Genomic DNA, 49,088 nt, shown 5'->3' with positions numbered 1-49,088 from the left:
CTTTAATCTTCGGACTGACATCCAAGAGTGGATGAACGCAAATGTCGTCGGCGACTATGAAGTGCGGACGGGTTTCCGACGCGGCTATTTTGTTGCCTTTGCGGACGATGGCGAGGCTTCTGCGTTTCGGCTTAAGTGGGGCTAATGTGTGGCTGGGCTGATTGTCACGTCGCGCACGGCTGCCCCCCACTGGAGGCGGGCAATGTCGCGCGCGGCGGCGATGTCGCGAGCTTCAACCTTGACCCTCGCAAGGCCCGCCCGCGTTTTGAGCAGGACTGTGAATATCGTCATGCGCTGACGCTTTCGCCGGTCGCCACATGCACTACGTCCACGCAATCCGCCCAGACGGATATGAAAATTTCGGCCTCCTTTTCGCCGCGCAGGTAAACGCGGTTCGGCTCTGCATCGCACTCGTAAATAGCGGTGTCGAACCGCCACAGATGGCCGATCCACGTCGCCAGCGCCAAGTAGCCTGTGTGAGCGGAGAGCAGCACGGCGTAGCGATAACGTCCGCGAAAAGGCGGACGGTCTATGGCGGAGGTCATCATGCTGCCGCTCGCTTTTCCACCCGCTGGATAGCCGCCCGACTGACGCCATATCGCTGCGCCAGAGCGCCCAGAGAAGCGCCTGCACGGCGTTGGGCGATGATGTCCCGCTGTTGGTCGTCGGTGAGGCTCTGTGGCCGTCCCAGCGCCTTGCCAGCCGCCTTTGCACGGCTGAGGCCGGATTGTGTTCGCTCAATCAAGAGGTCGCGCTCGAACTCCGCGACGGCCGCGATGACGCCCATCGTCATTTTACCTGCTGGGCTGGTGAGATCGACGCCGCCCAGGGCGAGGCAATGGACGCGAACGCCTCCCTTGGCCAGCGCTTCGACGGTCGAGCGCACGTCCATGGCATTACGCCCAAGGCGGTCCAGCTTGCTTACGATCAGCACGTCGCCGGTTTCCAGCCGATCTACCAGCCGGGCGAATCCCTTGCGCTCCATCGCGGCGACCGAACCCGATACGGTTTCTTCGATAACCCGCTTGGTATCGACGGCAAAGCCCGCCGCTGCGATCTCCTGGACTTGGTTGTCGGTCGTTTGGTCGGCGGTGCTGACCCGGCAATATGCAAATGTGCGGCTCATCGGTTACTTCCTGTATCGAAACTGTGCATCGATATATATGGTGTATCCAATATGTCGTCAACCTATATTCCGATACAGTCCCAGTCACTGTATCGTAACCGGTCGATTTCAAGCACGATCGACAATATCTGCATTTCGCCTGGAAAAGTTCTGGGGCCGTGCGGTGTCGGATTGCTGATCCATTCCTAGAGAAGCGGCCTGACAGAAAGCGACCAGAAGCAGACGTTTCCTACTCCCCTCCCTTCCAGGGAGGGGCCGGGGGTGGGTGCGCCGCGTAGCGGCGGTCTACGGTCGATAGGGCAGAAGCTCGCTACGCTCGCAACCCACCCCAACCCCTCCCTGGAAGGGAGGGGCTATGTCTTGTTTCCACCCATACCGTCGATCCTGGATCGCTAATCGATTCGTGTCGGGGGGCTCCTGGTCCAGTTTAGGCCGGACAAGCAGTCCAGCTTCGTTCACCAGGTGCAGCACTTCAACATTCGAGCGAGAACCGCAGTTTTGATATCAGGGGGATCGACCCGAACGGTCCTCCGCTACCACACCCCTTTCAGGCACCCTCACGTTTTGTCCCAAGAGGGATCGTGGCGTCTGATTTTTCTGAAAAATCAAAGATTTCTTGCGTCCCGCTTGGGGCGGCCTGGTTCCGTTGCGTCCCGTCCGGTACCCGCACGTCAATTTGAATTGGGGGTATTTTGGGCCTGGACCCCAATCAGGCGATACCCCTAAATGGTCGACAGCACGGGCATCAAGGCAGTTGGGGACGGGAAATGGTGCGGGCACAAGCATGGACCGTCAAAGTGCCGCCAGTGGCGAAAGGCCCGCCAGGCCGTGGATCTCGGATCGCCAGATGTCCGCATTATCGAGGTGACCGGAAGCCGGGTTGGCGGCGCGCCCGTGCTGCCCGAATTGCTGGAGCAGATAGCATACGGATCCAGCCATCGCGAGCGTCAGTGCAGATGGCGCTTTCGATACAAGCGTCTGTCACGAAGCATCACCAGCGCAGTCTGGTCGAAATGCGGCCTTGCGAGCGATTTGCGCATCAGGGCTGGAGGGAGTGATCTTCGCGCGGCGATCAATCCGATGGTGGGGGCGCTTTGCCGGGGATGGGCGGTGACGGGCCGAAACTGCCGGCGGGCTGGGCATGCATCATCTGCTGGAGTTGAAGCATCGGGCGCTGGTCCTCGGTGATGCCGCCGGACATCGGACGGTCGATGTCGATCACCAGCAGCAAGGTGCCTCCGAACAGCACCAATAGAAGTGCCGCCGTCGTTCTGCCGCGGCGTCCGGCCAGGACATAGCCCAGGACGGCTGCGGCGATGACCTGATAGACGATCAGCATCAGGAACACTTCCAGCGGCACATGCGAGCGGCGGGATTGCTGCCGGGCGGCGTCCATGTCGATCATCTCGTTCATCGAACTGATGTAGGCGCTCGACAGCGGGCGGCCGTCCATCGCGGGGAACGCGGCGACGGTGGCTTTCCAGAGATCGATGATGAGTTGGTCGCTCCGGGCCAGGGCCTGGCTTGGCACGGCGCTGCGCGCTTCACGGGCCAGCAGGATTCGATTGTCGGTATAGTCCCGCAGGAGAGCGCTGAGCCGGTCACGATGGGGGGCGGGCAGCAACTGGGTGCGCAGATACGTCGTTCCGATCGCGTTGGATTCGGCAAGCACCATTTGTCTGCGCGCGTCGAAACGATCGATCGACAGCGAGAAGGTGAAGCCGACCAGAAGCGCGAGCAGGCCCATCACCGAGGAGACGATGTAGCCTTCTTCATTATGCGAGCGGCTGGCATCGGCGACGCCATTGCGCACGCGTAGGCGCCAGCCGGCGAAGGCCGCGATGATCATGGCGCCGTAAAGGATAAGCCCGATCAGCGCCAATGGAGCGCTGAGTAGCCAATTGCCGATCTGCGCCATGAAACTCTCCGATTTGCGTTCAGCCGCGTGATGGTGGCAGCGGGGGCAGATCCGACATATCGGTATAAACCCCTAGGCGGCGTGGGCCGGAACCGAAATCCATCGGAAGCGATGCGCGCGATTTCGATAGGGAATTCTTGTTTTCCCGAATTCTTGTTGAATTTTCGGCAGCCGTTCCGTGATTGCTTGGTTCGGGGTTTTCCCGTTTTTCGGTGAACGCGTCCGGGGTTGACGAAAATCCGGGTCGTGACTTTTTCCATGGCTCCGGTGTGAGAAGCTATATTGGGATTAATTCCTCTGCGTGTTAGGGATTACACCGATAGTACAGGGGCGATCCGGCAGCGATGATACGAGGTCCTTTTGTTGTGCGGCCGTTACTGGCGTGAGCGGGGAGGTGTCGTGAGCAGTTTGACGCGCCGTATCGTCCTGGCGGATGACCATGAAGCCATTCGCCTGGGAGTCAGTTCGATGCTTTCCAGTCGACCCGACTGGCGTATCGTCGGTGAGGCCGGCAATGGCCGCGAGGCACTCGACCTGATCCGCTCGACCCAGCCGGACATCGCCATTCTCGATTACTCGCTGCCGGAAATGAACGGCCTGGAAATCGCGCGGGCGGTCAAACGGGAAATGCCGCGCGTCGAAGTGCTGATCTTCACGATGCACGATCGCGAGGACGTTCTTGCGGATCTCTTGACGGCGGGGGTGCGCGGCTATCTGCTCAAGTCCGACGCCAGTCGGCATCTCGTGGCGGCCGTTGATGCGCTGGCATCTCGCAGGCCTTATTTTTCCGCCAACATCTCCCAGATCCTGCTCGACAAGTTTGTCGAAACGGTGGCGAAAAGTGGGCCTACATCGGTGCTTACGCCGCGGGAGCGGGAGATCGTGCAACTTATCGCGGAAGGGCGGCTCAACAAGGAGATCGCCGCAATTCTGGATCTTTCGATCAAGACCATCGAGACTCATCGCTCGACCGTCATGCACAAGCTGCATCTCAATACGACCGCAGACCTTGTCCGTTTTGCGGTGCGCAACAACATCATCGAGGCCTGAGAGTCTGCTTGTAAAATGCCCGTAAGGGCATTTTGAGGGCGGCACCAGCTTACTCTCCCACCCGACCACCCTCAGGACACTGCCGATGGGCGGCCGGCTGGGGAGTGGGCCTGTTTGCTTGACTGATCTGGCGGAGTGCACCGGCCATCACGGTACGATTGCGCTCGCGTCGTTCCTGCAGGCGCAATTGCGACCGCCGGTCGGCAGTCCGGTATATCGGGCTATCGTCGTTTGCATTTTCAAATGAAGGTGCGGCCGCTCGTGGCGGTGCGCACCTTCATTTTCATATCAGTGGCTTAGCGTTCGCTGTGCGACCGCGGTCACCGCAGTTCCGAAAGGCATGGTGCGCACGAAGACCTTGCCGCCCACCGCTTCCATCCTGGCCTGCATTCCCGGCACGCCGACGCCGGACGCGCGGTGCTTGGGCGGCGGCGAGCAATGGGCCGGGAAGTCGCGGATGCGCAGGGTGGTCCATTTCTTGCCGCGCTTCAGGCGGACGCAGGCGCGTGTGGCGTCGCTATGCTTGAAGATGTTCATCAAGGCCGCCTGGGCAACCCGGAACAGGGAAAGTTCGGTTTCTGCGGCAATATCGCTCGCAATACCGGACGCGCTGAACGAGATATGGATTCCCGTCCGGGCGCTCATGCCTTCGGCCAGGGCTTCCAGCGCGCCGTCAAGCCCGAGCTTGGCGATTTCGGGGGGGGGGCATGAGGTAACTGACACAGCGCACCTGCTTCTGCAGCAGGTCGATGGTATCGTGGGCGCTGCGCATGGCGTGGACCCGTGTAAGATCGCAAGGGCCGGCAATGCGGTGCAGGTCAAACTCCAGTTCCAGCAGCAGCTGGGCCGTGACATCATGAAGATCTCGGGCGATGCGGCGACGTTCCTCATCCTTGGCCTGAAGAACCGCCAGTCGCAAATTGCTGGAAGCGCTGGCACCATGGATGTGCGCAAATGCGCTGTCGTCGCAAAGATCCTCAACGAATCGATTCAGTTCGCGTATCGGCATGAGATTCCCCTGTAGGTCCGGGTCTAAATCCCTTGTTCTTATCGGCGACCGCAGGGCACTCTTATCTAGGTAGAAATACCACGGATTATTTACATAGGGCAAACACTTAATTCAGCGGCCGTATTTCCTACAGGCGCGTTGTGTAACACTTCTAACATGGCGGCTAAGGTCGGCGCGCCCTGTTGACGCAAGGCGCGCTGCCAACCCCTTCTCCGCCCGGATAATGCCCGCAAGGGCTTGCCTCGGCCGGGCCTCAGACCTGAGGTGCGCGGACGATACAGCGAAAACCGACGTGGCTGGTCGAGGTGTCCTCGGGCTGTGCATGGCGTGCGGCAGGGCGGTATCTGCGGCAGTAGCTCGGCGCGCAGAGGTGCGATCCGCCCTTCAGCACCCGGCGCGGGATGCGGATCTCGGGCATCGCCGGATCGTAGCTGTGATCCTGGCTGCCACCGCGTGGATTGCGGGGGGCGCAACAGGGTTTTCCCGCGTCGGACTGGTGGCGAGCGCTGTAGAAGTCGGCGGTCCACTCCCAGACGTTGCCGATCATGTCGTGAAGGCCGAACGCATTGGCGGCAAACGCGCGTACCGGAGAGGTGCGCAGGTAACCGTCTTCCATGGCGTTTTCATGCGGGAACTGTCCTTGCCAGGTATTGGCCTGGGGGACGCCGCCGGGCATCAGTTCATCGCCCCAAGGAAATTCGGCACGGTCGAGGCCGGCCCGGGCCGCCAGTTCCCATTCCGCTTCGGTGGCCAGTTCCTTGCCGGCCCATGCGGCATAGGCCTGCGCATCGGCAAACGCGATATGGACGACCGGGTGATCGTCCAGCCCTTCAAGCGACGAATCGGGCCCCAGCGGGTGGCGCCAGTCGGCGTGGAAACGATAGTCCCACCACTGGCTGAAATCGTGGAGCGAAACGGGGTGCGAGGGCGGCGCGAAGACCAGCGAGGCAGGCTCCAGCATGGCCGGGTCGGCGCCCGGATAATCGGCCGGATCGGGGCGCTTCTCGGCATTGGTGACATGGCCGGTCGCCGCCACGAATTCGGCGAAGGCGGCGTTGGTCACGGGGGTTTCGTCCATCCAGAAGCCGTCGACCGAGACCCGGTGCGCAGGGGCTTCTTCGGGATAATGGGCATTGGAACCCATCCAGTAGGTCGCGCCGGGAATGAAGATCATTCCCGCATGCTGTTCACCGGCCGGGACTTGCTGAAGAATGCCGTCGTGTTCGCTCATGACCTGCCTCGTTGCTATGCGCCGCATTGTGCATTGGGATACGCGGCATTCTCTAGGGATTAACCCTCGATTTTCATGGGGATTACCCGTGGCTTGCGCTCATAGGCGCAGGGTCGCGGTCGCCAGGACGCGGGTCGAGGTCGCGCCGGCCTGGAGTTCTGTCTGGAGCCCGATATGCGGGGTCAGTTCCAGGTTGGCGCCAAACACGCCAGCCCACGGCTTCCGCGCCTTCAGGGTCACCTCGTAGCGCAGGCTGACCGGGTCTCCATCCTCGAACAGCGGTCCGCTTGTCACCACGCCGCGAACGCGGTTCTCGAGATCGAAGTAGTTTACGCCGATATAGGGGGCGAAATAGGAGTCGCGGCCCACCGCAAAGCGCGGGCCGCCGCGCAGGCCGAGGTTGGTCGAACGCACGTCGGAGCGCTCCTTGGAGGAGATGCTCACGGTCTTGGCGATCGAGGCCAGCACGAACCATTTGTTGGTGCCGTAGACCAGCAACGTACCGACGGTGATCGTCGTGTTGTCCACTTTGGTATCGACCGGCAACTGGACCACGCCGCAGGGCTTTGCCGGGCGGCAGAACGGCCGGGGGATCAGCGCGTCGAGATCGATGGCAATGTCGATCTGGTTGGTGCCTTTCACTTTTCCCAGCGAGGCAAAGACATTGACCCCCGGCAGGATCCAGAGGTCTCCCTTGAAGCCGACCAGGGTGTTTTTGCCTTCGATCTTGCGTGTCGTCACCGAAGGAAGCGGGATCAGGCTGGCGTCGGCGGCTGGGGGCGAACCCTTGCTGACTGCCGCGGACAAGTCGTGGGATACGAACTGGGTGGAGGAATGGACTGTCATGACACCCAGCCCCCACGGTTCCGGGATCCGATAGCCGCGCTCGATGGCCTTGCCGGCAGCGAGCGGAAACAGCCGGTGGCGGCGCTCGGGAACGGACGGGGAGGGGGGCGGGCTGTCCGCACAGCTGGTGACCGGCTGGCCCACTTGCGGGTCGGCCCCGGGCGGACAATTGGGGAAACCCTCGCTCCGGGGGGCATCGGCGGAGGCTTCGCCGGACAAGGCCTGTTCGGAATCGGCGTCGCCGGCTGGCTGATCTTCGGTACGCGCCTCTGCCGGCGATGCGAACATCGCGCAGAACACGCTTGCGAGCAGGATCGTTCGGTACATGGCGGCATGGTGCCAAGTCCGGCCTTGTGCAGCCATCGGGCAAATCCCTGAGGAACGTGGCGGTTTCCCCCCATGGCATCGGGTGGACGCCGGGGGCCTTCCCGGTAGTTCACCCGATGGTGTCTCTCCGCGGAACGTGGTGCAGTTTCACCCTGTCGTGGGAGGTGGTCCTTGACGCGTTTGGCGTTCGTTTCTCTGCTGGGTCTGATTGCGGGGGCGGGCCTTGGCGGCGCCGAGGCGCGCGCGCAGGCGACGCAGCCGGTGGAAGAGCTCAACGAGCAGGTGCTGTCCATGGAGCCGGTCGCTGCCGGCGAGAAGCAAGCCGGCGGCAGGCCGGGCATGGACCTGATCGTGGCGCCGATCCCGCTCTCGAACCCGACGCTGGGAACGGGATTGGCGGGGGTTGCCGTCGCCTACTACAATCCCAACGGTGAGCCGGACCCCTGGGTGACCGGCGTCGGCGCCGGCTATACGAGCACGGGAACCTGGGGGCTGGGGGCCTTCCACAAGATGTCCCTGGGGGGAGATCGCCTGAGGATCGCCGGACTGCTGGGGGCAGGCGATGCCCATGTGAAGTTCTACGGCATCGGCGGCGGGGCAGGCGACAAGGGGCTATCGCTCAAGCTGCGCGACAAGGCGGTCATGGGCTATCTCGATGGGCAGGTTCGGATTGGCAACTCCGGCCTGTTCCGGCATCTCTTTGTCGGCGCGCGCATTGCCCATACCCGGGTGCGCTCGACCCTTGCCATCCCGACGCCGGACAAGGCGCAGATCGAGATTCCCGAATTCGAACTGCGCAGCCACATTTCCGCGATCGGGCCATCGGTGACCTACGATTCTCGCGATCAGCCGTTTGCCCCGCGCAAGGGCGTCTATGTCACCGCGGACTGGATGTTCGGCGCCGACTTCCTGGGCAGCGATTTCACCCACCGCAAGCTGGAGATCAAGGCCAACGGCTTCTTCCCGCTCGGCCCCCGGACCGTGCTCGGCATTCGCCGCTCGCTGTGCATCGTCAAGGGCGAGGCGCCCTATTACGACCTTTGCCTGTTCGGCAAGGATTCGGACCTGCGCGGCTATGAGGCCGGGCGTTACCGCGACCATGCTAGCTGGGCGCTGCAGGCCGAGATCCGCCAGCAGCTGAGCACGCGCGTCGGTGCGGTCTGGTTCGGCGGGGCCGGCGGCACGGCGGCGAGCGGCAAGGACATCTGGAAACACAGTCACGTCCTGCCCTCGGTGGGCATGGGGCTGCGCTATCTCGCCTCGCCGGAGAACCGGGTGAACCTCAGGATGGACCTTGCCTACGGGCGCGACGGGGCAGCGCTCTATTTCGGCATCGGCGAGGCGTTCTGAGCGACCGGCCGGGCGGCGACGGCGCGGACCGGCAGGCGGAAGGCGGAATTTCGCCTCTCCATTCAAGGGTAAATCCCGACTGGAGCAATGCGCAGTGTGCGTGAATGCTCGGTCGTCATTGCGTCGGAGGTGCATGATGGTGAAGGACATGAGGAACGAACGGGCGCGCAGGCTCCCGTCGAAAGTCCTGGCGATGGCGGCGATCGCTGCCGGCGGCCTGGCATTTGGCAGCGGGGAGGCCAGCGCGACGGAAGGCGCTGCCTCGCTCTACCTGCTGGGGTCGGGCGGGCCGGGCACCGCGGTCATGCCGCCGGTCGAGGGCATCTATGTCGACAACGTGATCTACGTCTACGACGGCAATGCCAAGGCCTCGCGCGAGTTTCCGGTCAACGGCAAGATCGTGGCCGGTCTCGACGCCACCATCGTCGCGGACTTCCCGACCTTGCTGGCGGTGCCATCCACCAATTTCCTCGGCGGCACCCTGGCCGTCGGCGCGACGGTGCCGTTCGGGGCCCCGATCCTCGACGTCGATGCCATCCTGACCCGCCCCGGCGGCCCGTCGCTGTCCGGATCGCGCCACGACAGCGCGCTGACGACGGGCGATCCGGTCGGCCTCCTCATGCTGGGCTGGCACGGCAAGAAGCTGCACACGCAGTTTTCCACGATGGTCAACGTGCCGATCGGCAACTACCGCGAGGGGCAGCTGGCGAACCTCTCGCTGCATCGCTGGGCGGTCGACACCTCGGTGGCGCTGAGCTGGCACGACACCGATTCCGGCTGGGACATCACCGGCAAGGCCGGTTACACCTTCAACGGCCGCAACGACGATACCGGCTACAACAGCGGCGACGAGATCCACTTCGAGGGATCGATCGAGAAGACGCTGTCGCCGTCCTTCTCGCTTGGCGTGCAGAGCTATTACGCCAAGCAGATCTCGGACGACAACGGCCTGATCGGCCCGTTCCGGGGCGAGACTTTCGCGGTGGGCGGAACCGCTGCCTACACGACGCCGATGGCCGGGGTGCCGGCGACGTTTCGCGGCCGGGTGATGCGTGAACTCGACGTCACCAACCGCCTCAAGGGGACCTCGTTCTGGCTCGACTTCTCGGTGCCGTTCACGATGAACCTGCCCAAGCAGTGACGCGGCGATGAGGGCGCGGCCAGGGCGAAGGCCCGGCCGCGCCCGTCAGGAAAGGATGGCATAGATGGAAGAGACCCTGCGCATTCTCGCGAGTTCCTCGGCGCTGGTGCTGGAGGCGCTCGTGGCGCTGATCGTGATGTATGGCGCTGCCGAGGCGCTGGTCCACATGTCGGCGCGGCTGCTGCGCCGCGAGGGCGCCTGGTCCCGGCGGCTGGTATGGATGCAGTTCGCGCAGTGGATCATCCTGGCGCTGGAATTCGCGCTGGGCGCCGACATCATCCGCACGGCGGTGGCGCCGACCTGGGACGATGTCGGTAAGCTGGCCGCCATTGCCGCGATCCGTACCGGGCTCAGCTTCTTCCTGGAGCGGGACATCGAAGCCTTCGAGCCGGGCTCCAAGGAGCATGAGGCATAACCCGGCGGCATCAGCGCATCGTGGCGTGAGCCACAAAAGGGAAAAGGCGGCGCGGATCCGGTCCGCGCCGCCTTTTCCCGTTGCCGATCGGCTCAGCCGAAAAGCGAGATCCCGGTCAGGATCGAGATCACCGAAAGCAGCCCGACCAGCAGCAGTCCGACAGCGACGATCAGCGGTATCGACACCGGGTAGTTGCTGTCGCCATGGATCAGCCCGTCGGCGATCAGCAGCTTGCGCCTGGCGCGCAGGTCGTTGGCGAACTGCACGTGGCGCCAGATTCCGCCGATGAGGATCAGCATGCCCAGCACGATCAGCGTGAGGCCGAAGTTGCGTGGTGCATTGGCATCGCTGAAGGTGCCGGTCTTCGCCAGCTTGGCGAAGGCCTGGTAGAGGGTAAACCCGAAGCCGATCATCGAGAGCGAGGTGCGGATTTCCGACATCAGCGTGCGGTCCGCAGAGAGTCGCGTGCGCTGGATCGACATGCCGGTGCGCCGCTTGGACAGCTCCGTGCGGTGGCCGGAAAGGTCGGTTCGGTACTCCGAAAGGTCGGTGCGATGCTCGGACAGCCCGGTCCGCTTGCGCGAGAGCTTGGTGCGGAACTGGGAAAAGATGCTGGAAACATCCTCCAGCCCGTCGGGGCCGACATCGGGGAGGGGCGGGACCGGGGTGGGCGTAAACCGTTCCGGTCGATGATCCTGATGATTTCCAACGTCCTGCGTCATTCTCAAGCGCTCCTGCGGCGTCCGTCCGCGACGGCCGGTCCCTGCAAGTGTGGAGCGGCAGGGCGGCGCCGCAATCAGGGTTTTCCCGCAGCAGTTCAGGCGTTCGCCCGTGAATGGGGCGGGAATGCCCGCAAGGGGGCTGGTTTACCCGCGAGCAAGGGCCAGTAGTCTCCGCACTCAGGGATAATCCCGATGGCGGAGGGACTTGGGCCATGGGCATCGTGGTGGACGCAGCACAATGAGGTTCAGGGGTGTCCATGCGTCTTTTCCGTTTCGCCGCGATGGCTACGGCCGCTCTCTGTCTGGCCGGGCAGGCCGCCGCACAGGAAACCGATGGTGCGGCCGCGGCGCAGCCGGCGGCGGAGGAGGGCGGATCCAGCCTTGCCGACCAGCTGGCCAATCCGGTGGCGAACCTCATCTCGGTGCCGTTCCAGTTCAATTACGATTGCTGCTACGGCCCCAACGACGGCGACCGGCTGACGGTGAACATCCAGCCGGTCATCCCGGTCAGCCTGTCCAGCGACTGGAACCTCATCACCCGCACCATCGTGCCGATCATCAGCCAGGGCAGCACCGTGCGCGGCGTCAGCGGCGATACCGGGCTGGGTGATACGGTGCAGAGCTTCTTCCTCTCGCCCAGCAAGCCGGTCAATGGCCTGGTCTGGGGCGTGGGGCCGGCGATCCTGTGGCCTACCGGCATTTCCGCGTTCAGCGGCGAGAAGTTCGGCGCCGGGCCGACTGCCGTCGTGCTCAAGCAGAACCACGGGGTGACGGTCGGCCTGCTGGCCAACCACATCTGGTCGTTCGCGGGCAAGAGCCGCTACCCGGACGTCAGTGCGACCTTCATCCAGCCCTTCATCACCAAGACCCTGCCGGATTCCACCAGTTTCGCGCTCAACACCGAAACCAGTTACGACTGGAAGAACAAGCGCTGGACGGTGCCGATCAACTTCAACGTCAGCCATGTCGTGCGCCTCGGCAAGCAGCCGGTCAGCCTTGGCGTCGGCACCCGCTACTATGCGGAACGTCCCGAGGGCGGGCCGAACTGGGGCGTGCGGTTCGTGATGACGCTGCTGTTCCCCAAGTAGGCCGCGCAGGGGCCGTAACTCCTTGAGGGAACGGCGGCCTGATCCCGGCGAAATCCATAGAAACCCCGATGGGCAGGGAAGTTTCGCAAATCTACTCTTTGGCCATCAAGCCGCCTTTCCCGCGCGCTGCGGCCAAGGAGGCGAGGGGCTGTTTCGAGGCAGGAAAGGACAAACTGATGGCTGTTTCGCGCGACAAGAGACTTGGCCTAATGGCCGTGCCGATAGCGGTGCTGGCCGTACTGCCGGCATCGCCCGGCGCGGCGCAGCAAGCTGGTGCCGCGACCACGGCCGACAGTGCCTCGCTGATCGACCCGGCCGCGATGGCGGCGATGGACAAGATGAGCGCCGCGCTCCAGACCCTGCCTTCCTTCCAGGTCCAGTCGGACGTGACCAGCGAAGTGGTGCTGGTGACCGGGCAGAAGATCCAGTTCGGCGGCACCGTCGACGTCGCGGTACACCGGCCGGATGCCTTCAAGGTGGTGTCCCGCGCCGACACCCAGACCCGCGAGATGTACTACAACGGCAAGACCTTCACGATCTACGCCCCGAAGCTGGGCTATTACGCCAGCTTCGATGCGCCTTCGACGATCGGCCTGACGCTCGACAAGGCGCGGACCGAGCACAACATCGAAGTGCCGCTGGCCGACCTGTTCACCTGGGGGACCGACCAGACGGTCCGCTCGCGCGTGAAGGAGGCCATCGTCGTGCGACCGGAGCGGATCGGCGACCGCCAGTGCATGCACTACGCCTTCCGGCAGGAAAAGGTCGACTGGCAGGTCTGGATCGACCAGGGCGCGCAGCCCTTGCCCTGCAAGCTGGTGATCACCAGCCGCACCGATGAGGCCATGCCGCAGTACACGGCGGTGCTCAACTGGACGCTCAATTCCGTGCCTGAAGCGGCGTCGCTGGCGTTCCAGCCGCCCGCCGACGCCAAGCGGATCACGATGGCCAGCGCGGCGACGCTCGCCAAGGCAGAGGGAGAACAGTAATGGGCATGATCTTTCTCCAGGGCGCGGCGGCGCTGCTGGCCTCTGCCGCGGTGACGCTGACCGGCGCGCCTTCGGCGGGTGATCCCTTCGCCGTCGCAACCGCAGCGGACGGCGGGACCCTGGCCATGGGCAAGCCGCCTCGTGGCGGCGGCGGCGCGCACCGACCGGCGGGCGGCGGCCACCGGCCTGCGGGCGGCGGGCATAACGTCAACCGTCCCAGCGGCGGCAATCATGGCGGTGGCGGTCACCGGCCGCCCTCGCGCGGTGGTTCGACGGTCAACATCAATCACAATGACGTCAACATCAACCGCAACGTCCACGTCGACAACCACCACGGCGGTCACCACAACGACCACTGGAACGACTGGGACGATCACTGGCATCCGCTGGAAACCGCAGCGACGGTGGCGGTGACGGCAGCGGTGGTGGGCAGCATCGTGCGCACGATCCCGCCCAGCTGCTCGACCATGGTGGTCAACGGGATCAGCTACTCGCAATGCGGAAGCACCTGGTACCAGCCGCAATACGTCGGGTCTTCGGTCCAGTACGTCGTCGTCAATCCGCCACGATAGGCAAGGCGGGTTCATGCAACCGAACTAAACGCAACAGGCCGGCGCGGGGAATCCCGGCGCCGGCCGACTGTCATTCGTGGAGCTGCCTTCATGACGCTCGTCGCGATCTTGAAGCTCGGGATGGTCCTGAGCATCGTCGTGTCCCTGTTCGCCCTCGCCCTCAGGGCGAAGATCGGTGATCTCGCCTATCTTGGAACCCATTGGCGGCGCGGCATCGGCGCGTTTGTCGCCATGTTCGTGATCGTTCCGGTGGCGGCCATCCTGATGGTGCGCCTGTTCGAGATGAACCGTGCGGTGGAGATCGCGCTCATCGCGATCGCCTTCTCGCCCCTGCCGCCGATCCTGCCCGGCAAGCAGCTCAAGGCCGGCGGCAATGCCTGCTACGTGACCGGCCTGCTGTTCGGCGCGACGCTTGCCTCGATCGTGGTGGCGCCGCTCGGCGTGGCGCTGGTGGCGCGGATCTTCGGCATCGATGCGGCGATCACCGCCAAGGACGTGGCAATGCCGCTGGCGATCACCGTGCTGCTGCCGATCGTGCTGGGCCTCGTGCTGGCACCGGTGCTGGGCGGCGCGGTCGACAAGGTCAGCGACGTGGCCCGAAAGCTGGGGGCGGCGGTGCTGCTGGTATCGGTTCTCGGGCTGCTCATCATCGTCGCGCCGGCAATGTGGGGTCTGGTGGGCGACGGTACCTTGCTGGCCTTTGCCGTCATCGCGGCCATCGGTTTCGGGGCGGGTTACCTGCTGGGTGGTCCCAACCCGGGAGACCGCGCCGCGCTGGCGCTGGCGGCTTCGAGCCGCCATCCGGGTGCGGCCATCGCTATTGCCAGCCATGCCTTGACCGATTCCACTCTGGTTCCGGCAGCGGTCCTGCTGTCGATGGTGGTCTCGACGATCGTCGGCATTCCGCTGATGCGCATGCTGGACCGGGCCGAGCCGTCCGCCTGAACATCGCAAGACTGGCAAAAGGAAAGGCCTCCCTCCCCGGCGATCTGCCGGGGAGGGAGGCCTTCGCGTTTCTCAGAACGAGGCTTGCAGCACTACCGCCGGTCCGTTCAGCTTGTAGCGGACGCGGCCGCTCCATGCGTCCTTGTCGATGCCCACTCGGTAGTCGACATAACGATAGGCGACGCCGAGCGAGAGATTCTTGAGGATGCTGTAGTTCACGCCCGCCTGGGCATTGATCAGCCGGCCGTCGTACTGGTCGATCTTCAGCGAGAGGTAATCGATGCGTGCGCTCGCCTCGAGGCGGGGCGCGATGCGATAGGTGCCGAAGAGACCCACGGTCGGGATCGGGGCGAGGAAGTCCTTGCGGCGCTGTTCGGCCTGGACGGACCCTTCACCGACGTTGACCTCGCCGGACAGGGCCAGGTTGAAGCGGGTGGCGTGCAGACCGATGGCCGCGCCGAGTTCGAGGTTGTCCTGCTGGACAAAGGCATATCCCACCGTCAGCCGATAGATGTCGCTGTCGAAGCTGCTGTCGAGCTGGGCCGAGGCGGGATAGACGGTGTCGTCGAAAGTGATGTCGCGCTGCAGGGCGATCGAACCGCTGCGCTTCAGTTTGAAGAAATCGAAACCGACAAGTACGTGGCCGAAGCGCGCGCCCGCGCTGACGGCGGGCAGGACGTCCCGCTTGTCGAGGTCCAGGTCCTTCTCGAAGTCGATATCGGTGCCGATCGTCTCGGCCGTCTTGGAGGAAACCCGGACATTCGTGTCCACGCTTGGGTAATAACCCTGTGCGGAAATCCAGTAGTCGTTGTCCAGCGTTTGCGCCTCGCAGAGGGCGGGTGCCCAGGTGAGGGCGACGAGCACGGTCGCCGCCGCCAGTCCTCCATGAGCGATTGGATGAGCCGTACGTTCCTGCCTTCTCGGCGCAGCTATGTTCATGAAAGGCTCCCTGTTTTCCGACCTTGCGGATAATCGCGCGACACAGGACCGCCCCGTCTGCCGGTAATGGGAAAACACCATGGTGGTCGTCCTTCGCACGTTGGTCGACCGGTGAATTGTACAGCCGCGGCGGGCGGGAATTTATCAGGGTTTTCCCGGATTTGGGTTCGGGGGAAATCCGGGAAAACCCGATGCGGTGCGGGCACTGTCCGGCTCCATGGTCAGGCGGCGGCCGGGAACGGCGATTTCCAGCCCTTCGCGCTCGAATGCGCGCAGTACCGCCAGCATCAGGGCCTCCTGGCGCAGGAAGCCTTCCGAATGGTTGGGGCAGCGCAAGTGAGCGTGAATTTCGAGCTCGAAACAGCCGTCAATGAAGCCCAGCAGCCTGATGGGGCAGATGCTGGGAATATAATGCGGATCTTCGGTCAGGGTGCTGCGCAGCACTTCAAGCGCGCGGGCGAGGCCCTCCGCTCCGGCGGAATAGGATACGCCGACTTTCTGGCTGACGAAAAAGCGGTCGCGTTTTTCCAGGTTCTCGATCTTGCTGTCGGAAAGCTGGCTGTTGGGGATCGTCAGGATTGTGCGGTCGCGGGTGCGGATGCGGGTGGAGCGCAGGCCGATTTCGTCCACCCGGCCGACCTCACCGTCGATGCGGCAAAGGTCGCCGACCTCGACCGGCCGGTCCAGCAGCAAGGCGATGCCGCCGATGAGATCCTCCACCGCCTGCCGGGCGCCCAGGGCGAAGGCAAGGCCGCCGATCCCGAGCGCGGCGAGGCCTGCGGTGACGTCGATACCGAAAGTCGCCAGGAAAGCGGCGATGGCGATGGCCAGAATGAGCAGGCGAATCGATCTAATGATGAAGCCGGTCATGCCGATGCGCCGCGCATGGCCGGTGGTCCGGAAGCGGTCTGAAATGAAATCGCCCGCGACGGCGACCAGCCGCCAGGCCAGCCATGTCGCACCGATCCAGACGATGATACCGGACAGCCGGGCAATGCCTGCGCGTTCGGCAAGGCCCATGCCCAGCGGTTCGGCATTGATGGAGATCGTCCGGAAGATCGCCATCAGCGTGGCTGGCGGGACCATGGCATAGATGATCGCGGCGACCGGGTGCGGCTTGCCGTCCTCCGACTGCTGCGCAAGGCGGTGGTAGAGGATCCTGAACAGCAGGACCACGGCTGTAAAGATCGTCAGCCCCACGCCCAGCAGCAGTACCCAGCTGGACAGCGGCGCGCCCAGCACGATCGGCTTGCGCTGGCCTTCGTCGACCGGGCTTTTTTCGGCTTTGGGCGGTGGTGGAGGCTCGGCGGCGAGTGCCTGTGTCAGCGTTTGCGCCGATACACGCCAGATCTTGCGGCCTTCCTCGTCCTCGGTGCGTCTGGCAATGATCGGGATCTCTTTACCGCCCGCTGTCAGGTTGCCGATCTTTTCCTCGTCGGGAGGCAAGCCGTCGTCGAGCGCACCTTCCGGGACGAGTGGGAGCGCCAGCCGCTGGGCGATGGATCCGGTCTTGTCCAGCAGCAGGCGGAATTGCCGCGCTTGCTCGGCGGCCTGATCGGGCGGGGCCTTGCCGGTCTCGATGTAGCGGGCGAGCAGGGCATCGTCCTGCGCGCCGATCGCGGCCATCATGCCGATCTGCATGTTGCGCGGATTTTCGCGCTCCAGCGGATCGGGCGGGGGCGTCGTGGTTTCGGTGGGATCGTCTTTCGGCTTGTCTTCGGCCAGGGCCTGGGCGCCGGACAGACCCAGCAGTCCCGCAGCAAGGGCGAGCCGGATCGCCTTGCCCCAGGTTGTCTTTCGATTGTCGGTCCCAAATCCCATGCCTGATGACTCGCGAAATCGTCAGGGTCGCTCCGCCCATCGCCCATTCGATGCCTGCCATGCGGCAGTTGGCGGCACGCCTGCTCCAAGGCCTGCGCGGGGGGCGGGCGGCTTCGGCTGCGAACCCGTTTTCCGCGCGAGGAGGCGAAAACTATCCGCCTGAAAGCCATCGGTATATTGCGGATTTACCCGCGCGCGGGATGTGGTTGGGCGAGGGAGCGAGTGGGGGGAGAATCCCTCTTCCATCGGGGTAAATGCCGATACCGGCCTTGGCGATGAAGTCCCAGTTTCCTCCAACCCATTCCACGGAGGTAGCAATGCCGGCGAAGAGACCCAATATCCTCGTAATCTGGGGTGACGACATCGGTTGGCAGAACATCAGTGCCTATGGCCTCGGCACGATGGGTTACACCACGCCCAACATCGACAGCATCGGCTATGCCGGCATCCGGTTCACCGACCATTACGCCCAGCCCTCGTGCACTGCAGGGCGCGCCTCGTTCATCACCGGCCAGTACCCGATCCGCTCGGGTATGGTGACGGTTGGTCAGCCGGGCGAGCCGCTGGGTCTTCAGCCTGCCTCGCCCTGCCTTGCGGAAGTGATGAAGGCTGCGGGCTACCGCACCGGACACTTCGGCAAGAGCCACCTTGGCGATCGCAACGAGCATTTGCCGACCAACCACGGCTTCGACGAGTTCTTCGGCAACCTCTACCACCTCAACGTGTCGGAAGAGGACCAGCAGCGCGACTACCAGAACTTCGCCAAGGCCTATTCCGGCAGCCTGGAAGAGTACGAGAAGAAGTTCGGCGCCCGCGGCGTGATCCATTCCTGGGCCACCGATGTCGACGATCCCACCGAGGATCCGCGTTTCGGCAAGGTGGGCAAGCAGAAGATCATCGACACCGGCCCGCTCCACCAGGAACGTATGGAAGAGATCGACGAGAAGGAATTCATTCCGCCCGCGCTCGAGTTCATGAAGAACGCCAAGGATGCCGACGAGCCCTTCTTCGTCTGGCTCAACACCAGCCGCATGCACCTCTACACCCGCCTTAACGACAAGTGGCGTTACGCGGCCGAGCAGTACACCTCGGAGAGCGATCTGCATGGCTCGGGCATGATGCAGCACGACCATGACATCGGCATCGTGCTGGACTTCCTCAAGGAAAACGGTCTCGAGGAAGACACCATCGTCTGGTACTCGACGGACAACGGCCCAGAGCATTCGTCCTGGCCGCATGGCGCTACCACCCCGTGGCGCGGCGAGAAGATGACCACCTACGAAGGCGGTGTTCGGGTGATCTCGATGCTCAAGTGGCCGGGCGTGATCGAGCCGCTGCAGCTCAAGAACGGCATCCAGTGCCACCAGGACATGTTCACCACGCTCGCGGTGGCTGCCGGTGTCGAGGACGTCAACGAGAAGGTGCTGGCGGAAAAGCAGCAGTACATCGACGGCGTCAACAACCTTCCCTACTGGAAGGGCGATGCCGAGGACTCGGCACGCAACCACGTGTTCCACTACAATGAATCCAAGCTCACCGCGATGCGCATGGGTCCATGGAAGTGGCACTTCTCGACCGCCGAGGACTACTACGGCACGATCACCGGCCGCTCCAAGCCGCTGGTCTTCAACATCCGCATGGATCCCTTCGAAAGCTACGATAGCTCGGATTCCTACGGTCACCTGATCCAGAAGGTGTCGTGGCAGACCGGGCCGATGGGCGAGATGATGAAGGAGCATCTCATGACGCTCGCCAAGTACCCGCCGGTGCAGGGCGGCAAGAGCTTCGACATGTCGAACGTGGTCGAACAGTTCATGAGCAAGGGCCACGATTGACGGCGTGACCTGATGACGTTGCCGGGGGCCGGGCACCATGATCGGTGCACGGCCCCCGAACGTATTGGCCTAGCCAAGCCGCGCGAACGTCGCGGCGCCGCCGAGGTTCGCGGGCTGCCAAGCGCCGGGCCGGGGCTCCGTTCGGGCCGTTTGCCCCTCGGGCATCAGCAGGAACTTGAGGCTGGTGCAGAGCGCATCGAGCGCGGCGGGGTCGACCGAGTAGAACACCAGCCGTGCTTCGCGCCGGGTGGCGACAAGGCCTGCCTGTCGCAGCACGGACAGTTGCTGCGACAGGGCTGGCTGGCCGATGCCGGTCTTTGTCTCGATTTCACCGACATTGCATTCGCCCTGTCCGAGGCAGCCGAGGATCGCATAGCGCAGCGGATGGGCGATGGCCTTGAGCAGCTCGATCGTGGCGGGATCCGGTCCGGTCACGGTCATCCTCGCGTCTCTTCGAGGAACCAGCGGGTGGGTTCCTCTGCCGCGAACACGCTGTCGAGCGTCGGGTCAGGCCGGGCCAGCAGGGCTCCGCCGGGTTGCCAGCCTTCGGGCGGGAACCCGCTGCCGGCGTCCGCGGCTTGCAGGGCGGCCACCACCCGCAGGATCTCCGCCACCGAACGCCCGATCTCGACGGGGTACGTGACGATCGCGCGGACCACCTGCCGGGGGTCGATCACGAAGACGCTGCGAACGGCCCCGGCATCATGGGCATCGCGCGCCACCATGCCGTAAGCCTGGCCGACCACCAGTGTCGGATCCTCGACGATCGGAAAGCGGACTTCGATGCCGAAGCGGTCGCGGATGGCGCGCACCCATGCAAAGTGCGAATATAAACTGTCGACCGAAAGCGCGAGCAGGTCGCAGCCCAACTCCGCGAAATGGCCTGCCGTCTTGGCGAAGGCGATGAATTCCGAGGTACAGACCGGCGTGAAGTCCGCCGGATGGGAGAAGAACACCAGCCAGCGGCCCGCATAGCCCGCCATCTCGACCGGGCCGGCAGTGGAGCGGGCGTGGAAGTTGGGCGCCCGGTCGCCGATGCGAAGGGCGGTCGCGGCGGTCGGCGTTGGCGGCGCGAGAGCGGTATCGAGGTCGTCCATGCAGCGAGCCTATCCGGACCTGGGTGTTGACGCAAGAAACATTCATAATTACATAAAGTGGAAACTAAGGAGATGAGGCGTGATCGAGTCCGTTCCTGCTGATCCCGCGCTGACGGAAGGCGGTGCGCTTGTCGAGGCATCCCGATGCGGCGATGCTCCGCGCCCGGAAATCGCTGCATTCTTTGACGAATCCACCTATACGGTGACCTACGTGGTGCATGATGCCGCCACGCGAGAGGCGGCCGTGATCGATTCCGTGCTGGATTTCGATGCGGCTTCAGGGCGCACGCGCCATGCCTCGGCGGACCGCGTGGTCGACTACGTCACTTTAAATAATTTGAAAGTATTGTGGCTGCTGGAAACGCATGCCCATGCCGATCATATCTCGGCCGCCCCTTATCTGCAGCAGCGGCTGGGCGGGCGGATCGCCATCGGGGCCGAGATCGTGGGCGTGCAGCAGGTTTTCGGAACCTTGTTCAACGCCGATGGCGACTTCGTGCGGGATGGTTCGCAGTTCGATCATCTCTTCACCGACGGCGAATCTTTCCGGATCGGCGGGCTGGAGGCCCTGGCGCTCCACGTGCCCGGCCACACGCCTGCGGACATGGCCTATGTGATCGGTGACGCCGTGTTTGTTGGCGATACCCTGTTCATGCCGGACTACGGCACCGCCCGTGCCGACTTTCCCGGTGGCGATGCCGGCCAGCTCTATCGTTCGATCCGGCGCCTGCTCTCGCTCCCCGCGGAGACGCGCCTGTTCCTGTGTCATGACTATAAGGCGCCGGGGCGGGATGCCTACGCCTGGGAAACCACGGTCGCGGCGCAGCGCAAGGGTAACGTCCATGTCCATGACGGGGTCTCGCAGGAGGCCTTTGTCGCCATGCGCACGGCGCGCGATGCCGGGTTGTCGATGCCGGCGCTGATCCTTCCCGCCGTGCAGGTGAACATGCGCGCGGGGCATTTTCCGGCCCCGGAGGCCAATGGGGTCACGTATCTCAAGCTGCCGGTCAATGCGGTCTGATCACCCGGCATGCTGACGGGAGACTTGCGATGATCCCTGTGTTTTCCGAAATATTTCCCCATGCGGCGCCGCTGCGCGGGCTTGTCGGCGGCGGTCTTATCGGACTGGCGGCCGCGATTATGCTGCTTGGCAACGGGCGCATCGCCGGTGTCAGTGGGCTGCTCGGTCGCACGTTGGCGCTGGGGGGCGGCACACCCTGGTCGATCGCGGCATCGTTCATTGCGGGCTTGCCTTTGGGCGCCTTGCTGCTGTCCGTGCTCTTGGGGCCGGTTCCGGCGCATTTCCCGCCATCGCTGGCATTGCTCGGCGTGGCTGGCCTCATCACCGGGATCGGGACAAGGCTGGGAAGCGGCTGTACCAGTGGCCATGGTGTCTGCGGCATGTCGCGACTTTCGCCGCGGTCGCTGCTCGCCACCGCGACATTCATGGCCAGCGGCATGGCCACGGTCGCGCTGGTCAATCTTGCGGGAGCAGGCTGGTGAGCGCGCGACCGCTCCTTGCCCTGCTGTCGGGCACGCTGTTCGGTGCCGGCCTTGCGCTTTCGGGCATGATGGACCCTTCGCGGGTACGCGAGTTCCTTGATGTTGGCGGGGCCTGGGATCCGACGTTGGCGTTTGTCATGGGCGGGGCGCTCATCGTGATGGCGCTGGCCTGGGGGTTGCAGCGGCGCATGCTCAAGCCAGTGGCGGCCGAGCGCTTCGAGCTGCCCGGAACACGCCTCATCGATGCCCGCCTCATCGGCGGCAGCGCACTGTTCGGGATCGGCTGGGGGCTGGGCGGGCTGTGTCCGGGACCGGCTCTCGCCTCGCTGGCGCTGAACCCGCTGCCCGCAGCTGTCTTCGTTGCCGGCATGGTGCTCGGCATGATCGTCCTGCGCCTGTTCGATCGGGCCTGACGCGCTCCGCTACCTCAAGGAACAAGCCACCCATGCAGATCCGCACACTGTCTCCCGACCTTTCCATCTGCGACCAGCCCCGGCCCGAGGATATGGCACGCATCGCCTCGCTGGGGTTACGGCATCACCGTGTGGTGGTTGTCGGCGGCGGATCGGCGGGAATCGCCACCACCGCCTCGCTGCTCAAGCGCCGCAAGGGTCTGGATATCGCCGTCGTCGAACCGCGCGAGGAGCACTATTACCAGCCGGGCTGGACGATGGTCGGTGGCGGCGTGTTCAAGCCGCGCGACACCGTGCGGCCGACCGGCAAGATCATGCCGAAGGGCGCGCAGTGGATCCATGCGGGTTGCATCGGCTTTGACCCTGATCGCAAGGCGATCCTGCTCGATGACGGCACCAGGCTGACCTACGAAGTGCTCATCGTTGCCATGGGCAATCGCCTGGCATGGGAAGCCGTCGACGGCCTGGAAGCCGCGCTCGGCCAGTTCGGGGTGACGTCGAACTATCGCTACGATCTGGCGCCCTATACCTGGGAACTGGTGCGGGCGACGCGTGGGGGAAGGGCGCTGTTCACGCAGCCGCCCATGCCGATCAAATGCGCGGGTGCGCCGCAGAAGGCCATGTACCTCTCGTGCAGCGAGTGGCGCCGCAGCGGCGCGCTGGGCGGCATCGAGGTGGAATTCCACAATGCCGGGACGGCGCTGTTCGGTGTGGCCGACTATGTGCCGGCGCTGATGGAGGCGGTGCAAGGTTACGGCATCGACCTGAGATTCGGCTCCAACCTCGTTGCGGTCGATGGCCCGGCGCGGGAGGCGACGTTCCGCACCGCCGAGGGCGAGGTCACCCGCCGCTTCGACATGCTGCACGCGGTTCCCCCGCAAGCGGCCAATGCGATTGTTGCCGCCAGTCCGCTCGCAGATGCCAGCGGGTATGCGCAAGTTGATTCCGCGACACTGCGCCACGCGCGCTATCCGGAGATCTTTGCATTGGGCGATGGTTGCAACACCGCCAATGCGAAGACTGCCGCAGCCGCGCGCAAGCAGGCCCCCGTCGTGGCGGTCAACGCACTGGCGGTTCTCGACGGCGAGGCGCCGCTTGCCGGCTACGACGGTTATGGCTCGTGCCCGCTGACGGTAGACCGCGGCCATATCGTCCTTGCCGAATTCACTTACGGCGGCAAGCTGGCGCCATCGTTGCCGACCTGGCTGATCGAGGGCAAGCGGCCTTCGCGCCTGGCCTGGCATCTCAAGGCGGACGCACTTCCGGCGATCTACTGGTGGCATGCTCAAGGGCCGCGAATGGCTCGTGCAGCCGGTGCCGCTGCAGTAGTTCGGGGAGCCTGCCATGCTGGACATGCTTCATCTCGCGCTCGGCATGGTGTCGGGCGCGCTGGTCGGGTTTACCCTGGGCCTCGTTGGCGGCGGCGGTTCGATCCTTGCGGTACCGCTAATGGTCTACCTCGTCGGTGTGCCCAGTCCGCACGTTGCCATCGGCACCAGTGCGCTGGCCGTCGCCGCCAATGCTGCCAGCGGATTGCTTCAACATGCCCGGGCAGGCACGGTGAAATGGCGCTGCGGCGGGCTATACGCGGTGGCGGGCGTGCTCGGTGCCTTTGCCGGATCGACGCTGGGCAAGGCGATCGACGGGCAGAAGCTGCTTTTCGCCTTTGCCCTGCTGATGGTCGTCGTCGGCGTGCTGATACTGCGGGGGCGGGGCAATCCCGGTGTTCCCGGCGCTCAGTGCAACCGCGAAAATGCGCCCAAGGTCCTTGCATTCGGCCTTGGAACCGGAGCCTTTTCGGGCTTCTTCGGGATCGGTGGAGGCTTCCTTATCGTGCCGGGGCTGGTTGCCTCTACCCGCATGCCGATGATCAACGCGGTCGGCACCAGTCTTGTCGCAGTGACAGCGTTCGGGCTGACGACCGCGTTTAACTATGCGCTGTCCGGCCTCGTTGACTGGACGCTGGCAGCGGTGTTCATTGCCGGAGGTGTGCTGGGCGGTCTTGGCGGCACCGTGCTCGCCCGGCGCCTGTCGGGCAGCGGTGCGCTTACCGTGGTGTTTGCCGCGCTGATCTTTGTCGTGGCGGCCTACACGCTCTATCGCAGCGGTGGCTGGGCAGGGTGACGGTGTCGTTTATGAATTTACGGCCCAGGCCCGAACGGCAGACACCGGATTTCCCGTCAGGCGATTTTCCGGCTTCGCGCCCTTACCATGGCGGCCCGCCTGGTGGTGACGGCCATGCGTCCGAACATCAACAGGACCATCGCGGTGCCGGTGATGAGAGCTTCGAGCGTCAGCAGATCTGCTTGCATGGCGTGCCCCTCGGTCAGATCAGAAGCGGTGAGCTCCCGATTCCCTGAAAATGCTATCATCGCGTGACGCCGTTTCACAGGTAATTTGTTCAGTGGCAGGACCGGCGCCCGTGTCATTTCCGGACATGTCGCCGCGGCGCGCCAGTGCGTCGACGAGGACATCGCCCAGTGACCGGTAGAATCCGCATAGCGCCTTGATGGTCTTTTCATCGAGCTGGCAGGGGGCATTGCCGCCCCGTGTTTCCGGCAGGTCAGCCGCACGGCGTAGATCCTCGCGGAGGCGCTCCTTGCAGAACGTCCCGGACGGGCGCCGCAGCGCTGCGGCGGCCCGCTGCGCGGCGATCAGCCGCGGCTGGGCGCCGAGGTCCAGTCCGAACAGCCGCTCGGCCTTGCGCAGCCGGCGCAAGGTGCTCGTCTCGCGCAGGGCCTTGGGGGCTTCGGGCTGCGGAACCCCGGCAGCGGAGAGAATGTCGGCCAGCAGATGGCTCAGGAAGCCATCCAGTTCGCGCAGGCGATTGCTGTTCAGGCGCGCCAGTACCGCAGAGCCCTGCCGGGAGATCGGGTCGGGCAGGGCTGCATGCGCGGTCCAGAAAGCGCAGCCGGTCGACAGGGTTCGATGCGATGTGGAAATCGCGGCAGAAGGCGCGGCGGCCACGGCCTGGCGGGATGGCGGAGAGGGTCGCAATCGCTCGATGTCGGTGACGCCTTGTGAATTCGCCAAAGTCTGTGGGACACGAAAAGCATCCTGCTTGCTTGGGCGCCTAACACAGCATTATCCGGGGAGCTAGGCGGCCGGGACAAGTTCCGCGCTGCAGGGGCGGGCGTTGTATCGCTGCGGCGCGGCGTCCATAGAGGCGGGATGAACGATCCGGCGGAAAGCAGCGCAACGATTTGTGGTCTCGAGATCAGGCGGGCCGATCTTGCAGAGCCTGCCAGCGGGCGGGTGCTGGTGGATTGCACGCTGGATGACGGCGATTTCCATGATCTCGACTTGAGCGAGGTGGTGTTCAAGCGCTGCTCGCTGCGCCGTGCCCGCTTCGACGGGGCGCGGCTTGGAGGGGCGCAGTTCCTCCAGTGCCGCGGCGGGGAAGGCTCGTTTGTCGGGGCCGACCTCGACGAAGCCGTCGTGACGGGCGGCGATTTCAACAATGCCTCGTTCCGGCGTGCGAAGCTCACTTCGGCGCGTTTGCAGCGCTGCAAGCTGACGGGCGCGGATTTCACCGATGCCGGCATGCTGGGCGTCGTGCTGGAGGAAGTGCTGCTCGCTTATGCCCGTCTGCCCGGCATGGCGTTCCGCAAAAGCACGTTCCGGCAGGTCGATTTTTCCGAGGCCGATCTGCGCAAGTGCGATTTCCGGTTGGCGGTGTTCGAGGATTCCTCGCTGCGCAATGCCTCGCTCGACGGCTGCCGCTTCGAGCAGGCCGACTTGCGCGGCGCGGACCTTGGCGGCGTGGAATTGATGGACGCGCGGTTGTTTCGCGGTGCGGTCATTTCGCGTGTGCAGGCCGCCGAGTTACTGTCGCAGCTGGGACTTCGGGTTCTTTGAACACGCGGCCCGCCGATGCCGCGTGGGCTTTCAGGTCACCGACCACTGGCGCAGCAGATTGTGGTAGATCTGTGTCAGCGTATCGATGGAGTCATGTTCGGGATGGTCGGTCGCCACAGACTGGATGGCGCCGTCGAGTTCGAGCAGCAGCCGCCGCCGTTCGGGGGAGGCGACAAAGCTCTGGGTCCAGAAGAACGAGACGAAGCGCACGCCGCGCGTAACCGGGGCAACGCGGTGCAGGCTGCTGCCGGGGTAGACGATCATGTGCCCGGCCGGCAACTTGACCGTGTGGGTGCCGAACATGTCTTCGATCACCAGTTCGCCGCCGTCGTATTCGTCGGGATCGCTGAGGAAGAGAGTGCTGGAGACATCGCTGCGCAGATGCTCGCCGGTGCCGGGGATCGGGAAGATCGCGTTGTCGACGTGATTGCCGTAGTGGCCGCGTCCGTCATAGCGCGAGAAGCGCGGTTGCAGCACACGCTGGGGCAGGGCGGCGGCGATGAACAGCGGGGTCTGGTACAGACGCGTCTGCACGCGCTCGGCCAGTTCCCTGGCCAGCGGATGGTCCAGCGGGAGCTGTTCGTTGTCCTTGACGCGCGCGGCGCGGTGTCCGGCCGTTGCGCGCCCGTCCGCCCAGTCCGCCGTTTCGAGGGCGGCGCGCAGCTCGCGCACTTCTTCAGGGCGGAACAGTTCCGGAATTTCGATGACCATGCAGCGTCTCTTGCCCAATAATCGGGGCCTGACAATGATCGCGGTCAAGAATTGCCGCGAAAGAAACCCGGCGGACGCACTGGAGAGGGCATCCGCCGGGCCGTTGGGAGAAAGTTACATCTTCGCGGTCAGGGTCAGCACCGCCGAACGCGCATCGCCCGGGGTCGCCCAGCCGTTGTTGCGGACGCGCTGGAAGTAGAGCTTGTCGCCGATGTTCTTGACGTTGAGCTGGGCCGAGAGGTTCGGCGTGAACTCGTACGAGAGATAGGCGTTGTGGATCAGGTAGTCGTCCGAGCGATAGACGACCGCCGAGGTCGCCGTGGGGGTATTGAGCGCGAACGAGCCCTGGTAGGTGGCGCTGTAGCCGATCGTCAGGCCGAATGGCAGGCGATAGGTGGTGAACAGGCTGGCCGAATTCTTCGGCGTCTGCGTCAGGTCCGAACCGCCGCCGGGGTTGGGAACGGCCACCGTGTTGGTGCAGGTGCCCTGGCCGGGATTGGCAAGGCAGAAGTCCGACACCGACTGCACGAGCTTGCTCTTGAGGTGGGTGTAGTTCGCCGTGATCGACCAGTTCGGCGTGATCTTGCCGGTTGCCCCGAGGGCAATGCCGTCGACGCGCGAGTGTCCGTCAAGCTGCTGGTCGACCACCGTCGGGTCGTTCGAGGCGACGGCGTACTTGTCGCGCTCGTTGCGGAAGGCCGAGGCGGTGAGCAGCAGTCCGCCTTCGAACAGTTCGGCCTTGGCGCCGATCTCGTAGTTGGTCGCGGTTTCCGGGGAAATGTTGCAGGTCGCCGCCGTGCACGAGCCGTTGACCGAGGCCTTCGACGGGGTGCGCGAGTTGCCGTAGGCGGCATAAAGGCTGACGGTCTCAACCGGCTTGTAGACAAGGCCTACGCGGTAGGAGAACAGCGTGTCGGCGTTCTTGAACTGCGTGCCCGGGGTCACGTCTCCCAGCGTTGCCGGCACGGCCGAGATCGTGTCGCTGCGATAGGTGCCGCTGTTGCGCTCGATGCGGGCGCCGGCGTTCAGTTCGAACTTGCCCAGCTTCATCGTGTCGAACAGGTAGGCGGCGACATTGGTCTGCTCGCCCATCTGATGAGCCGTGCGGATGAAGTTCAGCGCGCCGGTGTAGACGTTGCTGCCATAAGTGAAGCCCGCAGGGCCGGTGATGACGGCATTCGGGTTGTCGATGTTCATCAGCGGGTAGGCCGTGTAATAGGCGGTGCCGTCCGCATTGCGCAGCGAACTGCCCGAGAACAGGTCATATTTCTCCCAGGTAGCAGCAGCGCCGACGTCGACGGTGTGCTCGATCGCGCCGGTGTTGAACTTTGCTGTCAGGTCGACCTGATCGAACAGCAGCTGGTTGCCGCTGTCACGCGTGTTGCCGCGCGGACCGGAGGGCAGGTAGTAGCCGGCCGGAACCGTGGCGGGGCAGGCGGCACCTGCGGGCGTGACGCCGCTCGACAGGCAATAGGTGCCCTGGGGCGGATCGACGCGCGAGAACTGCGTCACCTCCTGCCACCGAGCAAGGTTGCGGATCGACACCGTGTCGCTGAAATCATGCTCGAAGGTCGCGGTCATCTGGTCGACGTTGATCTTCTGCTTGTCGACGTTGCGATAGCCGAAGTAGTCGCTGCGATGCACGCCCGGTACCATGCCGGAGTTCGTGGCGGTCTGGTAATAGGGCAGGCCGTACTGCGGAATATTGGTGTCCTCCTGGTGGAGGTACTGGAGCGTCAGGCGGGTCGGGCCGTCGATGCCGATGGTGACCGAGGGGGCGAGGCCCCAGCGCTTGTAGTCCTCGACATCGCGGCCGGGCACGTCGTTGCGGTGCCACATCGCATTGAGGCGGACGGCGACTTGGTCGTTGACGCGCTTGTTGAGGTCGGCGGTGGCGCGATAATAATTGTCGGTGCCAACCCCGCCGGTGACAATCGTCTCGTCATCCGCCTTGGGGCGCTTGGTGACGAGATTGATGTTGCCGCCAACCGAGCCGGCGCCGGACATTACCGAGTTCGCGCCGTTGGTCACTTCGATCTGTTCGAGGTTGAACGGGTCGGAACGGGTGTACTGGGCGCTGTCGCGCACGCCGTCGACGGTGATGTCGTTGTTGGCGCTGTAGCCGCGGAAATTGATGCTGTCGCCATAACCGCCGCCGCCTTCGCCGGCACCGAAGGTGATGCCCGGAACGGTCGAGAGGACATCGCGCAGGGTCAGCAGGTTCTGCTGTTCGATCACTTCATTGCCAAGAACGGTGATCGTCTGCGGCGTATCTCGGACCGGGCGCGTGCGCTTGGGGGACTCCAGCGTGCGGCCGGGCTGCGTGTCGATCGCGGTGTCGCTGACGGTCACGCCGCCGAGCACCTGTCCGTTATCGGATGGCGCCGTATCGGCGTGGGCCAGCGCGGGCACCAATGCGGGCGCAAGGCAGGTGAGCGCCAGAAATGAGCGGCGAGCAGCCGCCGGCGAAGGCTTCTTGGACATGATTCCCCTCGTGGTGTTCGAAGTTCCCTGAGGGCGCTTTGTTAATGATAGGCATTCGCATTAGCAAGGCGCTGTTGCAGGGAAGATGCTGAAATATTTCACGACGGGACGGCGGCCATGCGGGGTGGACCAATTCTGCCCCGGCTGCGACGCTTCCGGCACCCGCGATCCAGAAGACCAGGATGCGGCGGCGGCGGGTGTCGATGATTGCCCGCTACAGCGGCGGTTCTCCGTGCAGGACAGAGAGACGGCTGCGGCAGGTTTGTTCCAAGCTGTCCAGCATTTCATGTGTTGATCGGCACGAGAGGACGCTGCGGATCGTTGGTCCTCTCGTGCCTTATCGTGCCGTCTCAGTACTTGACGCCGAGCGTCACGCCGTAAGTGGCGGGCGCTGCCCAGACGCTGCCGATGCCGAGCGAAGTGTAGTTGACCGCCGAACGGTAGCGATGGTCGGTCACGTTCTCGCCGAACACGGCTACCGAGTATTTCTCGCTGGCGTCGGTCCATTCGGCGCGCAGGCCCAGCAGGGCATAGCCCTTCTGCCTGAACTGTTCGGCGATGCCGAAATAGAACGAGGACGTGTAGTAGAGATTGCTCGACAGGTTGAGCCGGCCTTCCGCCAGGTCGATGCCGTAGGAGGCGGCGATGTTGCCGGTGAATTCCGGCGTGCGCTGCATCCTGAAGCCGCTGGCGTTTGTGGTCGTCTCCACCAGAGCACCTGGCCCGAGGCCGCCGAGGCTGGTCGGTACGCAGGCGGTCGGCGTCGTGCCGTAAGCGGCGGTCGGATCGCAGAACTGGTAGTAGGGCGCGTTGGGGAACTTCTTGTAGCGCGCATGGGTCCAGGCCGCGCCCGCCGAAACCGTGAAGTCCGAAGTCACCCGCGCACTGACCTGGCCTTCGATGCCGTAGATCTCGGAGCTGGCGGCATTGGTGATCCGTGCAGTGCCAGCCTGGAAGCTGGAGACCTGCAGGTTCTTGTAGTCGTAGTAGAAGCCCGAGAGTTCGGCGGTGATGCCGTTCCGGGCATACTTGTAGCCCACTTCGTAGGCATTGATCGTCTCGGGCTTTACCTGCCGGTAGGAGTAGCCGCCGACATTGAGCAGGCCTGCCTTGTAGCCCTGCGTGAACGAGGCATAGAGGCTCGAGGCGTCGCTGGGCTTGAAGCGGATCACGAAGCGCGGGGTGACGCGGTCGTTGGTGAGCTTGGGGACGTAGAACCTGGTGTAGAGCGGCACATCGGCGGGGAAGGGCACGGCATTGCCGTTCGCATCCTCGTAGACCGAGGCGGTCAGGGCGCGTTCGAAGAAGGCCTGATCGACCCAGTCGTGGCTATAGCGCGCACCGGCGGTGACGAAGAGCTGCGGGGTGATCTCGTAGGTCGCGTCGCCGAACACGGCGATGGCCTGCGAGAGCGTGCCGGATTCGCCGTTCTTGACGAAGGGAGCGGTGCCCAGCTTCGCCTCGGTCGGCCAGGAATCACGGTTGCGGAAGTAGTAGACGCCGGTGGTCCATTGCAGGCGCGAGCCGGCCTTGGAGTTGAGCAGCAGTTCCTGGGTGAAGGTCTTGCTGTTGGAACCGATGCCGATGGTAAAGATCGGCAGCGCGGTAGCGTCGAGATCCTGCACGCTCTTCACCCGTTCGTCGCGCAGCTGGGTGTAGGACGTGAGGTTGGCGAAGCCGAGATCGGCCTTGATCGTGCCCTGCAGAACATCGGTGTTGGTCCGCGCGCCGATACCGTCGCCGGGCTGGAGCGCCACTTCGTTTGGCTTGGTCGCATAGTAGCCGGTCGGCGTGTACTGGTAGATCCAGCGGGTGCCGTCGCCATCGACGAAGGCATTGTGCATCACTGCGGAGGGATCGTCGCTCTGCGAATGGGTATAGCGCAGCACCGCACTGACGTCGGGGGAGACTTCCACTTTCAGGCCGGTGCGGACCGACCAGCGGTTATACTTACCGATCTGGTCGTTGCCGTCGATGATGTTGGTCTGGAAGCCGTCGCCGCGCCGGTAGAGGCCCTCGACATCGAGCGCGACACCGTTCGCCAGGCCGCCGGTGGCGTAGGCCTGCACTTCTGCCGTGTCGAAGCGGCCATAGGAGACGCGCATCTCGCCGCCGGGCGTTTCACTGGGATCGGCCGTGGTGACGAGGATCGCGCCGCCGGTGGTGTTGCGGCCGAACAGCGTGCCTTGCGGACCCTTCAGCACCTGTATCGATTGCACCTTGAGCAGCTGGAAGTCGGTGGCGGCAGCGCTCGGCAGGAAGAAGCCGTCGACATAAGTGGCGACGTTGGGGCCGCCGCCGGAAGTGGCGATGGCGGTGCCGACGCCGCGAATGGTCGGCTGGGTGTAGACGCCGGACTTGTCGAAGCGCAGCGCGGGCACGACTTTTGCCATGTCGGAAAGCTGGCGTACGCCGGCATCGTCGAGCGTCTTGTCACTCAGCGTGGTGATGGCGATCGGCACGTCGAGCGAGCGTTCGGAACGGCGCTGCGCGGTGACGACGATCTCGCCGAACGGTGATTGTTCGGCGGCTGCCGGCGCCTTCGCCGTATCCTGCGCCAGAGCCGGGTTGGTCAGCAGCGTGCTGGCAAGCACGCCCATTGATGCTGCGCAGCGCAGCATGACAGTCGACATGTAGTCCTCCCTCGATCGTCCTGACCGGCCTTCTCGGTTCGGGCCGGACCGCGACAATCGCACCCAAATGCCTGAGAACGAAGTTCCCTTGCCGCCATATCGTCATGGCGGTGTTGGACGGAGGAGTGTGGGGAGTGCGGCGGGAAGGGCGGGGTTAACGAAGGCCCTTCAGCCAATCGTCGATCATCGCGCGACCGGCAGCGACGGCAACGGGACCGTGTTCGGCATGGGCGGCGCGCAGCGCGGCTTCGCTACCGCCTGCCTCGACGACAGCTTCGGGCCATTGCTCCATCCAGGCGTCGAAGCGCGGGTCCATGCCCATTTCGGCATGGAACTGGAGTGCGAGGATATTGCTGCCTCGCCGGAAGGCCTGATGGTCGTAGACATGGCTGGACGCCAACAACTCGACATTGGCTGGCAGGGTGAAGGTATCGCCGTGCCAGTGCAGCACCGGGACCCCGGCAATATGGCGTAGCGGGCTGTCCACGATATGGTCATGCACGCGGACGGGGTGGAAGCCCACTTCCTTGGAAGGGCCCGGATAGACGTCCGCTCCCATGGCCGCGGCGATCATCTGCGCGCCGAAGCAGACGCCGAGCGTTGGCCGGTCCGCTTCGAGGCGGCGGGCAAGGCGGCGCATCTGGCAGGCAATCCAGGGATGCGCCTCCTGCTCGTAGACCCCCATGGGGCCGCCCATCATGATCAGCAGATCGGGCTCGGCCAGATCGAGCGAGGCAAAGGCCGGGTCGGTCACATCGATGCGATCGACCAGGTAGCCGTGATCCTCGATCGGCTGGCGGAACCCGGCCACGCCTTCGTGCGGCACATGGCGGATGATCAGGGCGTTCTTTTGCGGCATGGGGGAAAGGGTTGGGGCCTACTGGAAGCGCTTCTTCTCGGTGACGTCGATCTGCACCACGCGGCCGTCGTGCACGGTCAGCGCGATATTGCCGTAACGCAGGTTCTCGAGCGCGTCACGCACGGTAGCGATGTTTTCCTCCAACTGGCGCTGGGCGGCGGAGGTCGGTTCGGGGGCGGGACTGCTGGTCATCGGAAAGCTCCTCAGCTTGCGAAAGTGAGCGAACGGCGAGCGGCGATGAATACCGTTTCGCCGATGGCGGGAGGCTGGCGATCGCTCGAAAGGTCGAGTTCGACGATCGTGTCATTGCCGGCGAGGCGCCCTTCCACGCGCCACACCGCGCCCTTGCGGAACACGTTGTCGACCGCGATCGCCTCTCCCCCTTCGGAGACGATGTCGAGGTCGTGCGGGCGGACATGACGGCCGTCGGGAAAGCGGTTGGTTTCGCCCACGAAATGCGAGACGAAAGCGGTCGCCGGCTTCATGTAGACTTCCTCGGGCGTGCCGATCTGGTCGATGCGGCCGTGGTCCATCACCACCACCCGGTCGGCGAGTTCGAGCGCCTCTTCCTGGTCGTGGGTGACGAAGATCGAGGTCAGCCCCATCTGCTTGTGGAGATCGCGAAGCCAGCGGCGCAGATCCTTGCGGACCTTGGCGTCGAGCGCACCGAACGGTTCATCGAGCAGTAGCAGGCTCGGTTCGATGGCGAGCGCGCGGGCCAGTGCCACACGCTGTCGCTGGCCGCCCGAAAGCTGGCCGGGATAGCGTGCCCCGAGCCCTTCGAGCTGGACGATGCGCAGCAGGTCCTCGGCGCGGGCCTTGATCTCGGCTTTCGACGGGCGGTGCCTGGCCTTGCGCACATTGAGGCCGAAGGCGACGTTGTCGGCCACGGTCATGTGTTTGAAGAGCGCATATTGCTGGAACACGAAGCCGACGTTGCGCTTGCCGACCGGGATGTCGGAGACGTCCTCGCCGTCGAAGTAGACGTGACCTTCGTCCTGAAACTCGAGCCCGGCAATGATGCGCAGCAAGGTGGTCTTGCCCGAGCCCGAGGGGCCGAGCAGGGCGATGAACTCGCCGGGCTGGATCTCGAGGTCGATGCCGTGGAGCGCGGCGTAGTCGCCAAAGCGCTTGGTGATGTTTTCAACGCGGATCAATGTCTTGCTCCCGAGTGGAGATCGAAGCGCCATTCCAGCACGGTCTTGAGGACCAGCGTGACGAGGGCGAGCGCGGCCAAGAGCGAGGCGACCGCAAAGGCTCCGACAAAATCGTATTCGTTGTAGAGAATCTCGACATGGAGCGGCATCGTGTTGGTCTCGCCCCGGATATGCCCGGAGACGACCGAGACCGCGCCGAATTCGCCCATGGCGCGCGCGTTGCACAAGAGCACGCCGTAGAGCAGGCCCCAGCGGATGTTGGGCAGGGTGACATGCCAGAAGGTCTGCCAGCCGTTGGCGCCGAGCGAGACGGCGGCCTCCTCGTCATCCTTGCCCTGTTCCATCATCAGCGGGATCAGTTCGCGGGCGACAAAGGGGAAAGTGATGAACACGGTTGCCAGCACGATGCCGGGCACCGCGAAGATGATCTTGAGGCCGTGTGCCGCCAGCCATGGCCCCAGCAGGCCCTGCGCGCCGAACAGCAGAACGAAGATCAGGCCCGAGACCACCGGCGAGACCGAAAGCGGCAGATCGATCAGCGTCAGCAGCAGGTTCTTGCCGGGGAAGCTGAACTTGGTGATCGCCCAGCTTGCGGTGATGCCGAAGACCAGGTTGAGCGGCACGCTGATGGCGGCGATGAACAGGGTCAGCCGGATCGCGGCCAGTGCGTCGGGGTTGGAGACGGCGTCCAGGAAGGGCGCGATGCCCTGCTTCAGCGCCTCGCTGAACACTGCGATGAGCGGCAGCAGCAGGAAGAAGGCAAGGAATGCCAGTGCCAGCAGGATCAGCACGATCTGCGTGGCGCGGCTTTCGGTTCCGACGGAGCGCTGTGTCATGCGCCGAGCCTCCTGCGCCGGGCCGACTGCAAGGCATTGAGCGCGAACAGTACGGCAAAGGAAATCAGCATCATCACCATGGCGATCGCGGTGGCGCCGTCGTAGGCGTACTGTTCAAGCTGGGTGACGATCAGCAGCGGGGCGATCTCGGTCTTGCCGGGCATGTTGCCCGAGATGAAGATGACCGAGCCATATTCACCCACGCCGCGGGCAAAGGCCATCGCGGCGCCGGTGAACAGGGCAGGCAAGATCGCCGGGAAGATGACCCGGAAGAAGGTCTGGAAGCGGTTGGCGCCCAGCGTTGCCGAGGCTTCCTCGACGTCCTTGCCGAGGTCCGCCAGCACCGGTTCGACCGAACGGACCACGAAGGGCAGGCCTATGAAGACCAGCGCCACGGTGATGCCGGTGGCGGTGAAGGCGACCTTGATACCCAGCGGATCGAGATATTGCCCGACCCACCCGCTCGGTGCGTAAAGCGCGGTGAGCGCGATGCCGGCAACCGCGGTGGGCAGTGCGAAGGGCAGGTCCACCAGTGCTCCGACCACGCCCTTGCCGGGAAACCGGTAACGGACCAGCACCCAGGCGACGAGCAGGCCGAACACCGCATTGACCAGCGCGGCGGCGGCGGCGGTGCCGAAGCTCAGCCGGTAGGCGGCCAGCGCGCGGGGGGAGAAGCCGACTTCGAGGAAGGCGTGCCAGCCCATGCCCGCCGATTTCAGGAACAGCGTCGAAAGCGGAATCAGCACGATCAGCGAGAGCCAGGCGAGGCTGAACCCGAAAGTCAGCCCGAAGCCGGGCAGTACCGATGGCGTGCGCCATCGGTACTTGCGCGAAGCAATTGAAGTCATCTGCAGTGGCCTGCTCGATTGGGGGCGCGCCGGTGCGGGAGCCCGGCGCCGCCGGTTTACTTCTTGGTGTAGATCCGGTCGAAGGCGCCCCCGTCGTCGAAGTACGCTTTCTGGGCCTTGGTCCATCCGCCGAAGTCCTTGTCGATGGTCACCAGGTCGATCTTGGGGAATTGGCTGGCGAATTGTGCGGCGATTTTGGGATCGCTCGGCCGGTAGAAGTTGCGGGCGATGGCGACCTGCGCCTCGGGCGAGTAGAGATATTCAAGGTAAGCCTTTGAAACTTCTTCAGTTCCGTGGCGCTTGGCATTGGCGGCCACCACCGCGACCGGCGGCTCGGCGAGGATCGAGATCGACGGATTGACGATTTCGAACTTGCCTGCACCCAGCTTCTTCTCGGCCAGCAGCGCCTCGTTTTCCCAGGCCAGCAGCACGTCGCCGATACCGCGTTCGACGAAGGTCGTCGTCGCGCCGCGGGCGCCGCTGTCGAGCACCGGGACATGGGTGAAGAGCTGCTTCACGTAAGCCTCGCCGGCCGCTTCCGAACCGCCGCCCGCCTTGCGGCCGTAGGCCCAGGCGGCGAGGAAGTTCCAGCGCGCGCCGCCGCTGGTCTTGGGGTTGGGAGTGATGACTTCGACGCCCGGCTTCACCAGATCGCCCCAGTCATGAATGCCCTTGGGGTTGCCCTTGCGCACGAGGAACACGATCGTCGACGTGTAGGGCGAGCTGTTGTCGGGCAGCGCCTTCTGCCAGTCTGCCGGGAGCAGCTTGGCCTTGCTCGAAATCACGTCGATGTCATAGGCGAGCGCCAGCGTGGCGACGTCGGCCTCAAGCCCATCGATGATCGCGCGGCTCTGCTTGCCAGAGCCGCCGTGGCTCATGCGGAAGGTGACGTCCTGCCCAGTCTTCTTTTTCCAGTACGTGGCGAAGGCAGGATTGATCGCCTGATAGAGCTCGCGCGTGGGATCGTAGGAGACATTGGTGATCTCGACGCTGTTGCCGGACTTGCCGGCGCCCGAACAGCCCGCCAGTGAGGCGGTCAGCGCCGCCCCTGCAACCGCTGCAAGGAACAGGCGGCGGGCATAGTGGGGGCGATAGTTCCCGTCATTCATCTTCGAGTCTCCCGTGGATGACGCCGACCTAAACTCAAGTCATTTAGTTGACATTAGAGTTCTTGTTGCAGCCTGACAAGCTGGGCTTTGTGCAGGGGCAATTCGCTGTCCGGTGCAGGAGTTCCTCGAGGGCGTCAGAGGCGCCATGACGACGCGCCGATATGGGCGCGGCGTGCGATGAGACGGTTAGAGATGGAAGCCATTCCGGTGCCTCGCAGGCGGAATGTGTCCCCGCCGCCTAGTGGTTCGATTCTGACATTTGTAAACCCATCCCGTCCGCCAGGGGATGCAAATGTCAAAATCAATCCACTAGTCTGCGAGCATGGCGTGAAGCGCAGGGGACAGCGTTTCGGTCTGCGCCGTCACGAAACGGGCGGCCAGTCCGCGCTCGGCGGCAAGGTGCGGTCCAGCGATCGGGCCTAGCACGGTCAGCGCCGAGGCCCAGGCGTCGGCCAGCATGGCGCTGGCGGCCACGACGCTGACCGACACGAGGCCGTTTTCGGTCGGCCTGCCGCTGCGCGGATCGATCGTGTGTTCGCCGCGGCGATAGGTGCCCGAGGTGGCGACGGCGATGCCGTGGAGTGCGAGGCGCAGCGGCCGGGCGCTGGCGTTGCCGGGCGGCGTTTCGAGGTCGACCCACCAGGGTTCGCCGTCAGGGCGCACGCCGCGGCCGGCCAGTTCACCGCCGATCTCGACAAGGACGTGACGCAGGCCCATTTCGCCCAGCAGGTCGGCCACGGCGTCGACCGCATAGCCCTTGGCAATGCCCGAGAAGTCGAGCGCAACGCCGCCCGGCTGGCGCAAGCGGCGGTTCGCCGCGTCCCAGGCGAGGCGCGACCAGCCGGATACCGCGCGGGCTGCGGCGAGCCTATTGGCATCGGGTGCGGGGCAGGGGCCGGGTGGTCCATAGCCCCAGAGGTCGACCAGATGGCCGATGGCGGGGTCAAAAGCACCGCCACTGGCCTCGGCCACGGCGAGAGCGGTCTCGATCACCGCTGCAAAATCGGGGGGCAGCAGGGTCCAGCTTGCCGCCTCCGCGCGGTTGAATCGACAGAGCAGGGAGTCCGCTTTCCAGTGGCTCATCTCGGCGAGGATGCGCTCAAGGCGCCGCTCGACTGCTGCGCGGATCGCCGCATCATCGGTGCCGTGCGGAGAGGTGAAGCGCAGGCTCCACGTGGTGCCCATGGTGCGGCCGTCGAGCCGGCCTACCGGAATCGCGGGGTCGCATTCGGCAAAGGCATGGGCATCGATATGCGCAGGCAGTGCGATCCGCATCAGTGGACAAAGATCATCGCGAGCACGACCGGCAGCGCGATGCCGGCGATGACGATCGGCCATGTCGAGCGGCGGTGGCGGGCATGGACCTGCAGCAGGAACAGGCCGGTGATCGTGAACAGCAGGCAGGCGACGGCGAACAGGTCGATGAACCAGAACCATGCCGAACCCGAATTGCGCCCCTTATGCAGGTCGTTGAGGTAGGAGATCCAGCCTCGGTCGGTCACTTCGGCGCTCACTTTGCCGGTCGCGCGGTCGATGCTGACCCAGGCGTCGCCGCCGGGGCGGGGCAGGGCGACGTAGACTTCCGCATCGGACCATTCGCCGGGCTTTCCGGCGGCATCGAGGCCGACTGCATTGCGCACCGCTTCGGCGACTGGGGCGGGGAGCGGCGCGTCGTCCGACTTTGCGGTCAGGGTGCGCAGCACGGAGGGTTCAAGCCGGGCACTGCGCTCGGTGACGACGGGCTCAGCGGGAATCGAGGCTGCGTGGTTGAGGGTGATGCCGGTGACGGCAAAGAACAGCATCACTGCCAGCGAGATCGCCGCGCTGATCCAGTGCCAGGAGTGCAACTGCTTGACCCACCAGTTGCGCCACTTGCGCGATTTCTTGCGGGGCAGGGTCTTGGTCTCGGAAGGGGTCACGAAAGAGTCCGGCAGGAGAGTGGAAGTGCAAGCTGTTGCGAGGCATTAGCAGAATCGCCCTTAACACAAGCCGGCGATTGCACCAGAGCATTAATGCGTTTGGCGAGGATAGGGCCCCGGCAATCGTCACGGCCGTGCCTGGAGTCTGGTGCCTGGTGCCTGGTTGGGGGGCGGCAAGTTGCATGGCTGTACGGCGCGCTGCAGCGATTTGCACGGCCGGACAAGGAAAGCATCTCGACGCGCCGACTTGTTACGGCTATGAGAATGCCTCGCAATAGCCGGGGCGGGGCCGCCGTCCCAATGGGGATTACCCAAGTTGACTGGACTGGCTTCAATTCCGCAATCGGACCTGCTCATGCGCTCCAATCGCGTTGTTTCCGTGCCCAATCATGGCCCGGACACAACATTGGAGGAGCGCGGTCTGGTGATCGCGATGCCGCAGGTTTCCGCCGGTTCATGGCAGGCGGCAGGCCGCTACGGTGAAAGTCGAAAGCCGAATTTGACCGCGGTGGGGGCTTCGGTTGCCGTCGTCGCCGGGCTCATGGCAACGATCATCTCGATGAATGTCGTGAGCTTCCAGAAGCAGCCGCACCAGCGCATCGTCGTCGCCAATCTCGAGTCGCCGCCCCCCCCACCGCCCCCCCAGCAGGACGTGAAGCCGGTGCCGGTGGTGCCGCCGCCAGCCTCGCCGATCGTGGCGCCGCCGCCGCCAATCGTGCTGGCCGACAATCCGCCGCCTGTCGCCACCTCGCCGGTGCCGGTTCCCGCCCCTGCCGTGTCGGCCGTGGCTTCGGCCCCGGTAACGTCGACCAATGCCGCGCCTGCCGCTCCGGCGCCGGCGCCCCGTGTGGAGAATGCCGGTGATCTTTCCTCGAAGATGATCTCGGCCACGCCGCCGCGCTATCCGCTCGATTCGCGCCGCAAGCGTGAGCAGGGCACCGTGGTGCTGGCCGTCATGCTGGGGCTCGACGGGACGGTTTCGGATATCTCGATCTCGAAGAGCAGCGGGTTCGAGCGGCTCGACCATGCGGCGCTTTCGGCCGTGCGCCGCTGGCGCTGGTCGCCCACGCGGCGGGACGGCGCGCCGGTGATGGTGCGCGGACTGGTCGAGATTCCCTTCGTCCTCCAGACCTGACAGCGCCGGGAGCCGGACCTGACCCAACTGCCGCCGCTCACCGCGATCCCCGCGGATTTGCGCTCGCTTGCCGATTACGAGCGGCGGGCGAAGGATCATTTTGCCCCCGATGCATGGGATCACGTCCAGTCGGGCGCCGACGCCGGACTTACGCTGGGCCATAACCGTGCGCAGTTCGATGCCTTGCGTTTCATGCCGCGCATGCTGCGTGACCTGACCGGCGGCACGACGGCGCTGGACCTGCTGGGCCATCGCCATGCCGCGCCCATCCTGCTGGCGCCGGTGGCCTATCACCGCCTTGCCCATCCGGCCGGCGAAGTGGCGTCGATCCGGGCCGCGACCGCGCTTGATACGACGATGGTGGTCAGCACTCTGGCCAGCATCACGCTGGAAGAGATCGCCGATTGCGCGCGCGGCGCTGCGCACGAATTGGCGCGCGACCTGTCGCCGCTCTGGTTCCAGCTCTATTTCCAGCCCGATCGGGCGCACAGCCTCGAACTGGTGCGCCGCGCCGAGGCGGCGGGTTATCAGGTACTGATGGTCACGGTGGATGCCGCGATCAAGCGCTCTGAATTCGCGCTTCCAGCCGGGGTGTCGGCGGCGAACCTTGCCGCCTTCCCGCGCACGATCCAGCGCGCGCAGGCGGCGGGCGGGCAGATCGTGTTCGGCACGCCGCTGGCCGATGCCGCGCCGACCTGGGACGATATTGCCTGGCTGCGCGGGCAGACGCAGTTGCCGATCGTCATCAAGGGGCTGCTGTCGCCCGAGGATGCGCGAGAGGCGGCGCTGCAGGGGGTGGACGGGATCGTCGTCTCCAACCACGGCGGGCGGGTGCTCGACGGGCTGATCACGCCGATGGCGGCCTTGCCCGCGATGGTGGCGGCTCTCGAAGGAAAGGTGCCGCTCCTGCTCGACGGCGGGGTCCGGCGGGGAACAGACGTCCTGAAGGCCCTGGCGCTCGGTGCGAGCGCGGTGCTGGTCGGGCGACCGCAGCTGCACGCGCTGGCGGTGGCGGGGATGCCGGGCGTCGCGCACATGCTGCACATGCTGCGCGCGGAATTCGAATTGGCGATGGCACAGGCCGGATGCCGGGAACTCTCGCAGATCGGCGCGGGCTTGCTGGCCTGACCGGCAGCGGGAGACGTGCCCGCTGCCGGTCGGCATGGCGTTTCAGGCGGCCTTTTCGCGCAGGGTTCCGGCAATCGCGTAAAGCACGAATCCGATCACGTTCCACACCACGAAGAACTCGATCGTGCGCAGTTGCAGGCTGGTGAAAAGGTAGGCGCAGCCAAGGATTGTGGCGGGGCCGACCAGCCACACCAGCGGGGTAACGAAAGGCCGCTCCAGTTCGGGCGAGCGGCGACGCAGCACCATCACTGCGGTGGCAGTGGCGATGAAGGCCGCAAGCGTGCCCGCGTTGGCCAGCGAGGCGATCTCGTCGAGCGGCATCAGGCCGGAAATCACCGCCGCGACCAGGCCGGTCAGCACGGTGACGGTGACCGGAACGCCGCGCTTGTTCACGGAGGAGAGGCGCCGCGGCAGCAGTCCGTCGCGGGCCATGGCGAAGAACACGCGGCTCTGGCCGAACATGAAGACCATGATGACGGTGGGCATTGCGATGACCGCAGCCATGCCGATCAGCGCGGCGGCGGCGGGGTGGTTCAGGCTCTTGAGAACGTAGGCCAGCGGTTCGGGGCTCGGCGCAAAGAGCGTGAACGGCACGGCGCCAAGGGCTGCTGCGGCGACGCCGACATAGACGAGCGTGCAGATCACCATCGAACCGACGATGCCGATGGTGAGGTCCCGCTTGGGGTTCTTCGCTTCCTCGGCCGCGGTCGAGATCGCATCGAAGCCGTAGAAAGCGAAGAAGATGATCGCGGCCGCGCCCATTACGCCGAACTTCTTGCCGTCGATGTCGGTCGCGCCATAGCCGAACGGGGCGAAGGGCTGGAAGTGGGCGAGGTCGAACGAGGGCAGGGCCAGCGCCACGAAGGCGGCCAGCGCCACCATCTTGACGATGACGAGGATGAAGTTCAGCGTTGCACTCTCGCGCGTGCCGGCCAGAAGCACGCCGGTGACGGCAAGGGCGATGAAGATCGCGGGAACGTCGATCACGCCGCCTGCCAGCAGCGTATCGGGCACGCCCCATCCAGCCTGGCGGATAAGGCCGGAGGCATAACCCGACCAGCCCACCGAAACCGCCGAGCAGACCAGCGTATATTCGAGGATCAGGCTCCAGCCGATCACCCAGGCGAGCGCTTCGCCCACCGCGACGTAGGAATAGGTATAGGCGCTGCCTGCCTGCGGCGTCAGGCTGGCCATTTCGGCGTAGCACAGCGCCGCGCAGGCGCAGACCGCACCGGCAATCGCGAAGGAGAGTACCACCGCGGGACCGGCAAGACCCGCCGCCACGCCGGTCAGCGTGTAGATGCCGGTGCCGATGATGGCGCCGACGCCCAGTGCCATCAAATGCGGCCAGCCGAGCGACTTTTTCAGTCCGCTGGCATGATGCCCGCCCGGAACGAGCGGCTTGCGCCGGGTCATGAAGTTCATCGCTCTTGCCTCTCACCGTGATTTTTGACCGGCGGCAGGCAGCAGGATTTGCCGATGAACGCAAGATATGATTGCGTTCATCGTGCAAATTGTTGCGCGCAAGATCGTATTTATTACGCGGATTTCGAGTCTTACGGCCGCAGCACCCAGCCGCCGTCGACGTGGATGGTCTGGCCGGTGATCCACTGGCCCGCTTCCGAGCAAAGGAGCAGCGCGGTGCCGACGAGTTCGTCCGGGGTGCCGCGGGCGCGCATGGCGCAGGTCATTTCGAGGAACTTGATGAACGGCGAATCGTCGGGGACGAGCATCTTGCCTGCGTCCGAGGTGACGTTGCCCGGCGCGATCGCGTTGCAGGTGATGCCGGCCTTGCCGAACTGCTTGGCGAGCGTGGTGGTGAGGCCGACGAGCGCGAGCTTGGTGATGCCGTAGAGGCCGGTTGCCGGGAAGGCGCCGCCCGAGGTCTGGTTGATGATGCGGCCGCCGCCGCGGGCCCGCATCGAGGGGATCACCGCGCGCGCGCAGAGGAGTGCGCCGTTGAGGTTGACCGCAAAGGCCTTGTTCCAGGCATCGAGGCTGACGGTCTCGCAGTTGTCGTAGGAGACGTCGACCATGAGCGCGGCATTGTTGACGAGAATGTCGACGCCGCCGAAGGCTTCGGTGGCGGCTGCTGCCATGGCGAGGGTGGAGGCTTCGTCGGCCACGTCGACGCGCACGCCGATCGCCTTGCCGCCGGCTGCGACGATTTCTTCCGCCACGGCCTTGGCGCCGTCCTCGTTGAGGTCGGCGACGACCACGGCGGCACCCGCGTTGGCAAGGCCCATCGCATAGGCGCGGCCGATGGAATTGCCGCGCCCGCCGGCGCCGGTGACCACGGCCACCTTGCCGTCGAGGCGGAACTGATCGAGAGTGAATGCCATTGTTTTCTGGTCCTTATCAACCGGCGGTGATGCCGGCATCGAGCGAGAGGCAGCTGCCGTGGAAGCCGCGACCGGCGGGCGAAGCGAGCAGCACGATGAGGTCTGCCACGTCCTCCACCTCGACCTGGCCGCGCATGCCGGAGAAGCGCTTGAGGAGTTCGAAGTCGCAGTTCTCGGGCGGGGCGAAGTTGGTGATGATGTTGGTGATCATGCCGCCCGGCGCGACCGCGTTGATGCGGATCGGCTGCTTCTGGAACTCCATCGCCATGGCCTTGGTCATGCCCAGCAGGCCCCACTTGCTGGCGCAGTAGGCGGCGGCATAGGCCTCGCCGATGTACGAGGCGCAGGAGGTGACGTTGACGATCGCGCCGCCGCCCTCGGCATCGCTGGCGAGCAGGTGCGGGATCGCCGCCTGCGAGAGGAAGAAGGGCGCGTTGAGATTGACGTCGATGGTGCGCTCGTACTGGCCTTGCGGCATCTGCGCGGTGTTGGCGAGGTAGATCAGCCCTGCCACGTTGCACAGCGCATCGAGGCGGCCGAACTTCTCCAGCGCATGGGCGACGACCGCGTGGCAGGCCTCGGGGCTGGAGAGGTCGGCGACTTCGCTTCCCGCGGTGCGGCCGGTCGGGGCGAGCAGTTCGATCGTCTCGGCAAGACCGTCCGCGTTGACGTCGACCAGCCAGAGGTCGGCGCCCGCTGCGGCGAGCTTGAGCGCAGTCATGCGGCCAAGGCCCGAGGCCGCGCCGGTGACGAGGGCGACCTTGCCGGTCATGTCGTGGTTCTTGAAGATGGCAGTCATGGTGTCAGGCCTCCGGCGCGGCGAGCGCGGCATCGAGGAAAGGATCGGCGGCGGTTGCGAGCGCATTGTCGGCACCCGCGAGCGTGCCCAGCAGGTCCACGTCCTTGCGCAGGAGCTTGCCGCCGTGCGCAAAGGCTTGCGGTTGGGGCAGGCGGGCATAGACCTCGAAGCCGAAGCTGCGCCCGCTCGAATGCTTGACGAGATCGGCGAGCGCGGCGCGGTCGACCCCGACGGCCTCGCCCAGCGACAGCGCGGCATGGGCAAGCCCCATGTTCGCCGCCATGAGCGCGTTGTTGACGATCTTGGCGCGCTGTCCGGCGCCGATCGGACCCAGCAGCACGATCTTGCCGGCAAAACTCTCAAGCGCGGGCAGGGCCTTGTCGTAGGCCTCGGCGCTGCCGCCGCACATGACGGTGAGCGTGCCCGCCGCTGCGCCCGCGCCGCCGCCGCTGACGGGCGCGTCAAGCAGCAGGACGCCGCGCGCTGCCGCCGTTTCGGCGAGGCGTTCGCAGGTCTGCGGCAGCACCGTCGAATGGATCACCAGCACGCTGCCAGGCGCCATGGCCGGGATCAGCTGGACCGCGATGGCCTCGACCCCGGCATCATCGACGACGCAAAGCCCCACAAGGTCGCAAGCGGCGCCGAGTTCGGCAACGCTGCCGGCGCGCACGGCGCCTTTGGTGACGAGATCGTCCGCCGCCTCGGGGCGCCGGGCCCAGACCGTGAGCGGAAAGCCTGCCGAGAGCATGCGTTCGGCCATCGGCGCGCCTTGCGAGCCAAGGCCGATGAAACCTGTCCTAACCATGCCAGGGGAGCCCTTCCTGCACTTTCCGGATCATTTCGAGGACGACCATCTGCATGCGCGAGGCCTTGGGCCAGCCCGCGTGCGTGCCGTATTGCAGGCAGAATTCGAGCATCTCGTCGGGCTTGCAGTTGCCGCTCGCCATGGCGGCGTGGATGTGGCTCTTGATCGGGATATCGGCCCCGGATTCGCAGACCCCCACCAGCGTGATCCACCGGCGCGAGGGCTCGTCGAGGCCGCGGCGGCGCCACATCTCGCCGAACACGAAGTTGTTGATGCCCAGCAGATAGGGCGTGGCCGGTGGGCCGGGCGGGAACGTCATGACCTTGGCGAATTCGTCATGCCCCTGCTGGATGCGCTCCTCGGGGTCCCAGGGTTCGCTGCGGATCGGCGGGACATCGGCGGGCGGCAGGCCGAGTTCGGCGGCAACGCGGGTGACCGCGCGGTCGAGCCTGCCGCCGTTGCCCCAGCCCGAATAGACCGCAAGGTGAAGCGCGGCCTCGCGCAGTTCGGCGAGCGAGAGTTCGTTCGACGTGAGTGCGCCGCGCACGAAGTCGTCGAGCTGGCGGTCTTCGAGGCCGCAGATCGCCGCGCTCGCCATGGCGACGAGGAAGCGCGCGCGCCGGGGCAGGCCGGGGCGCGTCCAGACTTCGGCAAAGACGAAGTCGCGCCACGATTCCTCGAACAGCGTGGTGGGTTCATGCGCCGTGCGGCCGGTGGCCTCGGCTTCGGTGGCAAGGCCGCGCGCGCTGCGCGATGCGGGGTCGAGCAATGTCATCGTCGCGCTCCTCAGTCCTGAAGGTTGACCCAGACATTGCGGACCTGCTGGAATTCGCGCAGGCCCTCGATGCCGCCGAGGCGGCCGTGTCCGGAGTGCTTCATGCCGCCGAAGGGCACGCAGGGGGTCATCGCCTCGCCCGAGCCGTTGACCTGCACCTGGCCCGCCATCATCTGCCCCGCGACGCGGTGCGCGCGGGCGAGATTGGTGGTGTGGACATAGGCGCCGAGGCCATAGTCGGTGCCGTTGGCAAGCGCGACCGCCTCCTCCTCGCTGTCGAACGGGGTGACGACGAGCACCGGCCCGAAGACCTCGTTCTTCGAGATCTCGCTCGCCGGATCGACACCTGCGAGCACGGTGATCGGGTAGAAGTAGCCCTCGGCATGGTCGCCATCCATCGGCGCGCCGCCGCAGATCGCCTCGCCGCCCTGTTCGATGCCGCGACGGACCATGCCGTCGATGCGCTCGAGCGCGGCTTGCGAGATCACCGGGCCCACGAAGGTGTCCATGGCGAAGGGATCGCCGACCTTGACGTGGCCGGCCATGGCCTTGAGCATCTGGAGATAGGGTTCGTAGATCGCGCGCTCGACGAGCAGGCGGGTGCCGTTCACGCAGCCCTGGCCGCTGGCGCTGATGGCACCGGAAAGCCCGCGCTTGGCGGCGCCCTGCAGGTTCGCATCGGCAAAGACCAGCACCGCGGACTTGCCGCCCAGTTCGAGGCCGACGGGCTTGAGGCTCTGGGAGGCGCTGGCGAGGATCTTCTGCGCGGTCGCGCCCGAGCCGATGAACTCGATCTTGTCGATGCCCGGATGGCTGACCATCGCGGCGCCGACGTCCGGCCCGCCAGTGACCATGTTGACCACGCCTGCCGGGAAACCGGCCTCGTGGACCGCTTCCATCAGCTTCATCAGCGACCAGGGGGCGAGTTCGGGCGCCTTCAGTACCACGCAGTTGCCTGCCGCCAGTGCCGGGGCCATGACCATGGTGGCGGCGAACAGCGGGCCGTTCCAGGGCACGATGATGCCGACGGTGCCATAGGGCTCGTACATCACGTAATCGAGCGCGGGGCCGCCCCAGGTCGAGACGGTGCGGCCGTCGATCTTGTCGGCCATGCCGCCGTAATAGCGGAACTTCTGCGCGGCATCGGCGGTCATGTGGCCGCCCGCGATCAGGATCGCGCCGTTCTCGGCGGTGAGCAGCGGGCTCATTTCCGCGGCCTTGCTCTCGATCACGGCGGCAAGGCGGAACATCAGGTCGCGCCGCTTGTCGCCCGCAAGCGCGCGCCATGCCGGCTGCGCGGCCCGGGCGGCGGCAACGGCGCGGTCGACGTCGGCGGGGCTGGCGAGACGGACCTCGCGGGTGACGCGGCCGGTGCCGGGGTAGACGTGCGCCCAGTCGGCACCGCTGCCGGCCCGCGCGCGTTCCTCGCCAATGACCAGTGAAATCTCGGGAAATGCCGAGATGTCAGGATGTTGGAAGCCCATCCTCGTTTCAATCCTCTCCAGTGGGGCACTTGTTGCCGCTCGGTTGTGGATGGAGAGTATGGAGGCAAATATACGTGGTCAATTGACTTGAATTTGCGGAAAACGTCGTGAAAATGCCGAAAATATTATAATAATATGCCTGTTATTGGAGTGATGGATGGAGCGCACAGCGGGGCGAAAAAAGGGCACCAATCTGGTCGCCCGCACTACCGAGACCTTGCGCGAGCGGATCTTTGCCGAGGCGCCGGGGGCCTTGCTGGGCGGGTTGCATGAACTGGCGCGGGATCTTGCGGTGGGTATCGTTACGCTCCAGCAGGCGGCGCGGGTGCTGGAGCATGAAGGCCTGCTGGAAGTGCGGCGCGGTCCCGGCGGGGGGTACTACGGCGCGCGGCCCGATGCGGCGGCGCTGGAGCGCGCGCTTTCGTCCTACATGCGGATGAATCCGGCGGGCTATGCGGAGGCGCTCGACATGACTTCGCTGCTGTTCACCGAATTGGCGACGGCGGCGGCGCGATGCAGCGATCCGACCTTGCGAGGGCGGCTCCGCGCCATGGGGGATGAGGCGGCCCACTATTCGACCATGGCCGAGTTCGGGCAGTTCGAGGAAGCCTTTCAGGAACTGCTGTTCCAGATGGTGCGCCGTCCGCTGTTCGAGATGCTGACGCGGGTCACCCTGAATCATGCCGCGCGCCGCGACGGCGCGGTGGTCGGGGTTTCCGGCATCGGGGTGGAAGCCTGGCGGGAGGGACGCTTGCGGATCATCACCGCGATCCTGGCGGGCGATGCCGATCTCGCTCGCTTCGAGGCCAATCGGCAGAACCGGGCGGTGGTGATGGGCGGGACGAGGCCGACGCGAATCGGGTGATTCGAATCCGGGAGGCGAAGAGACTGCTCCGAAGGAGGACGCGGTCAAATCGGTTCGGCGCTAGATCCTACATCCAATTGGGGAAAAATTCTTTGCGCCATCTCAAAATATAGCATTCTTCCCTAAGGGGAATCAGTTAAGATCGTGCGTGCAAGCTAACAGGGGTTTCCTGCCTTATGTCGAAAGATGCACGCATCTATTCCATTGATGGTGGCGCGATTGCGGCACAATCGGACGCAAAAAGCTTGACCGAACAACTTGATGCCATCCTGCGGATGCTTCGGGAGGAATTCCCCGAGGCTGCGGCGATCAGTCTTGATTTCAACGGCAAGCTGCATGTCCACATCGATGTTCGCAAGGGGGAGGATGTCCCGCTGCTCGAAGCGCGGCTGTCCTTGCTCGACCCGGGCTTGTTCACGCACATCTCGCGTGGGGCAACGCCGGGCCATCCGTTTTCCCATCGTATCAGCGCGGTGATAAACCGCTGATCGGTACGGCCGGGCAGGATCCTCGGCCCAAGACATTGGAAAGCACCGCGCGAGACGGTGCCTGAAGGTTCAGGGACAGCACGCAGAGGTGTCATCTTCCTGGCGGGAAGGTGAGAGGATGCCTGCAGGCGATCGCACCCGATCGCACCCCATAGAATCCGTTCGCAAGACACTCCGGTAGACCGCTTGCCTCGGCTGAGGCCCGGTTGCGCCTCGATGCAACAGTGTCGCCAAACCATAACCGAACGGTGATCGTTCCGTCATCCACGTCGCCTAGAGCGTGTTCCAATCAGGTGGGATCACCTGATGACTCGGAAAACGCGGAAAACCAGAATCCTAGAACAGCTGATCCGATGCAGTCGGATCGGCAGCTGCTTTAGAGGCGGCATCGTGCCGTTTCGCCATTGGCGGCAGCGCGCAGATCCTGCCGCGTTTCAACCTGTTGCTGGAGGGACGAAACTTGACCGACGAGCCGGTGAGACTTTACTCTGGCGCCATGCGCGATTGGAGTGTTCC

General features: G+C 65.1%; 49 protein-coding genes and 2 pseudogenes. 20 read left to right on the top strand and 31 right to left on the bottom strand.

The window, feature by feature from the left end; all coding sequences use genetic code 11:
• Positions 1 to 287: 287 nt before the first annotated feature.
• Positions 288 to 548 carry a hypothetical protein gene (locus tag OKA11_RS04370; protein WP_267218989.1) on the bottom strand — a complete coding sequence of 87 codons (261 nt, stop codon included), beginning with the start codon at positions 546 to 548 and terminating at the stop codon, positions 288 to 290.
• The gene (locus tag OKA11_RS04365) at positions 545 to 1,126 is read right to left on the bottom strand and encodes a recombinase family protein (RefSeq protein WP_267218988.1); all 582 of its coding nucleotides are present in this window, start codon (positions 1,124 to 1,126) and stop codon (positions 545 to 547) included. The genes OKA11_RS04370 and OKA11_RS04365 overlap by 4 nt, the downstream gene beginning before the upstream one ends.
• 726 nt (positions 1,127 to 1,852) lie before the next feature.
• On the opposite strand from OKA11_RS04365, the pseudogene OKA11_RS04360 reads away from it, so the two are divergent.
• Positions 1,853 to 2,129, top strand: a pseudogene (locus OKA11_RS04360) (transposase); the annotation flags it as partial.
• 69 nt (positions 2,130 to 2,198) lie between these two features.
• Here the strand turns inward: OKA11_RS04360 and OKA11_RS04355 are convergent.
• Positions 2,199 to 3,044, bottom strand: a complete 846-nt coding sequence (locus OKA11_RS04355) for a bestrophin-like domain (protein WP_267218987.1) — start codon at positions 3,042 to 3,044, stop codon at positions 2,199 to 2,201.
• Positions 3,045 to 3,407: 363 nt separating this feature from the next.
• Here OKA11_RS04355 and OKA11_RS04350 point away from each other — a divergent pair, with 363 nt between their 5' ends.
• Entirely contained in the window at positions 3,408 to 4,094 is a 687-nt protein-coding gene (locus tag OKA11_RS04350) for a response regulator (protein ID WP_267218986.1), read from the top strand.
• Positions 4,095 to 4,382: 288 nt separating this feature from the next.
• Here the strand turns inward: OKA11_RS04350 and OKA11_RS04345 are convergent, their stop codons facing one another.
• The 4 genes from OKA11_RS04345 to OKA11_RS04330 all read right to left on the bottom strand — a co-directional run bounded on the left by OKA11_RS04345 (position 4,383) and on the right by OKA11_RS04330 (position 7,543).
• Entirely contained in the window at positions 4,383 to 4,739 is a 357-nt protein-coding gene (locus OKA11_RS04345) for a sensor histidine kinase (RefSeq protein ID WP_267218985.1), read from the bottom strand.
• A gap of 28 nt (positions 4,740 to 4,767) precedes the next feature.
• A complete protein-coding gene (locus OKA11_RS24660) occupies positions 4,768 to 5,103 on the bottom strand; it encodes a histidine kinase (RefSeq protein WP_379489383.1) in 336 nt (111 codons plus the stop codon).
• A gap of 253 nt (positions 5,104 to 5,356) precedes the next feature.
• The gene (locus tag OKA11_RS04335) at positions 5,357 to 6,277 is read right to left on the bottom strand and encodes a formylglycine-generating enzyme family protein (protein ID WP_267219011.1); all 921 of its coding nucleotides are present in this window, start codon (positions 6,275 to 6,277) and stop codon (positions 5,357 to 5,359) included.
• A gap of 156 nt (positions 6,278 to 6,433) precedes the next feature.
• Positions 6,434 to 7,543 carry a porin family protein gene (locus tag OKA11_RS04330; RefSeq protein WP_267218983.1) on the bottom strand — a complete coding sequence of 370 codons (1,110 nt, stop codon included), beginning with the start codon at positions 7,541 to 7,543 and terminating at the stop codon, positions 6,434 to 6,436.
• 135 nt (positions 7,544 to 7,678) lie between these two features.
• On the opposite strand from OKA11_RS04330, the gene OKA11_RS04325 reads away from it, so the two are divergent.
• From OKA11_RS04325 to OKA11_RS04315, 3 genes are all read left to right on the top strand, one after another.
• Positions 7,679 to 8,857: a BamA/TamA family outer membrane protein gene (locus tag OKA11_RS04325; protein WP_267218982.1), complete on the top strand. Its 1,179-nt coding sequence runs from the start codon at positions 7,679 to 7,681 to the stop codon at positions 8,855 to 8,857.
• Positions 8,858 to 9,005: 148 nt separating this feature from the next.
• Entirely contained in the window at positions 9,006 to 9,998 is a 993-nt protein-coding gene (locus tag OKA11_RS04320; protein ID WP_267218981.1) for a SphA family protein, read from the top strand.
• Between the two features lie 64 nt (positions 9,999 to 10,062).
• Positions 10,063 to 10,413: a DUF1622 domain-containing protein gene (locus OKA11_RS04315; RefSeq protein ID WP_267218980.1), complete on the top strand. Its 351-nt coding sequence runs from the start codon at positions 10,063 to 10,065 to the stop codon at positions 10,411 to 10,413.
• 92 nt (positions 10,414 to 10,505) lie between these two features.
• Here the strand turns inward: OKA11_RS04315 and OKA11_RS04310 are convergent, their stop codons facing one another.
• Positions 10,506 to 11,135 (bottom strand): YidH family protein, encoded by a 630-nt coding sequence (locus OKA11_RS04310; RefSeq protein ID WP_267218979.1) that lies wholly within the window; start codon positions 11,133 to 11,135, stop codon positions 10,506 to 10,508.
• Positions 11,136 to 11,392: 257 nt separating this feature from the next.
• Between OKA11_RS04310 and OKA11_RS04305 the strand changes: the two genes are divergently transcribed.
• From OKA11_RS04305 to OKA11_RS04290, 4 genes are all read left to right on the top strand, one after another.
• On the top strand, positions 11,393 to 12,223 hold the full coding sequence (locus OKA11_RS04305; RefSeq protein ID WP_267218978.1) for a hypothetical protein: 831 nt from the start codon (positions 11,393 to 11,395) through the stop codon (positions 12,221 to 12,223).
• Positions 12,224 to 12,399: 176 nt separating this feature from the next.
• Positions 12,400 to 13,212: a DUF2092 domain-containing protein gene (locus OKA11_RS04300; RefSeq protein ID WP_267218977.1), complete on the top strand. Its 813-nt coding sequence runs from the start codon at positions 12,400 to 12,402 to the stop codon at positions 13,210 to 13,212.
• Positions 13,212 to 13,784, top strand: coding sequence for a hypothetical protein (locus OKA11_RS04295; protein WP_267218975.1), 573 nt, complete (start codon positions 13,212 to 13,214; stop codon positions 13,782 to 13,784). The genes OKA11_RS04300 and OKA11_RS04295 overlap by 1 nt, the downstream gene beginning before the upstream one ends.
• Positions 13,785 to 13,874: 90 nt before the next feature.
• Complete coding sequence (locus tag OKA11_RS04290) at positions 13,875 to 14,729, top strand: bile acid:sodium symporter (RefSeq protein ID WP_267218974.1); 855 nt, start codon at positions 13,875 to 13,877, stop codon at positions 14,727 to 14,729.
• A 72-nt stretch (positions 14,730 to 14,801) separates the two neighbouring features.
• Here the strand turns inward: OKA11_RS04290 and OKA11_RS04285 are convergent, their stop codons facing one another.
• Together OKA11_RS04285 and OKA11_RS04280 are read right to left on the bottom strand one after the other, a co-directional pair.
• Positions 14,802 to 15,668 carry a hypothetical protein gene (locus tag OKA11_RS04285; RefSeq protein ID WP_267218973.1) on the bottom strand — a complete coding sequence of 289 codons (867 nt, stop codon included), beginning with the start codon at positions 15,666 to 15,668 and terminating at the stop codon, positions 14,802 to 14,804.
• A 144-nt stretch (positions 15,669 to 15,812) separates the two neighbouring features.
• On the bottom strand, positions 15,813 to 17,489 hold the full coding sequence (locus OKA11_RS04280) for a mechanosensitive ion channel family protein (RefSeq protein WP_267218972.1): 1,677 nt from the start codon (positions 17,487 to 17,489) through the stop codon (positions 15,813 to 15,815).
• 317 nt (positions 17,490 to 17,806) lie between these two features.
• Between OKA11_RS04280 and OKA11_RS04275 the strand changes: the two genes are divergently transcribed.
• On the top strand, positions 17,807 to 19,324 hold the full coding sequence (locus tag OKA11_RS04275) for an arylsulfatase (protein WP_267218971.1): 1,518 nt from the start codon (positions 17,807 to 17,809) through the stop codon (positions 19,322 to 19,324).
• A 69-nt stretch (positions 19,325 to 19,393) separates the two neighbouring features.
• Here OKA11_RS04275 and OKA11_RS04270 read toward each other — a convergent pair whose 3' ends face one another.
• Both OKA11_RS04270 and OKA11_RS04265 read right to left on the bottom strand, forming a co-directional pair.
• Entirely contained in the window at positions 19,394 to 19,765 is a 372-nt protein-coding gene (locus OKA11_RS04270; protein WP_267218970.1) for an ArsR/SmtB family transcription factor, read from the bottom strand.
• Positions 19,762 to 20,421, bottom strand: a complete 660-nt coding sequence (locus tag OKA11_RS04265; RefSeq protein ID WP_267218968.1) for a peroxiredoxin — start codon at positions 20,419 to 20,421, stop codon at positions 19,762 to 19,764. The genes OKA11_RS04270 and OKA11_RS04265 overlap by 4 nt, the downstream gene beginning before the upstream one ends.
• A gap of 109 nt (positions 20,422 to 20,530) precedes the next feature.
• Here OKA11_RS04265 and OKA11_RS04260 point away from each other — a divergent pair, with 109 nt between their 5' ends.
• The 5 genes and pseudogenes from OKA11_RS04260 to OKA11_RS04240 all read left to right on the top strand — a co-directional run bounded on the left by OKA11_RS04260 (position 20,531) and on the right by OKA11_RS04240 (position 24,461).
• Complete coding sequence (locus OKA11_RS04260) at positions 20,531 to 21,442, top strand: MBL fold metallo-hydrolase (protein ID WP_267219009.1); 912 nt, start codon at positions 20,531 to 20,533, stop codon at positions 21,440 to 21,442.
• Between the two features lie 29 nt (positions 21,443 to 21,471).
• A complete protein-coding gene (locus OKA11_RS04255) occupies positions 21,472 to 21,924 on the top strand; it encodes a YeeE/YedE family protein (RefSeq protein ID WP_267218967.1) in 453 nt (150 codons plus the stop codon).
• On the top strand, positions 21,921 to 22,337 hold the full coding sequence (locus OKA11_RS04250) for a DUF6691 family protein (RefSeq protein ID WP_267218966.1): 417 nt from the start codon (positions 21,921 to 21,923) through the stop codon (positions 22,335 to 22,337). The genes OKA11_RS04255 and OKA11_RS04250 overlap by 4 nt, the downstream gene beginning before the upstream one ends.
• Positions 22,338 to 22,369: 32 nt before the next feature.
• Positions 22,370 to 22,744: pseudogene (locus OKA11_RS24655) on the top strand (FAD-dependent oxidoreductase); the annotation flags it as partial.
• 937 nt (positions 22,745 to 23,681) lie between these two features.
• Positions 23,682 to 24,461 carry a sulfite exporter TauE/SafE family protein gene (locus OKA11_RS04240; RefSeq protein WP_267218965.1) on the top strand — a complete coding sequence of 260 codons (780 nt, stop codon included), beginning with the start codon at positions 23,682 to 23,684 and terminating at the stop codon, positions 24,459 to 24,461.
• A 56-nt stretch (positions 24,462 to 24,517) separates the two neighbouring features.
• Here OKA11_RS04240 and OKA11_RS04235 read toward each other — a convergent pair whose 3' ends face one another.
• Entirely contained in the window at positions 24,518 to 24,649 is a 132-nt protein-coding gene (locus tag OKA11_RS04235) for a hypothetical protein (RefSeq protein WP_255535844.1), read from the bottom strand.
• Positions 24,650 to 24,668: 19 nt separating this feature from the next.
• On the bottom strand, positions 24,669 to 25,304 hold the full coding sequence (locus OKA11_RS04230; protein ID WP_267218964.1) for a hypothetical protein: 636 nt from the start codon (positions 25,302 to 25,304) through the stop codon (positions 24,669 to 24,671).
• A 204-nt stretch (positions 25,305 to 25,508) separates the two neighbouring features.
• On the opposite strand from OKA11_RS04230, the gene OKA11_RS04225 reads away from it, so the two are divergent.
• The gene (locus tag OKA11_RS04225) at positions 25,509 to 26,195 is read left to right on the top strand and encodes a pentapeptide repeat-containing protein (protein WP_267218963.1); all 687 of its coding nucleotides are present in this window, start codon (positions 25,509 to 25,511) and stop codon (positions 26,193 to 26,195) included.
• A gap of 30 nt (positions 26,196 to 26,225) precedes the next feature.
• Here the strand turns inward: OKA11_RS04225 and OKA11_RS04220 are convergent, their stop codons facing one another.
• From OKA11_RS04220 to OKA11_RS04170, 11 genes are all read right to left on the bottom strand, one after another.
• The gene (locus tag OKA11_RS04220) at positions 26,226 to 26,906 is read right to left on the bottom strand and encodes a Fe2+-dependent dioxygenase (protein WP_267218962.1); all 681 of its coding nucleotides are present in this window, start codon (positions 26,904 to 26,906) and stop codon (positions 26,226 to 26,228) included.
• Between the two features lie 114 nt (positions 26,907 to 27,020).
• On the bottom strand, positions 27,021 to 29,390 hold the full coding sequence (locus tag OKA11_RS04215; protein WP_267218961.1) for a TonB-dependent receptor: 2,370 nt from the start codon (positions 29,388 to 29,390) through the stop codon (positions 27,021 to 27,023).
• A 350-nt stretch (positions 29,391 to 29,740) separates the two neighbouring features.
• Positions 29,741 to 32,023: a TonB-dependent receptor gene (locus OKA11_RS04210; protein ID WP_267218960.1), complete on the bottom strand. Its 2,283-nt coding sequence runs from the start codon at positions 32,021 to 32,023 to the stop codon at positions 29,741 to 29,743.
• Between the two features lie 154 nt (positions 32,024 to 32,177).
• Complete coding sequence (locus OKA11_RS04205; RefSeq protein WP_267218959.1) at positions 32,178 to 32,882, bottom strand: glutamine amidotransferase; 705 nt, start codon at positions 32,880 to 32,882, stop codon at positions 32,178 to 32,180.
• 18 nt (positions 32,883 to 32,900) lie between these two features.
• Positions 32,901 to 33,074 (bottom strand): YezD family protein, encoded by a 174-nt coding sequence (locus tag OKA11_RS04200; RefSeq protein ID WP_267218958.1) that lies wholly within the window; start codon positions 33,072 to 33,074, stop codon positions 32,901 to 32,903.
• An 11-nt stretch (positions 33,075 to 33,085) separates the two neighbouring features.
• A complete protein-coding gene (locus OKA11_RS04195) occupies positions 33,086 to 34,039 on the bottom strand; it encodes a sulfate/molybdate ABC transporter ATP-binding protein (protein ID WP_267218957.1) in 954 nt (317 codons plus the stop codon).
• Positions 34,036 to 34,875, bottom strand: coding sequence for a sulfate ABC transporter permease subunit CysW (cysW, locus tag OKA11_RS04190; protein ID WP_267218956.1), 840 nt, complete (start codon positions 34,873 to 34,875; stop codon positions 34,036 to 34,038). Before cysW ends, OKA11_RS04195 begins: the two co-directional genes overlap by 4 nt.
• The gene (gene cysT / locus OKA11_RS04185; RefSeq protein ID WP_267218955.1) at positions 34,872 to 35,723 is read right to left on the bottom strand and encodes a sulfate ABC transporter permease subunit CysT; all 852 of its coding nucleotides are present in this window, start codon (positions 35,721 to 35,723) and stop codon (positions 34,872 to 34,874) included. Before cysT ends, cysW begins: the two co-directional genes overlap by 4 nt.
• 56 nt (positions 35,724 to 35,779) lie before the next feature.
• Positions 35,780 to 36,832 (bottom strand): sulfate ABC transporter substrate-binding protein, encoded by a 1,053-nt coding sequence (locus OKA11_RS04180; RefSeq protein WP_207078804.1) that lies wholly within the window; start codon positions 36,830 to 36,832, stop codon positions 35,780 to 35,782.
• A 309-nt stretch (positions 36,833 to 37,141) separates the two neighbouring features.
• Positions 37,142 to 38,107 (bottom strand): FAD:protein FMN transferase, encoded by a 966-nt coding sequence (locus OKA11_RS04175; protein WP_267218954.1) that lies wholly within the window; start codon positions 38,105 to 38,107, stop codon positions 37,142 to 37,144.
• Positions 38,107 to 38,751 (bottom strand): PepSY-associated TM helix domain-containing protein, encoded by a 645-nt coding sequence (locus OKA11_RS04170; RefSeq protein WP_267218953.1) that lies wholly within the window; start codon positions 38,749 to 38,751, stop codon positions 38,107 to 38,109. Before OKA11_RS04170 ends, OKA11_RS04175 begins: the two co-directional genes overlap by 1 nt.
• A gap of 355 nt (positions 38,752 to 39,106) precedes the next feature.
• Here OKA11_RS04170 and OKA11_RS04165 point away from each other — a divergent pair, with 355 nt between their 5' ends.
• Together OKA11_RS04165 and OKA11_RS04160 are read left to right on the top strand one after the other, a co-directional pair.
• Positions 39,107 to 39,886, top strand: coding sequence for an energy transducer TonB (locus OKA11_RS04165; protein ID WP_267218952.1), 780 nt, complete (start codon positions 39,107 to 39,109; stop codon positions 39,884 to 39,886).
• Between the two features lie 57 nt (positions 39,887 to 39,943).
• The gene (locus tag OKA11_RS04160; protein ID WP_267218951.1) at positions 39,944 to 41,014 is read left to right on the top strand and encodes an alpha-hydroxy acid oxidase; all 1,071 of its coding nucleotides are present in this window, start codon (positions 39,944 to 39,946) and stop codon (positions 41,012 to 41,014) included.
• Between the two features lie 42 nt (positions 41,015 to 41,056).
• Here the strand turns inward: OKA11_RS04160 and OKA11_RS04155 are convergent, their stop codons facing one another.
• The 6 genes from OKA11_RS04155 to OKA11_RS04130 form a co-directional block, all read right to left on the bottom strand.
• Positions 41,057 to 42,439 (bottom strand): amino acid permease, encoded by a 1,383-nt coding sequence (locus OKA11_RS04155; RefSeq protein ID WP_267218949.1) that lies wholly within the window; start codon positions 42,437 to 42,439, stop codon positions 41,057 to 41,059.
• Between the two features lie 131 nt (positions 42,440 to 42,570).
• Entirely contained in the window at positions 42,571 to 43,356 is a 786-nt protein-coding gene (locus OKA11_RS04150) for an SDR family oxidoreductase (protein WP_267218948.1), read from the bottom strand.
• Positions 43,357 to 43,372: 16 nt separating this feature from the next.
• On the bottom strand, positions 43,373 to 44,155 hold the full coding sequence (locus tag OKA11_RS04145; RefSeq protein WP_267218947.1) for an SDR family NAD(P)-dependent oxidoreductase: 783 nt from the start codon (positions 44,153 to 44,155) through the stop codon (positions 43,373 to 43,375).
• Positions 44,156 to 44,159: 4 nt separating this feature from the next.
• Positions 44,160 to 44,960, bottom strand: coding sequence for an NAD(P)-dependent oxidoreductase (locus tag OKA11_RS04140; RefSeq protein WP_267218946.1), 801 nt, complete (start codon positions 44,958 to 44,960; stop codon positions 44,160 to 44,162).
• On the bottom strand, positions 44,953 to 45,735 hold the full coding sequence (locus OKA11_RS04135) for a carboxymuconolactone decarboxylase family protein (protein WP_267218945.1): 783 nt from the start codon (positions 45,733 to 45,735) through the stop codon (positions 44,953 to 44,955). The genes OKA11_RS04140 and OKA11_RS04135 overlap by 8 nt, the downstream gene beginning before the upstream one ends.
• A gap of 11 nt (positions 45,736 to 45,746) precedes the next feature.
• A complete protein-coding gene (locus OKA11_RS04130; protein ID WP_267218944.1) occupies positions 45,747 to 47,219 on the bottom strand; it encodes an aldehyde dehydrogenase family protein in 1,473 nt (490 codons plus the stop codon).
• Positions 47,220 to 47,376: 157 nt separating this feature from the next.
• Between OKA11_RS04130 and OKA11_RS04125 the strand changes: the two genes are divergently transcribed.
• Both OKA11_RS04125 and OKA11_RS04120 read left to right on the top strand, forming a co-directional pair.
• Positions 47,377 to 48,084 (top strand): FadR/GntR family transcriptional regulator, encoded by a 708-nt coding sequence (locus OKA11_RS04125; protein WP_267218943.1) that lies wholly within the window; start codon positions 47,377 to 47,379, stop codon positions 48,082 to 48,084.
• Between the two features lie 176 nt (positions 48,085 to 48,260).
• Positions 48,261 to 48,572: a hypothetical protein gene (locus OKA11_RS04120; RefSeq protein ID WP_267218942.1), complete on the top strand. Its 312-nt coding sequence runs from the start codon at positions 48,261 to 48,263 to the stop codon at positions 48,570 to 48,572.
• The last annotated feature ends 516 nt before the right edge of the window (positions 48,573 to 49,088 follow it).

Source organism: Novosphingobium clariflavum (genome assembly GCF_026420865.1).
Taxonomy (GTDB): Bacteria; Pseudomonadota; Alphaproteobacteria; order Sphingomonadales; family Sphingomonadaceae; genus Novosphingobium; species Novosphingobium clariflavum.
Note: the sequence above shows the minus strand (reverse complement) of the source record. Positions and strands in the feature narration are given on the sequence as shown.

Excerpts from the sequence above, each read along its gene's own strand:
- OKA11_RS04370 (WP_267218989.1), bottom strand. The coding sequence starts at position 548 with ATGATGACCTCCGCCATAGACCGTCCGCCTTTTCGCGGACGTTATCGC.
- OKA11_RS04365 (WP_267218988.1), bottom strand. The coding sequence starts at position 1,126 with ATGAGCCGCACATTTGCATATTGCCGGGTCAGCACCGCCGACCAAACG.
- OKA11_RS04355 (WP_267218987.1), bottom strand. The coding sequence starts at position 3,044 with ATGGCGCAGATCGGCAATTGGCTACTCAGCGCTCCATTGGCGCTGATC.
- OKA11_RS04345 (WP_267218985.1), bottom strand. The coding sequence starts at position 4,739 with ATGAGCGCCCGGACGGGAATCCATATCTCGTTCAGCGCGTCCGGTATT.
- OKA11_RS24660 (WP_379489383.1), bottom strand. The coding sequence starts at position 5,103 with ATGCCGATACGCGAACTGAATCGATTCGTTGAGGATCTTTGCGACGAC.
- OKA11_RS04335 (WP_267219011.1), bottom strand. The coding sequence starts at position 6,277 with ATGATCTTCATTCCCGGCGCGACCTACTGGATGGGTTCCAATGCCCAT.
- OKA11_RS04330 (WP_267218983.1), bottom strand. The coding sequence starts at position 7,543 with ATGGCTGCACAAGGCCGGACTTGGCACCATGCCGCCATGTACCGAACG.
- OKA11_RS04320 (WP_267218981.1), top strand. The coding sequence starts at position 9,006 with ATGAGGAACGAACGGGCGCGCAGGCTCCCGTCGAAAGTCCTGGCGATG.
- OKA11_RS04315 (WP_267218980.1), top strand. The coding sequence starts at position 10,063 with ATGGAAGAGACCCTGCGCATTCTCGCGAGTTCCTCGGCGCTGGTGCTG.
- OKA11_RS04310 (WP_267218979.1), bottom strand. The coding sequence starts at position 11,135 with ATGACGCAGGACGTTGGAAATCATCAGGATCATCGACCGGAACGGTTT.
- OKA11_RS04305 (WP_267218978.1), top strand. The coding sequence starts at position 11,393 with ATGCGTCTTTTCCGTTTCGCCGCGATGGCTACGGCCGCTCTCTGTCTG.
- OKA11_RS04300 (WP_267218977.1), top strand. The coding sequence starts at position 12,400 with ATGGCTGTTTCGCGCGACAAGAGACTTGGCCTAATGGCCGTGCCGATA.
- OKA11_RS04295 (WP_267218975.1), top strand. The coding sequence starts at position 13,212 with ATGGGCATGATCTTTCTCCAGGGCGCGGCGGCGCTGCTGGCCTCTGCC.
- OKA11_RS04290 (WP_267218974.1), top strand. The coding sequence starts at position 13,875 with ATGACGCTCGTCGCGATCTTGAAGCTCGGGATGGTCCTGAGCATCGTC.
- OKA11_RS04285 (WP_267218973.1), bottom strand. The coding sequence starts at position 15,668 with ATGAACATAGCTGCGCCGAGAAGGCAGGAACGTACGGCTCATCCAATC.
- OKA11_RS04280 (WP_267218972.1), bottom strand. The coding sequence starts at position 17,489 with ATGGGATTTGGGACCGACAATCGAAAGACAACCTGGGGCAAGGCGATC.
- OKA11_RS04275 (WP_267218971.1), top strand. The coding sequence starts at position 17,807 with ATGCCGGCGAAGAGACCCAATATCCTCGTAATCTGGGGTGACGACATC.
- OKA11_RS04270 (WP_267218970.1), bottom strand. The coding sequence starts at position 19,765 with ATGACCGTGACCGGACCGGATCCCGCCACGATCGAGCTGCTCAAGGCC.
- OKA11_RS04265 (WP_267218968.1), bottom strand. The coding sequence starts at position 20,421 with ATGGACGACCTCGATACCGCTCTCGCGCCGCCAACGCCGACCGCCGCG.
- OKA11_RS04255 (WP_267218967.1), top strand. The coding sequence starts at position 21,472 with ATGATCCCTGTGTTTTCCGAAATATTTCCCCATGCGGCGCCGCTGCGC.
- OKA11_RS04240 (WP_267218965.1), top strand. The coding sequence starts at position 23,682 with ATGCTGGACATGCTTCATCTCGCGCTCGGCATGGTGTCGGGCGCGCTG.
- OKA11_RS04235 (WP_255535844.1), bottom strand. The coding sequence starts at position 24,649 with ATGCAAGCAGATCTGCTGACGCTCGAAGCTCTCATCACCGGCACCGCG.
- OKA11_RS04225 (WP_267218963.1), top strand. The coding sequence starts at position 25,509 with ATGAACGATCCGGCGGAAAGCAGCGCAACGATTTGTGGTCTCGAGATC.
- OKA11_RS04220 (WP_267218962.1), bottom strand. The coding sequence starts at position 26,906 with ATGGTCATCGAAATTCCGGAACTGTTCCGCCCTGAAGAAGTGCGCGAG.
- OKA11_RS04215 (WP_267218961.1), bottom strand. The coding sequence starts at position 29,390 with ATGTCCAAGAAGCCTTCGCCGGCGGCTGCTCGCCGCTCATTTCTGGCG.
- OKA11_RS04210 (WP_267218960.1), bottom strand. The coding sequence starts at position 32,023 with ATGTCGACTGTCATGCTGCGCTGCGCAGCATCAATGGGCGTGCTTGCC.
- OKA11_RS04205 (WP_267218959.1), bottom strand. The coding sequence starts at position 32,882 with ATGCCGCAAAAGAACGCCCTGATCATCCGCCATGTGCCGCACGAAGGC.
- OKA11_RS04200 (WP_267218958.1), bottom strand. The coding sequence starts at position 33,074 with ATGACCAGCAGTCCCGCCCCCGAACCGACCTCCGCCGCCCAGCGCCAG.
- cysW (WP_267218956.1), bottom strand. The coding sequence starts at position 34,875 with ATGACACAGCGCTCCGTCGGAACCGAAAGCCGCGCCACGCAGATCGTG.
- cysT (WP_267218955.1), bottom strand. The coding sequence starts at position 35,723 with ATGACTTCAATTGCTTCGCGCAAGTACCGATGGCGCACGCCATCGGTA.
- OKA11_RS04180 (WP_207078804.1), bottom strand. The coding sequence starts at position 36,832 with ATGAATGACGGGAACTATCGCCCCCACTATGCCCGCCGCCTGTTCCTT.
- OKA11_RS04175 (WP_267218954.1), bottom strand. The coding sequence starts at position 38,107 with ATGCGGATCGCACTGCCTGCGCATATCGATGCCCATGCCTTTGCCGAA.
- OKA11_RS04165 (WP_267218952.1), top strand. The coding sequence starts at position 39,107 with ATGCGCTCCAATCGCGTTGTTTCCGTGCCCAATCATGGCCCGGACACA.
- OKA11_RS04155 (WP_267218949.1), bottom strand. The coding sequence starts at position 42,439 with ATGAACTTCATGACCCGGCGCAAGCCGCTCGTTCCGGGCGGGCATCAT.
- OKA11_RS04150 (WP_267218948.1), bottom strand. The coding sequence starts at position 43,356 with ATGGCATTCACTCTCGATCAGTTCCGCCTCGACGGCAAGGTGGCCGTG.
- OKA11_RS04145 (WP_267218947.1), bottom strand. The coding sequence starts at position 44,155 with ATGACTGCCATCTTCAAGAACCACGACATGACCGGCAAGGTCGCCCTC.
- OKA11_RS04140 (WP_267218946.1), bottom strand. The coding sequence starts at position 44,960 with ATGGTTAGGACAGGTTTCATCGGCCTTGGCTCGCAAGGCGCGCCGATG.
- OKA11_RS04135 (WP_267218945.1), bottom strand. The coding sequence starts at position 45,735 with ATGACATTGCTCGACCCCGCATCGCGCAGCGCGCGCGGCCTTGCCACC.
- OKA11_RS04130 (WP_267218944.1), bottom strand. The coding sequence starts at position 47,219 with ATGGGCTTCCAACATCCTGACATCTCGGCATTTCCCGAGATTTCACTG.
- OKA11_RS04125 (WP_267218943.1), top strand. The coding sequence starts at position 47,377 with ATGGAGCGCACAGCGGGGCGAAAAAAGGGCACCAATCTGGTCGCCCGC.
- OKA11_RS04120 (WP_267218942.1), top strand. The coding sequence starts at position 48,261 with ATGTCGAAAGATGCACGCATCTATTCCATTGATGGTGGCGCGATTGCG.